The organism is Streptomyces sp. NBC_00637 (genome assembly GCF_045161545.1).
Classification (GTDB): Bacteria; Actinomycetota; Actinomycetes; order Streptomycetales; family Streptomycetaceae; genus Streptomyces.
The window spans coordinates 4644899-4701779 of record NZ_CP109046.1 but is presented as its reverse complement, the minus strand read 5'-3'; the positions used below and the strand labels follow the sequence as shown (position 1 = coordinate 4701779).

The 56881-nt window shown below is 72.2% G+C and carries 50 protein-coding genes, 1 pseudogene and 1 riboswitch (2 of these 52 cut by a window edge); of the genes and pseudogenes, 23 read left to right on the top strand and 28 right to left on the bottom strand.

Annotation, left to right across the window (positions count from 1 at the left end; all coding sequences use genetic code 11):
- Nucleotides 1–476, bottom strand: the start of a protein-coding gene (locus OG440_RS20710; protein ID WP_406008284.1) for an FAD-binding and (Fe-S)-binding domain-containing protein. Its footprint begins 2530 nt before the window's first position; the window shows 476 of its 3006 coding nt (coding positions 1–476); the start codon lies at nt 474–476; its stop codon lies beyond the left edge, outside the window.
- Between the two features lie 148 nt (nt 477–624).
- On the opposite strand from OG440_RS20710, the gene serC reads away from it, so the two are divergent.
- Nucleotides 625–1743 carry a phosphoserine transaminase gene (serC, locus tag OG440_RS20705; RefSeq protein WP_406008283.1) on the top strand — a complete coding sequence of 373 codons (1119 nt, stop codon included), beginning with the start codon at nt 625–627 and terminating at the stop codon, nt 1741–1743.
- Nucleotides 1744–1824: 81 nt separating this feature from the next.
- Here serC and OG440_RS20700 read toward each other — a convergent pair whose 3' ends face one another.
- Together OG440_RS20700 and OG440_RS20695 are read right to left on the bottom strand one after the other, a co-directional pair.
- Complete coding sequence (locus tag OG440_RS20700; protein ID WP_406008282.1) at nt 1825–3369, bottom strand: cellulase family glycosylhydrolase; 1545 nt, start codon at nt 3367–3369, stop codon at nt 1825–1827.
- Nucleotides 3370–3566: 197 nt separating this feature from the next.
- Nucleotides 3567–4583: a WD40 repeat domain-containing protein gene (locus tag OG440_RS20695; RefSeq protein WP_406008281.1), complete on the bottom strand. Its 1017-nt coding sequence runs from the start codon at nt 4581–4583 to the stop codon at nt 3567–3569.
- A 101-nt stretch (nt 4584–4684) separates the two neighbouring features.
- Between OG440_RS20695 and OG440_RS20690 the strand changes: the two genes are divergently transcribed.
- Together OG440_RS20690 and OG440_RS20685 are read left to right on the top strand one after the other, a co-directional pair.
- Nucleotides 4685–5359 carry a GDSL-type esterase/lipase family protein gene (locus tag OG440_RS20690; RefSeq protein WP_406008280.1) on the top strand — a complete coding sequence of 225 codons (675 nt, stop codon included), beginning with the start codon at nt 4685–4687 and terminating at the stop codon, nt 5357–5359.
- A 355-nt stretch (nt 5360–5714) separates the two neighbouring features.
- A complete protein-coding gene (locus tag OG440_RS20685; RefSeq protein ID WP_406008279.1) occupies nt 5715–6704 on the top strand; it encodes an aldo/keto reductase in 990 nt (329 codons plus the stop codon).
- A gap of 217 nt (nt 6705–6921) precedes the next feature.
- On the opposite strand, the gene thpR is transcribed toward OG440_RS20685, so the two are convergent.
- A complete protein-coding gene (gene thpR / locus OG440_RS20680) occupies nt 6922–7494 on the bottom strand; it encodes an RNA 2',3'-cyclic phosphodiesterase (RefSeq protein ID WP_406008278.1) in 573 nt (190 codons plus the stop codon).
- Between the two features lie 50 nt (nt 7495–7544).
- On the opposite strand from thpR, the gene OG440_RS20675 reads away from it, so the two are divergent.
- Nucleotides 7545–8090, top strand: a complete 546-nt coding sequence (locus tag OG440_RS20675) for a GNAT family N-acetyltransferase (RefSeq protein ID WP_406008277.1) — start codon at nt 7545–7547, stop codon at nt 8088–8090.
- A 12-nt stretch (nt 8091–8102) separates the two neighbouring features.
- Here OG440_RS20675 and OG440_RS20670 read toward each other — a convergent pair whose 3' ends face one another.
- Nucleotides 8103–9467 carry an MFS transporter gene (locus OG440_RS20670; protein WP_406008276.1) on the bottom strand — a complete coding sequence of 455 codons (1365 nt, stop codon included), beginning with the start codon at nt 9465–9467 and terminating at the stop codon, nt 8103–8105.
- 31 nt (nt 9468–9498) lie between these two features.
- Entirely contained in the window at nt 9499–9936 is a 438-nt protein-coding gene (locus OG440_RS20665) for a MarR family winged helix-turn-helix transcriptional regulator (RefSeq protein ID WP_020130246.1), read from the bottom strand.
- A gap of 151 nt (nt 9937–10087) precedes the next feature.
- On the opposite strand from OG440_RS20665, the gene OG440_RS20660 reads away from it, so the two are divergent.
- Nucleotides 10088–10270, top strand: a complete 183-nt coding sequence (locus OG440_RS20660) for a ribbon-helix-helix protein, CopG family (protein ID WP_057600791.1) — start codon at nt 10088–10090, stop codon at nt 10268–10270.
- A gap of 54 nt (nt 10271–10324) precedes the next feature.
- Here OG440_RS20660 and OG440_RS20655 read toward each other — a convergent pair whose 3' ends face one another.
- Nucleotides 10325–11776, bottom strand: coding sequence for an NCS2 family permease (locus OG440_RS20655; protein ID WP_406008275.1), 1452 nt, complete (start codon nt 11774–11776; stop codon nt 10325–10327).
- 117 nt (nt 11777–11893) lie between these two features.
- Between OG440_RS20655 and OG440_RS20650 the strand changes: the two genes are divergently transcribed.
- Nucleotides 11894–12178, top strand: a complete 285-nt coding sequence (locus OG440_RS20650) for a DUF2530 domain-containing protein (RefSeq protein ID WP_406008274.1) — start codon at nt 11894–11896, stop codon at nt 12176–12178.
- A 132-nt stretch (nt 12179–12310) separates the two neighbouring features.
- Complete coding sequence (locus OG440_RS20645; RefSeq protein ID WP_406008273.1) at nt 12311–14677, top strand: HAD-IC family P-type ATPase; 2367 nt, start codon at nt 12311–12313, stop codon at nt 14675–14677.
- 137 nt (nt 14678–14814) lie between these two features.
- On the opposite strand, the gene OG440_RS20640 is transcribed toward OG440_RS20645, so the two are convergent.
- The 3 genes from OG440_RS20640 to OG440_RS20630 form a co-directional block, all read right to left on the bottom strand.
- Nucleotides 14815–15741 carry a hypothetical protein gene (locus OG440_RS20640; protein WP_406008272.1) on the bottom strand — a complete coding sequence of 309 codons (927 nt, stop codon included), beginning with the start codon at nt 15739–15741 and terminating at the stop codon, nt 14815–14817.
- Between the two features lie 226 nt (nt 15742–15967).
- On the bottom strand, nt 15968–19138 hold the full coding sequence (locus OG440_RS20635; RefSeq protein ID WP_406008271.1) for a sacsin N-terminal ATP-binding-like domain-containing protein: 3171 nt from the start codon (nt 19136–19138) through the stop codon (nt 15968–15970).
- A gap of 561 nt (nt 19139–19699) precedes the next feature.
- Complete coding sequence (locus tag OG440_RS20630; RefSeq protein WP_406008270.1) at nt 19700–20662, bottom strand: DUF3027 domain-containing protein; 963 nt, start codon at nt 20660–20662, stop codon at nt 19700–19702.
- 397 nt (nt 20663–21059) lie between these two features.
- Between OG440_RS20630 and OG440_RS20625 the strand changes: the two genes are divergently transcribed.
- The 4 genes from OG440_RS20625 (at nt 21060) to OG440_RS20610 (ending at nt 24667) form a co-directional block, all read left to right on the top strand.
- Complete coding sequence (locus tag OG440_RS20625) at nt 21060–22493, top strand: MFS transporter (RefSeq protein WP_406008269.1); 1434 nt, start codon at nt 21060–21062, stop codon at nt 22491–22493.
- Nucleotides 22494–22567: 74 nt separating this feature from the next.
- Entirely contained in the window at nt 22568–23080 is a 513-nt protein-coding gene (locus tag OG440_RS20620; RefSeq protein ID WP_362522819.1) for a DUF2771 domain-containing protein, read from the top strand.
- An 11-nt stretch (nt 23081–23091) separates the two neighbouring features.
- A complete protein-coding gene (locus OG440_RS20615) occupies nt 23092–23799 on the top strand; it encodes a futalosine hydrolase (protein ID WP_406011405.1) in 708 nt (235 codons plus the stop codon).
- On the top strand, nt 23789–24667 hold the full coding sequence (locus tag OG440_RS20610) for a 1,4-dihydroxy-6-naphthoate synthase (protein ID WP_406008268.1): 879 nt from the start codon (nt 23789–23791) through the stop codon (nt 24665–24667). The genes OG440_RS20615 and OG440_RS20610 overlap by 11 nt, the downstream gene beginning before the upstream one ends.
- A gap of 52 nt (nt 24668–24719) precedes the next feature.
- On the opposite strand, the gene OG440_RS20605 is transcribed toward OG440_RS20610, so the two are convergent.
- Nucleotides 24720–25103: a cold-shock protein gene (locus OG440_RS20605; RefSeq protein WP_406008267.1), complete on the bottom strand. Its 384-nt coding sequence runs from the start codon at nt 25101–25103 to the stop codon at nt 24720–24722.
- 491 nt (nt 25104–25594) lie between these two features.
- Here OG440_RS20605 and OG440_RS20600 point away from each other — a divergent pair, with 491 nt between their 5' ends.
- Entirely contained in the window at nt 25595–25846 is a 252-nt protein-coding gene (locus tag OG440_RS20600) for a hypothetical protein (protein WP_406008266.1), read from the top strand.
- On the opposite strand, the gene OG440_RS20595 is transcribed toward OG440_RS20600, so the two are convergent.
- Nucleotides 25822–26469, bottom strand: coding sequence for an HAD family hydrolase (locus OG440_RS20595; protein ID WP_406008265.1), 648 nt, complete (start codon nt 26467–26469; stop codon nt 25822–25824). The genes OG440_RS20600 and OG440_RS20595 overlap by 25 nt on opposite strands.
- Before the next feature lie 23 nt (nt 26470–26492).
- The gene (locus OG440_RS20590) at nt 26493–27494 is read right to left on the bottom strand and encodes a hypothetical protein (RefSeq protein ID WP_406008264.1); all 1002 of its coding nucleotides are present in this window, start codon (nt 27492–27494) and stop codon (nt 26493–26495) included.
- 314 nt (nt 27495–27808) lie between these two features.
- Here OG440_RS20590 and OG440_RS20585 point away from each other — a divergent pair, with 314 nt between their 5' ends.
- Nucleotides 27809–30469 (top strand): helicase-associated domain-containing protein, encoded by a 2661-nt coding sequence (locus tag OG440_RS20585; protein WP_406008263.1) that lies wholly within the window; start codon nt 27809–27811, stop codon nt 30467–30469.
- A 240-nt stretch (nt 30470–30709) separates the two neighbouring features.
- On the opposite strand, the gene OG440_RS20580 is transcribed toward OG440_RS20585, so the two are convergent.
- Complete coding sequence (locus tag OG440_RS20580; RefSeq protein WP_406008262.1) at nt 30710–31264, bottom strand: hypothetical protein; 555 nt, start codon at nt 31262–31264, stop codon at nt 30710–30712.
- 173 nt (nt 31265–31437) lie between these two features.
- On the opposite strand from OG440_RS20580, the gene OG440_RS20575 reads away from it, so the two are divergent.
- Nucleotides 31438–33084, top strand: coding sequence for a DNA repair helicase XPB (locus OG440_RS20575; protein ID WP_406008261.1), 1647 nt, complete (start codon nt 31438–31440; stop codon nt 33082–33084).
- Nucleotides 33085–33094: 10 nt separating this feature from the next.
- On the opposite strand, the gene OG440_RS20570 is transcribed toward OG440_RS20575, so the two are convergent.
- Nucleotides 33095–33295, bottom strand: coding sequence for a hypothetical protein (locus tag OG440_RS20570; RefSeq protein ID WP_406008260.1), 201 nt, complete (start codon nt 33293–33295; stop codon nt 33095–33097).
- Nucleotides 33296–33697: 402 nt separating this feature from the next.
- On the opposite strand from OG440_RS20570, the gene OG440_RS20565 reads away from it, so the two are divergent.
- Nucleotides 33698–35680 (top strand): HelD family protein, encoded by a 1983-nt coding sequence (locus tag OG440_RS20565; protein ID WP_406011404.1) that lies wholly within the window; start codon nt 33698–33700, stop codon nt 35678–35680.
- Nucleotides 35681–35763: 83 nt separating this feature from the next.
- Here the strand turns inward: OG440_RS20565 and OG440_RS20560 are convergent, their stop codons facing one another.
- Nucleotides 35764–36474, bottom strand: a complete 711-nt coding sequence (locus OG440_RS20560; protein ID WP_406008259.1) for a copper homeostasis protein CutC — start codon at nt 36472–36474, stop codon at nt 35764–35766.
- Nucleotides 36475–36577: 103 nt separating this feature from the next.
- Between OG440_RS20560 and OG440_RS20555 the strand changes: the two genes are divergently transcribed.
- On the top strand, nt 36578–37222 hold the full coding sequence (locus tag OG440_RS20555) for a hypothetical protein (RefSeq protein ID WP_406008258.1): 645 nt from the start codon (nt 36578–36580) through the stop codon (nt 37220–37222).
- A gap of 11 nt (nt 37223–37233) precedes the next feature.
- Nucleotides 37234–37728, top strand: a pseudogene (locus tag OG440_RS20550) (GNAT family N-acetyltransferase); the annotation flags it as partial.
- A 94-nt stretch (nt 37729–37822) separates the two neighbouring features.
- On the opposite strand, the gene OG440_RS20545 reads toward OG440_RS20550, so the two are convergent.
- Together OG440_RS20545 and OG440_RS20540 are read right to left on the bottom strand one after the other, a co-directional pair.
- Complete coding sequence (locus OG440_RS20545; RefSeq protein ID WP_406008257.1) at nt 37823–38110, bottom strand: DUF4031 domain-containing protein; 288 nt, start codon at nt 38108–38110, stop codon at nt 37823–37825.
- Nucleotides 38111–38117: 7 nt separating this feature from the next.
- A complete protein-coding gene (locus tag OG440_RS20540; RefSeq protein WP_406008256.1) occupies nt 38118–38501 on the bottom strand; it encodes a hypothetical protein in 384 nt (127 codons plus the stop codon).
- 55 nt (nt 38502–38556) lie between these two features.
- Between OG440_RS20540 and OG440_RS20535 the strand changes: the two genes are divergently transcribed.
- From OG440_RS20535 to OG440_RS20520, 4 genes are all read left to right on the top strand, one after another.
- Nucleotides 38557–39450, top strand: a complete 894-nt coding sequence (locus OG440_RS20535; protein ID WP_406008255.1) for a MurR/RpiR family transcriptional regulator — start codon at nt 38557–38559, stop codon at nt 39448–39450.
- 102 nt (nt 39451–39552) lie between these two features.
- On the top strand, nt 39553–40488 hold the full coding sequence (murQ, locus tag OG440_RS20530; RefSeq protein WP_406008254.1) for an N-acetylmuramic acid 6-phosphate etherase: 936 nt from the start codon (nt 39553–39555) through the stop codon (nt 40486–40488).
- Nucleotides 40489–40504: 16 nt separating this feature from the next.
- Nucleotides 40505–42025, top strand: coding sequence for a PTS transporter subunit EIIC (locus OG440_RS20525; protein WP_406008253.1), 1521 nt, complete (start codon nt 40505–40507; stop codon nt 42023–42025).
- Between the two features lie 358 nt (nt 42026–42383).
- The gene (locus tag OG440_RS20520) at nt 42384–42959 is read left to right on the top strand and encodes a hypothetical protein (RefSeq protein ID WP_406008252.1); all 576 of its coding nucleotides are present in this window, start codon (nt 42384–42386) and stop codon (nt 42957–42959) included.
- 67 nt (nt 42960–43026) lie between these two features.
- Here OG440_RS20520 and OG440_RS20515 read toward each other — a convergent pair whose 3' ends face one another.
- The 8 genes from OG440_RS20515 to thrC form a co-directional block, all read right to left on the bottom strand.
- Nucleotides 43027–44637, bottom strand: a complete 1611-nt coding sequence (locus OG440_RS20515) for a carboxylesterase/lipase family protein (protein ID WP_406008251.1) — start codon at nt 44635–44637, stop codon at nt 43027–43029.
- Nucleotides 44638–44804: 167 nt separating this feature from the next.
- Nucleotides 44805–46277, bottom strand: coding sequence for an MFS transporter (locus tag OG440_RS20510; RefSeq protein ID WP_406008250.1), 1473 nt, complete (start codon nt 46275–46277; stop codon nt 44805–44807).
- A 149-nt stretch (nt 46278–46426) separates the two neighbouring features.
- Nucleotides 46427–47281 (bottom strand): metallophosphoesterase, encoded by an 855-nt coding sequence (locus tag OG440_RS20505; protein ID WP_406008249.1) that lies wholly within the window; start codon nt 47279–47281, stop codon nt 46427–46429.
- Nucleotides 47282–47309: 28 nt separating this feature from the next.
- Nucleotides 47310–48437, bottom strand: a complete 1128-nt coding sequence (locus OG440_RS20500) for an NADH:flavin oxidoreductase (protein ID WP_406008248.1) — start codon at nt 48435–48437, stop codon at nt 47310–47312.
- A gap of 371 nt (nt 48438–48808) precedes the next feature.
- Complete coding sequence (gene groL / locus OG440_RS20495) at nt 48809–50431, bottom strand: chaperonin GroEL (protein WP_406008247.1); 1623 nt, start codon at nt 50429–50431, stop codon at nt 48809–48811.
- Between the two features lie 346 nt (nt 50432–50777).
- Nucleotides 50778–50984 carry a cold-shock protein gene (locus OG440_RS20490; RefSeq protein ID WP_007493268.1) on the bottom strand — a complete coding sequence of 69 codons (207 nt, stop codon included), beginning with the start codon at nt 50982–50984 and terminating at the stop codon, nt 50778–50780.
- A 525-nt stretch (nt 50985–51509) separates the two neighbouring features.
- Nucleotides 51510–51785 (bottom strand): MoaD/ThiS family protein, encoded by a 276-nt coding sequence (locus tag OG440_RS20485; protein ID WP_406008246.1) that lies wholly within the window; start codon nt 51783–51785, stop codon nt 51510–51512.
- A complete protein-coding gene (thrC, locus tag OG440_RS20480) occupies nt 51782–53083 on the bottom strand; it encodes a threonine synthase (RefSeq protein ID WP_406008245.1) in 1302 nt (433 codons plus the stop codon). Before thrC ends, OG440_RS20485 begins: the two co-directional genes overlap by 4 nt.
- 18 nt (nt 53084–53101) lie before the next feature.
- Nucleotides 53102–53267, bottom strand: a riboswitch (SAM riboswitch).
- Nucleotides 53268–53436: 169 nt separating this feature from the next.
- On the opposite strand from thrC, the gene OG440_RS20475 reads away from it, so the two are divergent.
- Nucleotides 53437–54381: a glucosyl-3-phosphoglycerate synthase gene (locus OG440_RS20475; protein WP_406008244.1), complete on the top strand. Its 945-nt coding sequence runs from the start codon at nt 53437–53439 to the stop codon at nt 54379–54381.
- Nucleotides 54382–54498: 117 nt separating this feature from the next.
- Entirely contained in the window at nt 54499–55911 is a 1413-nt protein-coding gene (locus OG440_RS20470) for a trehalose-6-phosphate synthase (protein ID WP_406008243.1), read from the top strand.
- Here OG440_RS20470 and otsB read toward each other — a convergent pair.
- Both otsB and OG440_RS20460 read right to left on the bottom strand, forming a co-directional pair.
- A complete protein-coding gene (otsB, locus tag OG440_RS20465; protein WP_406008242.1) occupies nt 55899–56771 on the bottom strand; it encodes a trehalose-phosphatase in 873 nt (290 codons plus the stop codon). The genes OG440_RS20470 and otsB overlap by 13 nt on opposite strands.
- Before the next feature lie 27 nt (nt 56772–56798).
- Nucleotides 56799–56881, bottom strand: the final stretch of a protein-coding gene (locus tag OG440_RS20460; RefSeq protein WP_406008241.1) for a DUF3263 domain-containing protein. The gene runs 166 nt beyond the window's last position; only the last 83 of its 249 coding nucleotides appear in the window; its start codon lies off the right edge, out of view; its stop codon occupies nt 56799–56801.

Below are 56881 nucleotides of genomic sequence, written 5' to 3'. Positions count from 1 at the left end.
ACACCGTCCGCCGTCGTCCCCCATGCCACCGAGTGGGAACCGCAGGCGTTGTTGCCGATCATCCCGCCGAGCGTGCAGCGGCTGTGGGTGGAGGGGTCGGGACCGAAGCGCAGTCCGTGCGGGGCGGCGGCCTCCTGGAGCCGGTCGAGCACCAGACCCGGCTGCACGACGGCCGTCCGCGCCTCCGGATCCAGGGCGACCAACCGGTTCATGTGGCGGGTGAAGTCCAGCACCACGCCGGTGCCCGTGGCCTGCCCCGCGATGGACGTACCCCCACCGCGCGCGACGACCGGCACCCCGTGCGACCGGCACACCGCGAGCACCGCCACCACGTCGTCGGCGTCCCGGGGCGCCACCACCCCGAGCGGGACACGCCGGTAGTTGGACGCGTCCATGGTGGTGAGCGCCCGGGAGGTCACGTCGAACGCGACCTCGCCCCGGACGGCCTTGCGCAGATCGGCTTCGAGGTCCGTCATGGGGTCCACCCAATCAGGAGAGGGGGGAACAGGGCAGTCCGGGCCGGTGCGGGCCAGGGACCCCGGCCCCCGGCGCCCCACCGGGAACCCGTCTCACCCGACGGACCACGTTTCACCCAGGTTTCCCCCACCGGCTAACCTCGCCTTCGTGGCTGAGATCCGGATTCCTGCTGACATCAAGCCCGCCGACGGTCGATTCGGCGCGGGCCCCTCCAAGGTGCGGGTGGAGGCGCTGGACGCCCTGGCCGCCACCGGCACGTCCCTCCTCGGCACCTCCCATCGTCAGGCCCCGGTCAAGAACCTGGTCGGCCAGGTACGCGAGGGCATCTCCGAGCTGTTCTCCCTCCCCGAGGGGTACGAGGTCGTCCTCGGCAACGGTGGCTCCACCGCGTTCTGGGACATCGCGACCCATGGTCTGATCGAGAACAAGTCGCAGCACCTCACGTTCGGCGAGTTCTCGTCCAAGTTCGCGAAGGCCGCCAAGCTGGCCCCGTGGCTGGCGGAGCCGACGGTCGTCTCCTCCGACCCGGGCACGCACCCCGAGCCCGCGGCCGAGGCGGGCGTCGACGTCTACGCCTTCACCCACAACGAGACCTCCACCGGTGTCGCCGCCCCGATCAGGCGGGTGGCGGGCGCCGACGAGGGCTCCCTCGTCCTGGTGGACGCCACGTCCGGCGCCGGCGGCCTCCCGGTCGACATCGCCGAGACGGACGTCTACTACTTCGCCCCGCAGAAGTCCTTCGCCTCCGACGGCGGCCTGTGGATCGGCGTGTTCTCCCCGGCCGCGATCGAGCGCGCCGAGCGGATCCACGCGTCCGGCCGGCACATCCCCGAGTTCTTCAGCCTGCCGACGGCGATCGACAACTCCCGCAAGAACCAGACGTACAACACCCCGGCCCTCTCCACCCTCTTCCTGCTGAACCAGCAGCTGGAGTGGATCAACGGCCAGGGCGGCCTGGACTGGTCGGTGCGCCGCACCGCCACCTCCGCGCGCACGCTGTACGGCTGGGCCGAGGACGTCAAGTACGCGAACCCGTTCGTCGCCGACCCGGCCAAGCGCTCCCAGGTCATCGGCACGATCGACTTCTCCGACGACGTGGACGCGGCCGCCGTCGCCAAGGTGTTGCGCGCCAACGGCATCGTCGACACCGAGCCGTACCGCAAGCTCGGCCGCAACCAGCTGCGGGTCGCGATGTTCCCGGCGGTCGACCCGGCCGACGTCGAGGCGCTCACGAAGAGCATCGACTACGTGATCGAGAAGCTCTGACCGCTGCGGTACCGCATGAGCACCCCTCAGGTATGAGGACGAAGGGCGCCCGGTGCACACCGGGCGCCCTTCGTCGCTTTCTCACGCCGCGGCGCAGCTCACGCTCGGCACACCCCCGCCCCCGGGTGCGCCACCGAACCCGAAGCTCGCCGAACCGCCCGCCGGGAGCGCCCCGTTGTGCGCGGCGTTGACCGCGGTGACCGCGGCCCCGCTCTGGGTGTACGAGGCGTTCCACATGCTGGTGATCTGCTGCGCGCCGCCGAAGGTCCAGGTCACCTTCCAGGAACCGATCGCCGTGGTACCGGTGTTGGTGACCTTCACCTCGGCGTTGAAGCCGCCGCCCCAGTCGCTGCTGACGGTGTAGGCGGCGGCGCAGGAGGCCGTGCCGCCACCGCCGCTCCCGCCGTCTCCCCCGCCGCTCCCGCCGGTCGCTGGGAAGCCCGGCGCCTTGACGCTCGCCAGGTAGCCGTCCTTCACGGTGTCGACGCTCTGCCAGTCGTCCTTCAGGATGCCGCCGGTGTCACCGGAGTTGGGGTTCCAGGACCAGAAGGTCCAGTGGAAGGAGTCGGCGCCGTACGTCGACGTCGGCCGGAGGTAACTCACCAGTGCCGCCAGCCACTTCTGGTCCACCGTCGACTGGAGCGTGGTGCCGAACTCGCCCACCCACACGGGAGCGATGTTCTGCTTGAAGATGTAGCCCCAGTACTTGTCCCAGATCCCCGGCATGTTCGCGGGGAACGCCGGGTCGCTGAACCAGCTCTGCTGGGCGACGCTCGTCGCGTAGTCGTGGGCCGAGTACACGACCCGGTTCGCCACGTCGAGCTGCACCGGGTACTGGCCGACGCCCATCAGGTTGCCGCCCCACCAGCCCGAGACGCCGTTGAAGGACTGCACGCCCTCGACGAAGATCAGCAGGGCGGGGTTGACGGACAGGACGGCGTTGCCGCCGCGCTGGGCGGCCAGCCGCCAGTCGGTCGCGGTGTCCCCGCAGCCCCAGCAGGCGGGATCGTGGGGCTCGTTGTGCAGGTCGATGCCGACGACCGTGTCCTGGCCCTTGTAACGGGCCGCGAGGGCCTTGAGGTTGGTGATCCACGTCGACTCGGGGACCGCGGCCGTGTACCAGAGCGCCGACTGCCCGCCCGCGTCCGGCCGGTGCCGGTCGAGGATGACCTTCAGACCGTCCTGACCGGCGTACGAGACGATCCTGTCCAGGATCTGGAGGGAGTTCAGGCCCTGGAGGTCGGCGTTCTTGCCGCTGCTGAAGTCGATGCTGTTGGGGACGGTCGTGCTCTTGAAGATGTCGTCGCTGTAGGGGATGCGGATGGTGTTGTAGCCCAGCGACCTCATCTGGTCGATCATGCTCTTGTAGTCCCGGGACCAGAGTCCGTGGACGACGTAGTTGCCGGTCTCGAAGCCGAACCAGTTGATCCCGGCGACCCGGACCGGCTGTCCGGCCGCGTCCAGGATCTGGCGGCCGCTGGTGTGCCAGTAACCGGCTCCGGCCGCGGCGGCGGCCGCCACGTCGTGGGCCGCTTCCGCCGCGAGGGCCGTCTGCGCACCGGCTCCCAGCGGTATCAGAAGCGCGGCGGCAACACCGCACAGCATTCTTCGCAAGCTGCGGAACATCTCGCTGCTTCCTCTCGGGAGGCGCGGGCCCGGAACGTATGGGAGCGCTCCCATACACCGCGCACCCCCCAGGAAACCGACAGGCCATGACCACGTCAATACAAGCGGCGGTGGCGGCTCCGCGCGAAGGCGGTCGGTTCTCCGCGCGAAGGCGGTCATCTCCGCGCGAAGGAGCTCGGCTCTCCGCGCGAAGACGCTCAGTCGCGGCGCAGCAGCCGACGCAGACCGAAGACGGCGACGCAGACCGCGGCGACCGCCAGCGCGCCGATCTTGACGCTGCCACCGGCCGAGGAACCGCCGTCCTCCCCCGAGGCGCTCGAACTCCCGCCCCCGGACGAGGACCCGGAACCCGAGGCGGTACCCCCGGGCGCGTCCTCCGCCACCACGGAGCTCCCGGAACCCTCGCTCCCGTACAGGAGCTCGGTGCCGTCGGCGGAGTAGCTGACGGACTCCCCCTGCCGTTGCAGCGGCACGTCGAGCCGCCCCTCGCGCTTGATCTTCCCGCCGTTCCAGGCGTAGGAGATGCCGCCGAAGTAGCCGCGGACGGCGATCCGGGTGCCGTCCGGGGAGAACGCGGCGTCGGTGGCCCAGAGGTCGACGGCGGCGACGGGCTTGAAGACGTTCGCCCCGGAGGCGGAGAGGTTCGCCGGCCCCTCGTAGAGGTGCCCGCCGTCCTCCTTCTTGTCGATGATGTAGACCCGCCCGGTCCTGGGGTGCACCAGGAGCGACTCGGCGTCGCGCGCGCCGTCGGAGTACTTCACGACGTACTGCGTGGCCTTGACGGTCCGGTCGACGAGCTTCGCCGGCTCGGGCAGCCGGTAGATCCACACGTACGGCCAGGTCCCGCCGAGGTTGTCGCCGATGTCGCCGACCCAGATCTCGTTGTCCGGGCCGATGGAGATCGCCTCGACGTCCCGGGGCGTGCCGACGCCGGTCAGGGTGAGCCGGGCGACGGTCTTCCCGGTCGCGCCGTCCACGGCGTAGAGGTAGGGGCCGTCGTCGCTGTCGTTGTGGGTCCAGTAGACGCCCGGGTGCTGCCGCGAGGCGGCGAGACCGCTGGACTCGGTGATACGCGGATCCTCGATGGTGAATCCCTTGTCGCCGTCGGCCGCGTGGGCGGCGGGCGCGGTGGACGCGGCGAGCACGGTGAAGGCCCCCGACAGGAGGACTCCGGCGAGAAGGGCTCCGGCTCGGACGGCGAAAGATCGGCGCATGCCCACAAGCCTGCCATCCCGCCCTCCCGTTCACGGATTCGTGGCCGGTCTCACACGTCCCCGGCGGGAGTGATCCTTTCCCGATCCCTCATCATGAGCGGATGCTCAGGTTCATGCCCGTAGGCGACTCGATGACGATCGGCAGCGCGGGCGAGCACACCTGGCGCTATCGGATGTGGCGGCACCTGTGCGCCACCTACGGCGGCCCGTTCACGCTGTGCGGCCCCCGCGAGGCGCTCTACGACAAGGCGACGGACTCCGCCACGTCGCACGCCTACGCCGACCCCGACTTCCCCCGCGGTCACCTGGCCGGCTGGGGCGAGGGCTGGCTGCACATGGCGCCGCTGATCGGCGAGGCGGTCCGCGCGTCGGGGGCGGACATCCTGCTGGTCTCGCTCGGCCTGATCGACCTGGGCTTCTACACGAACGCCGAGCAGACCGCGGAGAACGCGCGCGCCTTCGCCGCCGAGGCCCGCGCGGCGAACCCGCGGATCGCCATGGTGTGGCTGCCGGTCATCCCCAACATCCGCGCCGCGAACGACGAGCCCTTCGCCGCCCAGGTCGCCCGCTTCAACGAACTCCTGGCGAAGACGGCCGCCGACCTGGACGAGCCGGGCTCCCCCATCCTGCTGGCCTCGGTCCCGCGTACCTGGGACATCGGGACCGACACCTACGACGGCACCCACCCGAACGCGACCGGCGAACACCGGCTGGCCTCGGCCTTCGCGGAGGCGATGTACCAGGGGTGGGAACTGGGCGGGGAGTACGCGGGCTGAGGTTCACACCGCGCCCGCGTTCTGACATATGCGCCCCGCGCCGTGAACTGGTCACCGTGCGCATCGTGGTACCGCGCGGCGGCACGACTACGGGCCGAGGAAGCTCGCCTACGACACGGCCGAGGTTCCGGCGTACCTCATCGCCGACCCCTACAAGGGCCGGTGCCACCTCTACAGCCAGCCCGAGGAGGGGGACTACGTCACACGGACGAAGGTCGACTTCGGCGACGACATCGACCTCCCCGGGACCGTGGTGGGCCTCACCCTCGAGACCGACGAGTTCCCCCGCGACCGACCCGGTGCCCGGCCGGTCCCCCTTGCGTGGAGCGCACTCCAAGTCGTTGGCTTGTACTCCATGAAGTACACGCAGCTCGGACGTACCGGACTCAAGGTCAGCCGCCTCGTCCTCGGCACCATGAACTTCGGCCCGCAGACCGACGAGACCGACAGCCACGCGATCATGGACGCGGCGCTCGGCGCGGGCATCAACTTCTTCGACACGGCGAACGTGTACGGCTGGGGTGAGAACAAGGGCCGTACCGAGGAGATCATCGGCAGCTGGTTCGCGAAGGGCGGCGGGCGCCGTGACCAGGTGGTCCTCGCCACCAAGGTGTACGGCAACATGGCCGACGGCGACGCCTGGCCGAACCACGACAAGCTGTCCGCGCTGAACATCCGGCGGGCCGTGGACGCCAGCCTCAAGCGGCTCGGCACCGACCACATCGACCTGTACCAGTTCCACCACGTCGACCGCAGCACTCCCTTCGAGGAGATCTGGCAGGCCATCGACGTCCTGGTGCAGCAGGGCAAGATCCTCTACGCGGGATCGTCCAACTTCCCCGGCTACAAGATCGCCCAGGCCAACGAGATCGCCGCCCGGCGCGGCGGCACCATCGGGCTCGTCAGCGAGCAGTGCCTGTACAACCTGGCCGAGCGGCGCGCCGAGATGGAGGTCATCCCGGCCGCGCAGGAGTACGGGCTCGGGGTCATCCCGTGGTCGCCGCTCCAGGGAGGTCTCCTCGGCGGTGTGATCAAGAAGGAGGTCACGGGCGGGCGCCGGGCCTCGGGCCGGGCCGCCGACACCCTCGCCGACCCCGCCGCACGCGCCCGGATCCAGGCCTACGAGGATCTCCTGGAGAAGCACGGCGTGGAGCCCGGCGAAGCCGCTCTGGCCTGGCTGCTCACCCGGCCCGGTGTGACCGGCCCGATCGTCGGCCCGCGCACCGCCGGGCAGCTCGACTCCGCCCTGCGCGCGGTCGAACTCGAACTGGGCGAGGACCTGCTGTCCGGCCTGGACGAGATCTTCCCGGGCCCGGGACCCTCCCCGGAGGCCTTCGCCTGGTAGCCGCGGGGCGGCGGGGCACCCGACAGACGCGCCGCCGCCACGCCCGGGCAGGGCGGGGCGGCGGCGGTCGGTCGGTCGGTCGGCGGCTTCGGCCGCCTGCCGAAGGCGGTGACGTCTGCTATCTGCCGACCGCCGCCGCCACGGCCACCACGACGAACATCAGCACAAGCGCACCGGCCATGATCCGGTTCCGGGTCTTCGGGTCCACGCGTCGAGCCTAACCGGCCCCGCCGAGCGCCCAGCGCCCGACCGGCTCGTAACGGGGCTGCTCGCCGGGAACCCCGGACCTCGGCAGACTGCTGCGGACCAGCACCAGCTCCTCCACCGTCCAGGTCCGGCCCTCGAAGGCGTCCAGCGCCTCGACGTACGCCTGCACGTCCACCGCCTCGCGACTGCGGGCCAGTGTGAGATGGGCCTTGTAGCGGCGGTGCTCCCCCATCCCGACGCCCGCCTTGCGGCCCGCCGCCTCCGCCCGGTCGGCCAGCAGCCGCAGCGCGGGCACGTCCCCCGCCGCTCCGGCCCACAGCGCCCGGCCGTGCCCGAACTGCCCTCCGCCCCGCACGGCCAGCGCGAAGGGCGCGCCGCGGTGCGCGGCCCGCCCCAGCCGTGCCGACAGCTCCGGTACGAGGTCGTCGTCGACCTCGCCGTAGAAGGCGAGGGTGAAGTGCCAGCCGGGGCGGCCCGTCCAGCGCAGCGCGTCCGCCCCGGGCAGGGTGCGCAACCGGGCGGCCTCGGTGGCGAGTTCGTCGGCGATGTCGTCCGGGGGCAGCACGGCGGCGAAGAGTCTCATGCCCCCGATTTTCCCGGCCGGCGGGAGCGACCGCCCGGCATGATGGCGTCATGCGGATCACCATCAGAGAAGGCGGACCCGACGACGTCCCCGTGATACTCGCCATGCTCGACAGCAGCGTGGAGTGGCTGGCCGGGCAGGGGCGCTCCCGTCAGTGGGGGACGAGGCCCCTGTCGGAGAACCCGAAGACGGTGGAGTCGGTCGTCCGGTACATGGACGAGGGCTGGGCGTTCGTCGCCGAGGCCGACGGTGTGCCGGCCGCCGCCCTCACCCTCACCGACTCGCCCGGCGCGTACCTGGCCCACCTCCCGCCGCCCGGGGAGCCGGAGCGGTACATCCACTGGCTCGCCTCCGACCGCCGTTTCAAGGGCCACGGCGTGGGCAGCGCGCTGCTCGCGCACGCCGCCGAGGAGACCCTGCGGGCGGGCGTCGGCCTGCTGCGGGTGGACTGCTACGCGGGCGACGACCGCAAGCTCGTCGCCTATTACGAGGCCAACGGCTTCACCGCGACCGAGGCGTACACCGTCGGCGAACACGCGTGGCCGGGCCAGGTGCTGGCCCGGAGGGTGCGGCCCCCCGCCGCGTCCCCCGGGTGACCTCGTCCGGCGTCACGCCACCGCGGCCAGTTCCCGGTTCTCGCGGGGCACGAACCGCACGCTCGGGTGGCCGCGGTGCCAGCCCACCGACAGACGCAGGTTGCCCATCCGGGCCAGGACCAGCCCGATGGTGACCGCCACCGCGGCCGAGACGGCGCCGCCCGCCGCCAGGCCCGCCCGGACGCCGTACGCGTCGGTGATCCAGCCGGCGATCGGCGCGCCGATCGGGGCGCCGCCCATGAACACCATCATGTAGAGGGCCATCACCCGGCCGCGCATGGCCGGGTCGGTGGACATCTGGACACTGCTGTTGGCGGTGACGTTGACCGTCATGCCGAACATGCCGATCGGGGCCATGAGCAGGGCGAACAGCCACAGCGAGGGGGCCATGGAGGCCACGATCTCCATGGTGCCGAAGGCCACCGCTCCGGCGACCAGCACCCGCATCCGGGCCGTGCCGCGCCGGGCCGCGAGCAGGGCGCCCGCCAGGGAGCCCACCGCCATCAGCGTGTTGAACAGGCTGTAGGAGCCGGCGCCCGCGTGGAAGACGTCGTCGGCGAAGGCGGAGAGGTAGACGGGGAAGTTGAAACCGAAGGTGCTGACGAAGCCGACCAGGACGATCGTCCAGATCAGGTCGGGGCGCCCGGCGACATAGTGGAGTCCCTCGCGCAGCTGGCCCTTGCCCCGCGGGGCGCGATGGACGGCGTGCAGGTCGCGCGAGCGCATCAGCAGCAGGCCGGCGAGGGGGGCGACGAAGGACAGCCCGTTGAAGAGGAACGCCCAGCCGGTCCCGACGCCGGTGATCATCACGCCGGCCACGGCGGGGCCGACCAGCCGGGCCGACTGGAAGTTGGCGGAGTTGAGGCTGACCGCGTTCTGGAGCTGGTCGGGGCCGACCATCTCGGAGACGAAGGTCTGGCGGGCCGGGTTGTCCAGGACGGTCGCGAGACCCACGGCGAAGGCGGCGACATAGACGTGCCAGACCTGGACGTGGCCCGAGAGGGTGAGGACGGCGAGCGCGATGCCGGTGAGGGCCATCGCGGACTGGGTGAACAGCAGCGTCCGGCGCTTGGGCAGCCGGTCTACGAGCACGCCGCCGTAGAGGCCGAAGAGCAGCATCGGCAGGAACTGCAGGGCCGTCGTGACGCCGACGGCGGTCGCGGAGCCGGTGAGGCCGAGGACCAGCCAGTCCTGGGCGATGCGCTGCATCCAGGTGCCGATGTTGGACACGACCTGGCCCATGAAGAACAGGCGGTAGTTCCTGACCTTCAGCGAGCTGAACATGGATGACTTGCGGGCGCCCGCGGCGGGCGCCTCGGCAAGGGTCTCGTGGGTGGTCGGTGCGGGGGCGGAGTCTGCTCCGGATCCCGAACTCAAAAGGGTCGCCTCCTCGTGGTCTGACGGCTGTCTACAGGTGTGCGAGCTTCTCCAGCACGGGGGCGGCGGCGCGCAGTTTCGCCCACTCGTCCTCGTCGAGGCCGTCGACCAGGGTGGCCAGGAAGGCGTTCCGCTTGGCGCGGCTCTCCGCGAGCATGGCCTCGGCCTGCTCGGTCTTGGTGACGACCTTCTGGCGCCGGTCCTCGGGATGCGGCTCGAGCCGGACCAGACCCTTGGCTTCGAGCAGCGCCACGATGCGGGTCATCGAGGGCGGCTGCACGTGCTCCTTGCGGGCGAGCTCGCCCGGGGTGGCACTGCCGCAGAGGGACAGGGTGCCGAGCACCGACATCTCGGTGGGGCTCAGCGATTCGTCGACCCGCTGGTGCTTGAGCCGACGGGACAGCCGCATCACGGCCGAGCGAAGGGAGTTCACGGCGGCAGCGTTGTCGCCATGGGTGAGGTCAGGCATCTCTTTAGGGTAACTCATTACTCTGGCTAAACAAGCTGGGGGGTGACGGGATTCCCCGTGAGCCCGGCCAAGGAAACCTCTTCATCACTCGATCGAGTGATTAGGCAGCGGAAGTGACCGGAGTGCGGTACGCGCCCGCGACCCTCGTCTCATGGGGACCAGTGTGCTCAGCCTGCGGATAGACGGGGAGCTGCTCGAACGGCTCCGGCAGCATGCCGCGAAAAGGGGAATGAGCGTCCAGGACTATGTCGTCCAGACGCTCATTCGCGACGACTTCGACGAGCGGTTCCAGACCGCCGTCGAGGAGACGGAGAAGTTCTACGGGCTCACCTGAGCCGGCGCCGCGGGTCGGCGGGCGGCCGGCATCAGGTGAGGCCGAGGACCGGCATCAGGTGAGACCGAGGGCCGGCATCAGGTAGTAGAAGGTGAAGACGGCGGAGACCACGTACATCGGCGCCGGGACCTCCCGGCCGCGCCCGGCCGCCAGGCGCAGCAGCACGAAGGTGATGAAGCCCATGCCGATGCCGTTGGTGATCGAGTAGGTGAACGGCATCATCACCATGGTGATGAAGGCCGGGATGGCGATGGTGTGGTCGGCCCAGTCGATCTCCTTGACCGAGCCGGCCAGGATCAGGAAGCCCACCGCGAGCAGGGCCGGAGTGGCGGCCTGGGACGGGACCATCGTGGCGACCGGCGTGAGGAACAGCGCGACGGTGAAGAGACCGCCGGTGACGATGTTCGCGAAGCCGGTGCGGGCACCCTCGCCGACGCCGGCCGTGGACTCCACGAAGGCGGTGGTGGCGGAGGAGGAGCTGGCACCGCCCGCGGCGACCGCGAGGCCGTCGACGAAGAGGACCTTGTTGATGCCGGGCATCTCGCCCTTGGCGTTGGTCAGCCTGGCCTCGTCGCTGACGCCCATGATCGTGCCCATCGCGTCGAAGAAGCACGACAGCAGGACCGTGAAGACGAAGAGGATGCCGGTCAGGACGCCGACCTTGCCGAAGCCGCCGAACAGGCTGAACTCGCCGATGAGCCCGAAGTCCGGGGTGGCGACGGGGTTGCCGGGCCACTCGGGGGTGGTGAGGCCCCAGGACGGGATGGTCGCCACGGCGTTGATGATCAGCGCGAGGACCGTCATCGCGACGATCGAGATCAGGATCGCGCCGGGCACCTTGCGGGTGATCAGGGCCAGCGTCAGCAGGGCGCCCAGGATGAAGACGAGGACCGGCCAGCCGTTCAGGTGACCGTCGGCGCCCAGCTGGAGCGGGACGGTGGTGTGGGCGGCGTCCGGGATACGGCTGACGAAGCCGGAGTCGACGAGCCCGATCAGCATGATGAACAGGCCGATACCGATGCTGATCGCCTTGCGCAGGCCGAAGGGCACCGCGTTCATGACGCGCTCCCGCAGCCCGGTGGCGACCAGGAGCATGACCACGAAGCCGGCGAGCACGACCATGCCCATGGCGTCCGCCCAGGACATCCGGGGCGCGAGCTGGAGCGCGACCACCGAGTTCACGCCGAGGCCGGCGGCCAGCGCGATGGGCACGTTGCCGATCACGCCCATGAGGAGCGTGGTGAAGGCGGCCGTCACACAGGTGGCGGTGACCAGCTGACCGTTGTCCAGCTGGTGGCCGTACATGTCCTTCGCGCTGCCGAGAATGATCGGGTTCAGCACGATGATGTACGCCATCGCGAAGAAGGTGGCGAAACCACCCCGGATCTCGCGGGGCAGGGTGCTGCCCCGTTCGGTGATCCTGAAGTAACGGTCGAGGGCGCCGAAGAGGGGCGTGGCTCCCGGCTGTTCAGGGGCGGGGACCTTGGCGGGGGCCGACGTGGGCATCTTTTGGCGTTTCCTACGAAGAGAAGTGGTCAGTACCAAACCGTTTCAGTATGAACATATAACGTTCGGATCGGCCATCTCCGCGCGTAGACCCGACCGCCTCGTAAGCTGAGCACCATGAAGAAGTGGATCCCTGAACACGAGGCGCCGGAACCCCTGGAGGGCCCCGTGGTCGCCACCGTCACCGGCGGCACGATCCTCTGGTTCGTCCTCTTCCTCGTCCAGCTCCCCTTCTACGGCTGGTACGACGACCACGGCCACCTGTGGTGGATCTGGACCTGCCTGGCCGGCGCCGGACTCGGCCTCATCGGCATCTGGTACGTCCGCGGGCGGGACGCCGCGATCAAACGGGACGCGGCGAACGAGCCGCCCACCGAGCCCGTGCACCCCGCCACCGACTAGGGGCTGTCCCCCACGCGGATCCCGGCCGCGCTACGACCGCGGTACCGGACGGCACCGCGCCCGTCCTCCCGAGGTCGGATCTTCGGCGTCCCCAGGGGGTGAACCCCCTGATCCGCACGTACCGTCGATCCCATGGCCCACACCGACGCACCCGCAACCGCGCCGACGGCGACCGGCCTCACCGCCGCCGAGGTCGCGGACCGGGTCGCGCGCGGCCAGGTGAACGACGTACCCGTCCGCAGCAGCCGCTCCATCGGCGAGATCGTCCGGGCGAACGTCTTCACCCGGTTCAACGCGATCATCGGTGTCCTCTGGGTGGTCATGCTGTTCGTCGCGCCCATCCAGGACGGCCTGTTCGGCTTCGTGATCCTCGCCAACACCGGTATCGGCATCATCCAGGAGTGGCGGGCGAAGCAGACCCTGGACTCCCTCGCGGTCGTCGGCGAGGCCCGGCCCACCGTCCGCCGCGACCGTACGGCCGTCGAGGTCTCCACCTCCGAACTCGTCCTGGACGACCTCATCGAGATCGGCCCCGGGGACAAGGCCGCCGTGGACGGGGTGTGCGTCGAGGCCGACGGGCTGGAGATCGACGAGTCCCTGCTCACCGGCGAGGCCGACCCCGTCGTCAAGCGGCCGGGCGACCAGATCATGTCGGGCAGCTTCGTGGTGGCCGGCGGCGGCGCCTTCCAGGCCACGAAGGTCGGCCGGGAGGCCTACGCCGCCCAGCTCGCCGAGGAGGCCTCCCGCTTCACGCTCGTCCACTCCGAGCTACGCTCCGGCATCTCCACGATCCTCAAGTACGTGACCTGGATGATGGTCCCGGCCGCGATCGGCCTGGTCGTCACCCAGCTCTTCGTCAAGGACCACGACCTCAAGGAGTCCATCGCCCGCACCGTCGGCGGCATCGTCCCGATGGTCCCCGAGGGGCTCGTCCTGCTCACCTCCGTCGCCTTCGCGATCGGCGTCATCCGGCTCGGCCGAAAACAGTGCCTGGTGCAGGAGCTGCCGGCCATCGAGGGCCTCGCCCGCGTCGACACCGTCTGCCTCGACAAGACCGGCACGCTCACCGAGGGTGGCATGGACGTCACCGGACTCAGCACCCTCGACGGCTACGACGAGTCGTACGTACGCCGGGTGCTCGGCGCCCTCGGCGAGTCCGACCCGCGGCCGAACGCCTCCCTCCAGGCGATCATCGACGCCTACCCGGACGCCGAGGACTGGCGCTGCACCGAGTCCCTGCCCTTCTCCTCGGCCCGCAAGTACAGCGGCGCCAGCCTCAGCGAGGGCAACGGGGAGAACGGCACCTGGCTGCTGGGGGCGCCGGACGTGCTGCTGGACGACGACGATCCCGCCCTCGCCGAGACCGAGCGGCTCAACGAACAGGGCCTGCGGGTGCTGCTGCTGGCTCGCGCCGCCCGCGACCTCGACGACCCCGAACCCGCACGCGGCGCCAAGCCCGCCGCACTCGTCGTCCTCGAACAGCGGCTGCGGCCCGACGCCGCCGAGACCCTGCGCTACTTCGCCGAGCAGGACGTCCGCGCCATGGTCATCTCCGGCGACAACGCCGTGTCGGTGGGGGCGGTGGCCGCGAAGCTCGGGCTGGACGGCCGTACGGTCGACGCGCGCCGGCTGCCCGCCGAACCGGAGGGCATGGGCCGGGCGCTGGACGAGGGCACGGTGTTCGGCCGGGTGACCCCGCAGCAGAAGCGGGACATGGTCGGCGCGCTCCAGTCGCGCGGGCACACGGTCGCGATGACCGGGGACGGCGTCAACGACGTCCTCGCGCTGAAGGACGCCGACATCGGCGTGGCGATGGGCTCCGGATCCGAGGCCACCCGGGCGGTCGCGCAGATCGTGCTGCTGAACAACAGCTTCGCGACCCTGCCGTCCGTGGTGGCCGAGGGCCGGCGGGTCATCGGCAACATCACCCGCGTGGCGACGCTGTTCCTGGTGAAGACGGTCTACTCGGTGCTGCTGGCCCTGCTGGTGGTGTGCTGGCAGGTCGAATACCCCTTCCTGCCCAGGCATCTGACGCTGCTGTCCACCCTGACCATCGGCATCCCGGCCTTCTTCCTCGCCCTCGCCCCCAACACCGAACGGGCCCGGCCGCACTTCGTGAGACGGGTGATGCGGTACTCGGTCCCGGGCGGGGCGGTGGCAGGGGTGGCGACCTTCGCCACCTATCTGGTCGCCCGCCACCACTACACCGGCACCGGCTCCCTGGAGGCCGAGACCAGCGCGGCGACCCTCACCCTGTTCCTGATCTCGATGTGGGTGCTGGCGATCATCGCCCGGCCCTACACCTGGTGGCGGGTGCTCCTGGTGGCCTCGATGGGCGCGGCCTTCGTCCTGGTGCTGGTGGTCCCGTGGCTTCAGGACTTCTTCGCGCTGAAGCTGGTCGGGATGACCATGCCGTGGATCGCGGTGGGGGTGGCGGCGGTGGCTGCGGCCGCCCTGGAGTTCTCCTGGAGATGGGTCGACCGCCGCTTCCCGGCGTAAGACGTCCACTTCACGGACGTCTACTTCACGGACGTCGGCGGGAGGTGAGAGCTGCGAAAGAACGGCGAACCAGCCGCGCGGGTACGGCGAACGGCCGGCCCCGGAGACCCGGAGCCGGCCGTTCGCGTCACGGCGTCCTACTTGACGTCGACGAAGTCGCCCGCGGCCTTGACCGCCGGGGCGGTCGTGGTGCCGACGAAGCTGTAGCGGTAGTAGCCGTCCACGCTCGCCTTGACGGTGGTCTTCAGACCGCCGGTCGAGGTCGTCTTGACCGACTTCACCGTGGTGTAGGTGGTGGAGTTCTTCTTGCGGAACTGGAGCTGGGCGTAGACACCGGCGTAGCCGCTGTACTTGGCGGTGTCCCAGTTGGCACGGGTCAGGCTGCCCGTGACGGTGATGGTCGCGCCCTTCTTCACCGGCTCCGGCGCCGCGTTGACCGTCAGCCGGGACAGCCGCTGGAGCTTGGTGGTGGCCAGGGCGTCGCCCTCGGCGTAACCGACCTTCGTCCAGTCGATGTCGGCGTCGGAGTACGGGTCGACGTCGTTCCAGTCGATGACGTAGCCGAGCGCCTTCCAGGTGGTGGCGTCGGCGTTGGCCAGCTCCTCACCCGGGTAGAGGTCGATCGTGCCCTTGCAACTGGCGACCGTGGCCGAGGTGTTGGTGCAGGACGGCCAGTCGTCGCCGACGAGCATGTTGACCGGGTTGTCGTACGCGCCGCGGTAGATGACCAGGTCCAGCTCGGTGTCGTCCGCGGTGACGTCGACGCCCTCGCCGTGCGTGACCGTGAAGGTGACCGGGGCGGTGACCTTGGCGCTCGTGCCGGCGACGATCGGCTTGCCGCCGTTGATGCGCACGTTGCCGAACTTGGCGTCCAGCGCGTACGGGGTGCCGGTGTCGCCGGTGGTGCCGGTGAAGGCGCTCTTGCCGGAGGTGGCCGCGTGGAGGGCCTTCAGGGTGTCGACCGGGTTGTGCGTGTCGCTGCCGGTGGCCTGAGCGGCCGGCACGGCGAAGGCGGACAGGGCCAGGGCGCCGGTGACGGCGGCCACGGTGGCTCGTATGCGCATAATGCGTTTCCCCCTGGGGAGAGGGGCCCGGACGGTGGCCGCTCGCACGGCTCGTCGTAGCATCCGGGGCCCGAAGTGATGGTGGAGTCTGTTGACTCAAGTGATCAGATACCTGCCGGGGGCGGATGGTTGTACGACCGGTGTGAGATTCGTGGAAAAAATCTTCACACCCGCCACGACCCGCCCCCCGACCGGTCGCCGGCCGCCCCCCGCGGCCGGTCCCGCGTCAGTCGAACCAGCGGTCGCGGGCCAGTTCCGCGGTCCGTGACGGGTCCTCCAGCAGAGCGGCGACCTCGAAGCGGCGCGGCCACTGCCTCGCCGCCCAGGCGAGCCCCGCGGCGACGCCCTCCAGCGTCGCGGCGTGCAGGACGCCGTCGTCGGTCAGCCGCCAGTCGATCTCCACGCCGTCCACGACGAGCTCCTCGTGCTCGACGTACGTGCCGGGCGTGAGCGGGCCGAGCAGCACCCGCACCGAGTCCGGTACGTCGTGCTCGGCGCCCTCGGAGTCCACCCGCCCGGTCACGGACTCGCTCAGCCGCCGCACCTGGAACAGTTCGGCCAGTTCGGCGGCCCGCGACGGCCGCACCGGAAGCAGCGCCACGCCCTCGGTGAAGGGCAGCAGATCGGGCGAGTCGACCACCACCGCGTCGGCCGCGTCCACGACCTCGGTCCGCCCGTCGACGACCGCGCGCAACTCGTCCGGGAGAGTCACCTGTTCGGGATCCAGGTCGGCCAGAGCACCGTAGAGGCCGTGCAGTTGGGCGGCCGTGACGGGGCGCTCCGGGTCGGCCAGGCGGTCGAGGAGTTCGGCGGCGCCACCGGGCTCGTCGAGAAGCGCGGCCACGGAGGTCCGCACGCCGAGGGCGCGCAGCACCTGCTCGTCGTCGAAGCCGGCCGCGTCGGCCTCCTCGTACAGGCCGTGCAGCAGCGGGTCCCCGCCGGCCGCCAGCAGACCGGCCGGACGGCGGCCGTCGAGCACCGGGTTCCCGCGCAACCACCAGGCGGTGTACGGCCGGACCACCTCGTGGGTGCCGTCGGGCAGCAGGATCCGGACCGGTTGCGTGAGGGCGTCCCGCAGAGGCGGCTGGGCGAGCAGCGCGAGGGCCTGGGGCCAGCGGTCCTCGTCGACGAGGTCGAGGTCGCGGACGGCGACCAGTTCGGTGGCGACGGGGGGCACCGGGCTGTCCGGGAAACGGTCGAGGATGTCCTCGCACCACACGTCGACGGCGTCCAGCAGACCCGCGTCGTCGGGCTCGGCGAAGTCACCCTCGCGGGGCTCCAGTTCGTCCGGGTCGAGGACGACGTCCGTGGCGCGGACCAGCGCGAAGTTCGCGAGGACGCCCACGGCCGCGAGGGGCCGTTCGCCCCACCGGTCCGCCAGCTCGGCGTCGACGAAGGCGAGTTCGTCCTCCCGGATGACGGCGGCGAACGGGCTGCCCGGCAGCACCAGTTCACCGGCGGGAACGAGTTCCCCCTCCTCGTCGGGCAGCGCGAGGGCGCCGAGCCAGGGCTCGTCGCCGGGTTCCAGTCCGGCGTCCCGGACCAACGCCAGCACGGTGTCGGCGAGTTCCTCGGCGTCCGGCGTGTCCTGGTCGTCCCAGGCACCACCGTCGTCGTCCAGGGACGCGGCCACGGCGGCCCGCACCTGCGGGGTCGTCAGGACGGCACGGGGCGTGGCCGGCAGCGCGCCCAGCTTCTCCAGAAGGGGGTGCGCGGCGGCCTGGTGGGCGACCTTGAGACCGAGGCGGGCGAGGATCTCCGGGTCGGGACCGACCGCCTCCGGCGTGGGCAGCAGCACCTGGCGGGGACCGATGGTGGTCCGCCCGTCGGCAAGGGGCACCGGGAGCCCGGACAGCCGGTCCGGGTCGACACCGGCCAGGCTGTCGTAGAGCCGGTACCACCACTCCGGGTCCTTCTCCAGGCCCGCCAGCCGGTCCACGGCGTCGGCGAGCGGGATCCGGGCGACGCCCAGCGTCCGCAGCTCGACGCGCCGCTCCAGCCCGGCGGGCAGCAGGGTGGGCAGCACCTCCGCCAGCACCCGTACGGTCTCGGCGCCCGCGCCCTCGACGACCTCGGCGTCCCGGGGGCGGAGCGCCTCCGGGAACTCGACCACGTCCACGTCCACGCCCGGGTCCTGGGCGTCCTCGGGGACGGGCCGGACGGCGGGCGGCAGGAAGGCGGTCCGCGGCAGCCGCTCCAGGATCGCCTGACGCAGCGCCCCGTCGAGCTCCCCCTTGCCCAGCGGGCCGGGCACGAGATCGATGATCCCGGCGCCCACCGGCCGCCAGCCGGCGAGGAGTTCGGCGTACGCGTCCGCCGCGCACCGCACCAGATGGTCGGTGAGCGGACCGGGCGCGGCGTGCCGGCGGGTGGTGTCGAGCGGGAAGGACGCGATGAGCAGGGCGGGGACGCCGAGGGGCTCGTCACTGGGGGTGGGGGCATGCACGACGGGGGTGGTCCGGGGCCGGACGGGCGCACCGTCGTCGTCGACCGGTACGGCCCAGGTGACCGACCAGTGGGGGCGCAGCCGCTCCTCCACCGGGCGGTCGACGAGGAGGTCGGGCGCGAGCGGGCCGTGCGCGGCGGCGACCCGCCAGCGGGTGGTCCCGTCCCGCGTGTCCGCAACCACGGTGAGGGCGTCGTCGCCGGCGTCGGTGTCCCGGCGCAGGACGCGGGGCGCGTCGTCGCCGATCTCGATCACGACCTCTTCCAGGCCCGGGAGGGCGAGGAGGAGGGCATCGTCGACGGCGGTCAGGAGCCGTTCGGCGAGGTCGGCGGCGGCGGTGTCCCGCAGCGGCAGGATGACGGCCGTGTCGTACGGGTCGGGAGCGGTGCCCTGGGCGGCGAAGGGGAGCCGGAGCAGGGGCACGTGCCCGTCCCGGCGCCGGACCTCGTCGCCGAGCCCCGGGCTGTGCCGGGCGGTCTCGGAGGCGAGCGCGCGGGCCTCGGCCAGGTCCCAGCGGACGCCGCCGTGCCGCCCCACGACGGCCGGCTCGTCGGTGACGGCGAGCACGGCGGCGAAGCCGACACCGAACCGCCCGACGGCCACGGCCGACTGCCGGGCCTCGCGCTTGGCGGAGGCGCGCAGGGTGGCGAGGGACTCCACCCCGGTGGCGTCCAGGGGTGCGCCGGTGTTGGCGGCGACGAGAACACCGTCCCGCAGGGTGAGCCGCAGCCGCCCCGGCACGCCGGCCCGGGCCGCGGCGTCGGCGGCGTTCTGAGCAAGCTCGACGACGAGCCGGTCCCGGTACCCGCCGAGGACGAGGTCCTCCTCGGCGTTGGCGTCCTCCCGGAAACGGGCGGGGCTCGTCGCCCAGGCGTCCAGGACTCCGCGACGCAGGCGGGCCGTGCCGAAGGGGTCCGCGCCCTCGGGTGCCGGCCGCACGAACTTGCTCACGTTCACTCTCCTCATCGGCGTGGGCTCGAAGGTACCGCGCGGCGGAGTGACGACAGAACGCCCCGCGAGACCGTGCCCTTACCCCGGACACCTCCCACATCACAATCACACAACGACTGCGGACCGGACGGCGAGCAAGGCGGGACGAACCCCACCTGGACCACCCGGGAACCACGGAAACGTCCGGAGGCGCCCTCGGCGCCGGTGGCGGCGCCGCAGGCTCCGGGAGTCCCGGGCGACGGCTCGGCTCCGGCGAACAGTCGAGGGCGCCGGCCGCCGGCCGCGCTGGTCAACCCGCTAGTCAACCCGTTGGCCAACCCGTTGGCCAACAAGCGTGGGCACACGCCCGTTGGCACGAGTGCGGCCGGAGGACGCGAAGGGCCCGGGAACACCAGGGGCCGCAGAACCAGGGGCCCAGAACACGGAGGCCCGAGAACACCCGAAGCCAAAGGACTCCGGAAGCCGGAGGACCAGCGGAGGACTCAGAGGGTCCAAGCCCCAGGCGGCCCAAGCCCCAGGCGACCCCTGGCACCAGGCGGCCCGACGCCCCGAGGGCGTGCCCTACGAGTGGCCCAGTTCCGCCGTGTCCTCGTCCGTCGTGTCCGGCACCGACCCCGAATCCGGGGCCGGGCGCAGGGGGAACGGGTCGACCCGGGTCTCGTCGATCACCGGCGGCGCGGGCCGCGGGGGCGTCGGCATGACCGCCGCCTCCGAGTGACCGCCGCAGCCGTAGGCCAGCGAGACCACCCGGCCGTCCGCCGGGGAGAACTCGTTGGCGCACACGCCGAAGGCCTGACCGAGGGAGCCGCCGATGGGCGTGAGGAAACCGCAGCTCACACAGGACGCGGGGGCCGCCTGGGCCATGGGGGTCTTGGGGCCGAAGCCGTCCTCCCAGCGGTCCGCCGCGGTGTGCAGACCGTAGCGGGAGAGGACCCGGGCGCGCCGCAGGCCCAGCTCCTCGGCGACCGCGGCGATGGTGCCCCGGCGCGGGGCCGCCGGAAGCGCCGCGGGCGGGGCCGGCGTCACCTCCGCGTCCTCCGCCTCCACCAGCTCGGCCATCTCCTCGGAGAGGGGCGAGTTCGGCGTCGGCTCGTCCGAGTCGAAGTAACCCGGCTGCAGACGCGGATCGTCCTCACCGGTGTAGCCGGGCTCCAGACGCAGGTCCTCCGCGTCCGTGGGCAGCAGGTCGCCGGGGCCCATGTCACCCGGACGCAGCCGGTCGCTCCACGGAACCCACTCGGGGGCCAGGACCGCGTCCGGACCGGGCAGCAGCACCACCTCGTCGAGCGTGACGACCTTGGCGCGCGACGCCCGTGCCACCGTCGCCGCCCAACGCCAGCCGCGGTAGCCCAGCTCCTTGCACTCGAAATAGTGGGTGACCACCCGGTCGCCCTCGGAGACCATCCCCGCATGCTCGCCGACCACGCCGGGGGCGGCAGCCTCCTCGGCTGCGGCGCGTGCGAGGTCGACGGCCTCGGCGCACAGGCGGTCGGGGGTGCGGCTTCGCGTGGTCGCTGCGCTCACAGGTATCGCTTCTCTCCTACGCCGTCTCTCGGTGCGCCGGCCTGAAGGCGGCGGGTGCGAACGGAGCGGCTGGAGGTACCTCCCAGGCTCAGAGGCACTGGGGGAGGGCCGCGTCGACGTTCGCGCCCGATCGCGCTCGGGCGCGCCTGCTGTCATCCATTCTGCGGGATGGCCGGGAGGCGCGCGGCCGAGAACAATCGCCACGGCGCGCTACGCACGCTACCTGCTCGCGGACGCTCGGCCTACACCGACGGGACGTTTACCGCTCACAGAAGCCGTCGAACCACCGCCGAACGACCCCCGAACCACCTCCTGGGCGGCCCGGCGCGGGGACGATCACACGCCCATACGCGCGGTAACCGCACTACGTACCGCTTTTCCGGGGCACTATGACGGGGTGGCAGCCGCAAGGACACCCCAGGGCGCCACCGGGATCGGTGCGACGAAGGGGAACAAGGGGAGGAGCCGGGTGAGCGGTTCGGGCCGGATGAGCGGGTCCGTCCGCGCGGTGGGCCGTGCCCTGCACTTCCCGTTCACCGGCACCGCCCGCGGAATCCGGAAGGCCACCCACGCGCACGGCGCCGGCGAGTCCGGCCTCGGCAAGCTGATCGAGCTGCACGGCGTGAACGGCGCCGGCGACGTCATGATCACCATCGCGCTGGCCTCCACCGTGTTCTTCTCGGTCCCCACGGACGAGGCCCGCGGACGCGTCGCGCTCTACCTCGCCATCACCATGGCCCCCTTCACCGTCCTCGCCCCCGTCATCGGCCCCCTGCTCGACCGGATCCCGCACGGCCGGCGCGCCGCCATGGCCGGCGCCATGCTGGCCCGGGCGCTCCTCGCGCTCATCCTGTCCGGCGCCGTCGTCACCGGCAGTATCGAGCTGTACCCGGCCGCGCTCGGCGTGCTCGTCGCCTCCAAGGCGTACGGGGTGGTCCGAAGCGCCGTGGTGCCCCGGCTGCTGCCACCCCGGTTCTCCCTGGTCAAGGCCAACTCACGGGTCACCCTCGGCGGCCTCCTCGCCACCGGGATCGCCGCGCCCGTCGGGGCGGGACTCCAGGCCCTCGGCCCGCGCTACCCGCTCTACGGCGCCTTCCTGATCTTCGTGGCCGGCACGTTCCTGTCCTTCTCCCTGCCCCGCAAGGTCGACTCCGCCAAGGGCGAGGCCGTCGCCCTGCTCGCCGCCGACGAGCAGCACCTGCACGGTCCACACCGGCAGCCGGTGAAACGGCCGGGCCTCAGGACCGTCGGCATCGCCGTCACGCACGCCCTCGGCGCCAACGCCGCCCTGCGGTGGCTGTCCGGATTCCTCACCTTCTTCCTGGCGTTCCTGCTGCGCGAACACCCGCTGACCGGACAGAGCGCGGCCGTGTCGCTCGGCATGGTGGCGGTCTCGGCCGGCGTGGGCAACGCGCTCGGGACCGCCGTGGGGGCCTGGCTGCGCTCCAAGGCCCCGGAGCTGATCATCGTGACCGTCGTCGCCGTCGTGCTCGGCGCCGCGATCACCGCCGCGGTGTTCTTCGGGGCGTTCCTGGTGGCCTGCATGGCGGCGGTCGCCGGGTTCTCACAGGCCCTCGCCAAGCTGTCGCTGGACGCGCTGATCCAGCGGGACGTGCCCGAGCTGGTGCGCACCTCGGCGTTCGCCCGCTCGGAGACGCTGCTCCAGGTGTGCTGGGTGTTCGGCGGCGCGGTCGGCATCGTGATGCCCCTCAACGGCGCGCTCGGCCTGTCGGTGGCCGCCGCCGTGGTCGCGCTGGGCTGGCTGACCACGGTCCGCGGCCTGCTGTCCTCGGTGCGGCACGGGGGCGGCGCGCAACCCCGCGTGGCGTAACCGCGTGGCGCAACACACAGCCACGCGGCCCCCCACGTAAAGAGACGGCTGGACGTGCCCGATAGCCTTCCGCCATGACCACGATGCCCCGCGGCGGAGCCGCTGATGTACCTGGCGTCGCGCGACGCCGCCGCGTCGTCGCCGCCGCCGGCGCCGTTTCCGCCGGACTGCTCGTCCTGTCGGCCTGCGACAAGCCGACGCCGCTGTCCACGATCACCGTCGGCCGCACCTCGGTCAGCGCCGAGGCCACCTGTGGCGGGGAGGGCGACACCCTCCAGGCCGCCGCGCTGACCAAGTGCCTCGCCGACAAGGACATCAAGTCGATCACCGTCGACCCGGACGAGACCGTCCGCTTCGGCGTCGACCCCGACGTGGCCGACAAGCGCTGGACGATCCTGATGAACGGTCAGCCGCTCACCGAGGACAGCGACAAGACCTACCGCACGATCCCGGGCAGCGTGTTCTTCAACGCCCAGTACGGCGCCCAGGGCGACTCCACCCTCGTCTCCATCAAGGCCGGCGACGGGAAGAAGGACAGCCAGGCGGTCACCGGCCTGTGGTCGTTCAAGCTCAAGAAGGACGACTGACCACGTCCCGCATCCGCGTCCTCGTGGCCACCGCGGTCCCCGCCGAACGGGACGCGGTGGCCCGGGCGCTGCCCGGCCCCGGCACACAGGCGCGCCTGCCGGGTGTCACCCTGCACCGCACGGGCGAGACCCTCGACCTCCTCGCCGCCGGGGTCGGCCCGGCCCTGGCCGCCGCCTCCGTCTCCGCCGCCCTCACGGCCGCCGCGCTGAGCGGCGACCCCTACGGCCTCGTCGTCTCGACGGGCATCGCCGGCGGCTTCGCGCCCGCCGCCCCCGTCGGCTCCCTGGTCCTCGCCGACGAGATCACCGCCGCCGACCTGGGCGCCGAGACCGCCGACGGCTTCCTGCCCGTCACCGACCTGGGCTTCGGCGCCGTCACCCACCGTCCGCCCGAATCCCTCGTAAGGGAGGCCGCGGCCGCAACCGGGGCGCTGACCGGCGCCGTCCTGACCGTCTCCACGGTCACCGGCAGCGCCGCCCGGGCCGCCGTCCTGCGCGAGACGCACCCCCGTGCCCTGGCCGAGGCCATGGAGGGCTTCGGGGTCGCCGAGGCCGCCGCCGCGCACGGCGTACCCGTGCTGGAGATCCGCGCGGTCTCCAACCCCGTCGGCCCGCGCGACCGCGACACCTGGCGCATCGGCGCGGCGCTCGCCGCCCTGACCACGGCCTTCGGGAAGCTCACCCCCGTCCTGGAGAGTTGGAACCCACATGACCGGTGACCATCTGAAGATCGCGTACTCGCCCTGCCCGAACGACACGTTCGTCTTCGACGCCCTCGCCCACGGCCGGGTGCCGGGCGCGCCCGGGTTCGACGTGACGTTCGCGGACATCGACATCACCAACGGCATGGCCGAGCGCGGCGAGTTCGACGTGCTGAAGGTGTCGTACGCCGTGCTGCCGTACGTCCTCGACGAGTACGCGCTGCTGCCGTGCGGTGGCGCGCTGGGCCGGGGCTGCGGGCCGCTGGTGCTGACCCGCGAGGCCGGGGCCGGGGGCGCCTCCCCCGCCGTCGGCGCCGGGGGCCTGGCCGGGCGCACGGTCGCCGTGCCGAGCGAGACGTCGACGGCGTACCTGCTGTTCCGGCTCTGGGCGGCGGAGACGGTCCCGGGGGGCGTCGGCGAGATCGTCGTCATGCCGTTCCACGAGATCATGCCGGCCGTGCGGGACGGAAAGGTCGACGCGGGGCTGGTGATCCACGAGGCCCGCTTCACCTACCGCGACTACGGGCTGCGCAAGCTCGCGGACATGGGCGAGCACTGGGAGTCCGTGACCGGTCTGCCGATCCCGCTCGGCGCCATCATCGCCAAGCGCTCACTGGGCGGCCAGACCCTCACCCGGCTCGCCGACTCGATCCGCGCGTCCGTACGCGCCGCCTGGGACGCCCCCGAGGTCTCCCGCCCGTACGTCATGGAACACGCCCAGGAAATGGACCCGTCCGTCGCGGACCGGCACATCGGTCTGTACGTCAACGAGTTCACGGCGGACCTGGGCGAGGACGGCTATGCCGCGGTCCGGGGATTGCTGACGCGCGCGGCGGCCGAGGGGCTGTTGCCGCCCCTCGGTCCGGACGCGCTCGATTTCCCGTGACACCCACACCCACACCCTCGCCGGATACGGAATTCCCGTCGGCCGGTACCGGTCAGACGTCCAACTGGTCGGCGACCGCACGCAGCAGACCGGCGATCTGCTTGCCGGAGGTCTTCTCCGGGTAACGGCCCCTCTCGAGCATCGGCGTGATGTTCTCGAGGAGCGTGGTCAGATCCTGGACGATGGAGGCCAGTTCGTCGGGCTTCTTGCGCTGTGCGGCGGCGACCGAGGGGGTCGGGTCGAGAATGACGACGGAGAGCGCCTGGTCGCCGCGCTGTCCGGCGACGACGCCGAACTCCACTCGCTGGCCCGGCTTCAGTGCCTCGACTCCGGCAGGCAGGACGGAGGAATGGACGAAGACGTCACCGCCGTCGTCACGGGAGAGAAAGCCGAAGCCCTTCTCGGTGTTGAACCACTTGACCTTGCCAGTCGGCAAAGCACACACTCCCTCGATCACTCCCGGACTGACCCGGACGCCGTTGAACTAGCCGTCGTGCAACCTTACCGGGGGTCTCTCCACCTCGACATGCCTTAAAACGAGGCTGAGCCTCCGCCTGCGTCGACAGAGGCTCAAAGTGACGGGGAGCGCCGGTAAGCCACGAACGGTTCTCCAGACGGCTCTGGACGCCGTCGAGGACGCGTGCCTGGATCGTGTCCCACTCGGCCTCGGCGAAGACGGCTGTCATGCGAGCCGTCGTCTTTCCCTGAGGGGTGGACAGGTCGAAACCCCCTTCCACGCACACGACGTACTGCCGTCGGAGTCGGCGGACAGGCGCAGACAGGCGAGGTGACCCAGGCCGGGTGTCATGAGAGAAGGCTGGCCGGAACCACATGCCTGACCGACCGGTACACCTTTGCCGGTAGGCACGTCGCGCAGCTGCCCGAAGCTGCTTCTCGACTCTTCGGGCAGGGAACTACCCTGGTCCGGTGCGTGACAAAACCCAAACGAATTCCGCCGCTCCCGGTGACCGACTGATCCGTGCCGGCGCCATCGTCTTCTTCGTCGGCGCCGTGGCCACACTGGTCACTGTCGCCCCGCTTTTCTTCGACGCCTCGCCTTTTCCGACGTACATGTTCGGAATGAGCATGCTCATGGGCGTCGGTTTCCTCGTCGCGGGCGCCGGTGTCCTGCGGTCGATCGCCGCGGGCCGGCGTCAGGCGCGGGGTGCGGCGGGGTAGTCGGCCAGGTGGCCGGAGAGCCAGGCCGGGAATTCGGTGAGGTCGGTGAGCACGACATCCGCACCGGCCGTCCGCAGTTCCTCCGCACCGACCGGCCCGGTCGGCACGGTGACCGACAGCGCCCCGGCGGCACGCGCGCCGCGCACGTCGCCCACGTGGTCGCCGACGTAGACGCTCGCGCCGTGCTCGCGCAGCGCCTGCGCCTTCTGCTCGGCCCACAGGTCGCCGATGACCGCGTCGGGGCCGAGGCGCAGGTGCTCCACCTGGAGCTTGGCGTTGGGCTCGTGCTTGGCGGTGACGATGATCGCGCGCCCGCCGGCCGCCCGTACCGCCTCGATCGACTCGCGGGCGCCGGGCAGCGCGGTCGCGCCGGTGACGCCGTGCTCGGGGTACAGCGAGCGGTACAGGTCGGCCACGGCCGCGATCCGCTCCGCCGGGTACCAGTGGGCGAGTTCCGTCTCGGGCGGTGGCCCGAGACGGGTGACCACCAGGTCGGCGTCGATGTACGTCCCCGTCCGCTCGGCGAGCGCCAGGTAGGTGGCGCGGATGCCGGGCCGGGAGTCGATGAGGGTCATGTCGAGGTCGAAGCCGACGGTGAGCGCGGGTGACGTCATGCGGCCCATTCTGCCTGGCCGGTACACGCTTCCTACCTCGGTTTCTGTGACCGCCAGACCAGGAACAGCGCCGACGCGACGGCCGCACCCCGGATCACCCACGGCCAGGTCTGGGCGACGGCGTCGTTCATGTGCCCGTCCGCGATGGGGTCGCCCCAGCGCCCCTCGGACCGTCCCCACAGCCAGACGAGTCCGGCCGTGAGCGCCAGCCCCGGCAGCCCCATCACGGCGAACTTCGTCTCGCGTTCGGTCAGCCGGCGCGAGGCGTAGGCGATGAGCCACCCCAGGATCAGCCCGAACCAGTTCCCGAGGACCGCGCCGACGACGAGACAGGCGGCGGCGATCAGCAGCAGGGGGTTGCTCCAGCGGGCCCGCTCCCCGGCGGGCGGGCGGCGAAGCAGCCGAAGCCGGCGCCGGCGCGGCCGACCGCCGTCCTCGTCCGCACCCGGCTCCCCCGCGGCCTCCTCCCGCTTCTCCCGCTCCTCCCGCTCCTCTTCCAATTTCCTGGGCCGTGGGGGCTTGAGCAGGTCCGGGATCTCCACTCCGCCGACGAACCCGGGCACGTCCTCGCCGATGCCCAGCGGGGTCGGCTCGTTCAGCCACCAGTCGGGCGTCTCGCGGCTGTCCCCCAGCTCGTGCGCGGGCGCGCGGTGCGGCGGGGACGCGACGTCGGAGGGGGCGGCGGGGGGCGGCGCGCCGGTCCGGGGCCGCGGCACGCGCCTGATTCTCTTCGGCGGCTCCGGCTCCTCCTCGCGGTCACGCTGTACGGGTACGGAGGGCGCCGGCGTCTGCGGCGCGTCGCCGCCCCGGTCGACAGCGGCCGCGACGATGTCGTCCGGGCTGCCGAGGCGGTCGATGATGCGGCGGACGGCGGCGGGCGAGTCGACGGCCGCCTTCGCCCGGCGCCGGTCGATCTCGTTGCGCAGCTCGGAGACGAGCCGCATCCGCGTGGCCGACGACAACTGCCGCTGCTGCGCGACATCCCCGACCCGGCTCAGATACTCGTAGACGACTTGGTCGCTCTCGATCCCCACGGGAAGACGCTATCGCGCACCCCCGCCCGAACCAGCCCACGGGACACCGCCGATCCGCAGCGCCTCACATCGCGCGACGTGTGCGAGGCCGGCGATCGAGTGCCGCTCACGCCACGCAGCCCCCGGGAACGCCGAAGGTCGAGCGCCGGTCCGCGTCACCCGCCCGGTGCGCGGCCGGCGGTCGGAACGTCGGCGGTCGGGTGCCGGTCGCACCGTTCATCCCGTCCGGCGATCGAGGACAAGGCCCTTTCAGGGCCGAAGCGGGGGTCCGGGGGCGCAGCCCCCGGGGGACGCCAACCGCTACCGTGGGCAAGATGAGCACCGAGGACCAGCGGGCCCCCCGCTCCCTAGCGGCAGCGCTCCGCGCCCGGGACGACGCGTCCCTTGCCGCACTCCTGCGCGCCCGCCCCGACCTCATCACCCCGGTCCCCACCGACCTCACCCAGCTCGCCACCCGCGCAGCGACCCGCGCCTCCGTCGTCCGCGCGCTGGAGCGGCTCGACCGTTTCGCCCTCCAGACCGCGGAGGCGCTGGCCGTGGCCGGTGATCCGGCGACGTACGCCGAGCTGCTCGGGCTGATGGCGGGCGACGCCGGTGACCAGGCAGTCGCCGACGCCCTGCCCGGCGCCCTGGCGGCCCTGCGCGAACAGGCCCTGGTCTGGGGTGACGAAGGCAGCCTCCGTCTCGTGCGCACCGCCCGGGAGCTGCTCGCGCCGTCCGCGCAGCACCCGTCGCCGACGGGGCTGGGGCCGAGCGTGCGGGAGGCGACGGCGGGCATGTCGCCGGGCCGGATCCAGGAGCTGGTGGCGACGGCGGGGCTGCCGTCCACGCATGACTCGGTGTCCGCCGTCGGGGCGCTCACCGCCCTGTTCAGCCACCGCAAGAAGATGAGCGCCCTGCTGGCGAAGGCGCCGGCCGACTCCGTCGACGTCCTGAAGCGGCTGATGTGGGGGCCGCCGTACGGACAGGTCACGGCCGATCCGGCGGCGCGGCTGCGCTGGCTGCTCGATCGTGGGCTGCTGCTGCCGACGGCGCCCGGGACCGTCGTGCTGCCTCGGGAGGTCGCCCTGCATCTGCGCGGGGGCCGGGCCCACCGCACGGCCGAGCCGGTGCCGCCGGCCGTCGAGGCGGGCGCCACGCATCGTCCCCAGGTGGTGGACGCGACGGCGGCCGGGCAGGCCTACACGGCGCTGGCGACCGTGGAGGAGCTGCTGAAGGACTGGCACGAGGGCGGTCCCGCGGTGCTGCGGGCCGGCGGGCTGAGCGTGCGGGACCTCAAGCGGACGGCCGTCGCTCTCGACGTGTCGGAGCCGATGGCCGCGTTCTGGGTGGAGCTGGCGTACGCGGCCGGGCTGCTCGCCTCCGACGGGGAGGCCGACGAGCGGTACGCGGCCACGCCGGAGTACGACGAGTGGCTGGAACGGCCGCCCGCCGACCGGTGGGCCCAGCTGGCGCAGGCGTGGCTGGCGGCGACCCGGACGTCCGGGGTGGTCGGCGGCCGGGATCTGAAGGAGCGGGCGCTGTCGGCGCTGGGGCCGGGCCTGGACCGGTCCGCCGCGCCGGAGGTGCGTCATCGGGTGCTGGCCTTGCTGGCCGGGCTGCCGGAGGGCGCCGCACCGGATCCGGAGGCGGTGCTGGCCCGGTTGCGCTGGGAGCGCCCGTTGCGCGGAGCGCAGGGGCAGCAGAGCGCACCGGGTCACCAGGGTGCGCAGGGCTCGCAAGGTTCGCCGGGTGCTCAGGGTTCGCCGGGTGACGACGATCTGCGGTCCCGGCTGGCCCGTTGGACGCTGACCGAGGCCGAGCTGCTGGGCGTGACCGGCCGGGGTGCGCTGTCGGCGCACGGGCGGGCCCTGCTGGGGGCACGTTCCGCGGCCGGATCGGCCCCGTCCCCCACCACCGCCGCCGGTCTCACCACCGCCACGGCCGGCGCTGCCGCCGCCCCGAGCGGCCCCGGCGACAAGCTGCCCGTCCCGCACCGCGCGAGCGCCGCCGGTGCCCCGGCCGCGCCCCTCTCGCCCGCCGAGCAGGCCGTGGCCACCGCGGCCGCCGCCCGGCTGCTCGCGCCGCTGCTCCCCGAGCCCCTGGACCACGTCCTGCTCCAGGCGGATCTGACCGCGGTCGCCCCCGGCCCGCTGCGGCGCCCGCTGGCCGATGTGCTGAGCGTTCTCGCGGACGTCGAGTCGAAGGGCGGTGCGACGGTCTACCGCTTCACCCCGGGTTCGGTGCGCCGCGCCCTGGACGCCGGCCGCAGTGCCTCCGACCTTCAGGCCTTCCTCACCGAGCACTCCCGTACGCCGGTGCCGCAGCCGTTGGCGTACCTGATCGACGACGTGGCCCGGCGGCACGGCCATCTGCGGGTGGGCGCGGCCTCGGCCTACGTCCGCTGCGACGACGACGCCCTGCTGAACGAGATCCTCGCCGACAAGCGTGCCGCCGCGTTGCGTCTGCGCCGCCTGGCCCCGACGGTGCTCGCCACCCAGGCCGACCCTGCGGCCCTCCTCGAGGGCCTGCGGGCGATGGGTTTCGCGCCCGCCGCCGAGTCGGCCGAGGGGGACGTCCTGATCACTCGGGCGCATGCCCACCGCACGCCGCCCCGTACGGCTCCGGAGCCGGTGCCGGACGGGCCGCCGGTTCCCGACACCACGCTGCTCACCGCGGCGATCCGCGCGATCCGGGCCGGTGACCTGGCCGCCACCGCCCCCCGCAAGGCGACCGACGACGCCGCCCCGCTCGCCCCCGGCGAACTTCCCCGGACCAGCTCGGCCGAGACCCTCGCGACCATGCAGGCCGCCGTCCTGACCGGTGAGGCCCTGTGGGTCGGCTACGTCAACGCCGAGGGCACCGCCAGCCAGCGCGTCATCGCGCCGGTGCGGGTGGAGGGCGGCTTCGTGACGGCGTACGACCACACGGCGGACGAGGTCCGCACGTATCCGCTGCACCGGATCACGGGGGTCGCGGAACTGGCGGACGACTGACGTCCGTCCGCGCTCGCCGTGGCCGCCGCGACCCCCGGAGCCTTCCGCGAGGTCGCGGGGAGCCGAGCGAGCGGGCGCGGTGCCGAGCGAGGGCAGGCGGTGCCGAGCCAGGTCGCGCGAAAGTCAGTCGGTATCGGGCGAGGTCGGTCGGGGCCGGGCGGAGTCAGTCGGGGGCCGGGCCTGGCCGGGCCTGGCCGGGCCTGGCCGGGCGGGGGCGGGGGCGGGCAGTCGGCCGTCCGGTCAGCATTCCCCGACCGTGGCGTCCACGGGCAGGCCGAAGTGGGCGCGGGCGGTGGCCTCCAGGGTGCGGGAGGACATCGGGTCCTGGAGGGAGGACCTGGTGAAGACCCCGAAGTGGGACTCCGTCCACCGCGCGTACCCGGCGCCGTCCGGCGGTTCCTCCCGGGCGACGACCCGGTAGCCCCCGGCGGCCGTCTCGTCCCGCTCCAGCCGGACCACCTGCGGGTACTGTCCGGCGCCGCACTCGACCAGGTTGTCGTCCTGTACCCCGTACTCGACGCACAGCGTGTTGACGCCGGCCCGCACCTCGCCCGCGTGTTCCTCCAGTTCGAGTGCCTCGGCGCGGCAGAACCAGCGTGTGTCGAGCGCGGGCACCGTCTCGCCCTCGCGGCCGCCCCGTGACTCCGCCGCGATCCTGGCCTCGATCACCGGCCGCACCTCGCTCCACAGCCTTCCGTCGATGGCCGCGGGCCACATCACCCAGGTGCCCGTGGCCGCCAGGACCGCCGCGGCTCCCACGCCGACCGCGCCTCTGCGGAACGACAGGACCGACATACCGTGACTCCCCACCGCGTCGCGTACATCGCGCTGCTCCCCCGGTCAGACCCACGAACGCAGGTCAGGGTTGCGCGGGGCCGCCGGGAAGAAGCGGACCCCCGCTCCGGCGCGTCGTACGGCACACTGGAGGTTTGGCCCGTGCGGAAGGGCCGCGCGAAGGGATGGCGTACGTGAACGGACCGCTGATCGTCCAGTCGGACAAGACTCTGCTCCTGGAGGTCGACCACGAGCAGGCGGACGACTGCCGCCGTGCCATCGCGCCGTTCGCGGAGCTGGAGCGGGCGCCGGAGCACATCCACACCTACCGGCTGACGCCGCTGGGGCTGTGGAACGCGCGGGCCGCCGGGCACGACGCCGAGCAGGTCGTGGACGCGCTCGTGCAGTACAGCCGCTACCCGGTGCCGCACGCGCTGCTCGTCGACATCGCCGAGACGATGGACCGCTACGGCCGTCTGACCCTGAGCAAGCACCCGGCGCACGGGCTCGTGCTCACCACCACCGACCGGCCGGTGCTGGAGGAGATCCTGCGCTCCAAGCGGGTCGCTCCGCTGGTGGGTGTGCGGATCGACCCGGACAGCGTGGCCGTGCATCCCTCCGAGCGCGGGCAGATCAAGCAGACGCTGCTGAAGCTGGGCTGGCCGGCCGAGGACCTCGCGGGGTACGTCGACGGCGAGGCGCACCCGATCGAGCTGGCCGAGGACGGCTGGGCGCTGCGGCCCTACCAGAAGCAGGCGGTGGAGAACTTCTGGCACGGCGGCAGCGGGGTCGTGGTCCTGCCGTGCGGTGCGGGCAAGACCCTCGTCGGCGCCGGGGCGATGGCCCAGGCGAAGTCGACGACGCTGATCCTGGTGACGAACACCGTCTCCGCGCGGCAATGGAAGCACGAGCTGGTGAAGCGGACGTCGCTGACCGAGGAGGAGATCGGCGAGTACAGCGGGACGAGGAAGGAGATCCGGCCCGTCACCATCGCCACGTACCAGGTGCTGACGACCCGGCGGAAGGGCGTCTACCCGCACCTGGAGCTGTTCGACTCCCGGGACTGGGGGCTCATCCTCTACGACGAGGTGCACCTGCTGCCGGCGCCGGTCTTCAAGTTCACGGCGGATCTCCAGGCGCGCCGCCGGCTCGGGCTGACCGCGACCCTCGTCCGCGAGGACGGCCGTGAGTCCGACGTGTTCTCCCTGATCGGACCGAAGCGCTTCGACGCGCCGTGGAAGGAGATCGAGGCGCAGGGCTACATCGCGCCCGCGGACTGTGTGGAGGTCCGGGTCAATCTGACGGACTCCGAGCGGCTGGCGTACGCGACCGCCGAGACGGAGGAGAAGTACCGCTTCTGCGCGACGACGGCGACGAAGCGGAAGGTGACGGAGGCGCTCGTCCGCCGCTTCGCGGGGCAGCAGATCCTGGTCATCGGCCAGTACATCGACCAGCTGGACGAGCTGGGCGAGCATCTGAACGCCCCGGTGATCAAGGGCGAGACCTCGAACGCGCAGCGCGAGAAGCTCTTCAACGCCTTCCGGGAGGGCGAGATCAGCGTGCTGGTGGTGTCCAAGGTCGCGAACTTCTCGATCGACCTGCCGGAGGCGACGGTCGCCATCCAGGTGTCGGGCACCTTCGGCTCCCGGCAGGAGGAAGCCCAGCGTCTGGGCCGTGTGCTGCGCCCGAAGGCGGACGGCCACCAGGCCCACTTCTACTCGGTGGTGGCCCGGGACACCCTGGACCAGGACTTCGCGGCGCACCGCCAGCGCTTCCTGGCGGAACAGGGATACGCGTACCGGATCATGGACGCGGACGAGCTGCTCGCGGGTGAGGCCTGAGGGGCTCTGGTCACCTACGGCGGCGGATGCCCGCCTCCTCGCCGTACTCGCCGTACTCGCCGAGGATGATCACGTCGAAGGCGGCGCTCGCGAAGACCTTCACGGCGCGCAGGGCGTCGCCGAGTCGGTGGCGGTGCAGGTCGGGCGTATCGGACAGGGAGGTCGCGCCGGACGGGCGACCGGGGGCCGGGGTGAGGGTCGCAGCACTCATGTCTCCATGATGCGACCCGGGGCATAAAGGGGGCATCGGTCGCAGGTCCCCATTCGGGGTAGTCCCCGGGTACACCTTTCGGCGGGGTGGTCCCCTACGGGACGGGGGGCCGTCCTCGGGGTGCGGGGCGGGGGCCCGGATTAATGCGTTGGCCCGCCCCTCCCCGGTTCACCTACAATCTCCGCTCTTGCCCGCCTCCCTTCCCGGAGTGCCGCCGTCCGGACGGAAACCGGACGGACTCACCGCAGCGCCCCCCTCAGCCGGTCCGGAGGCACCCCCTTGTCCACGCCGTCCACGCCGTCCACATCGCCCGCAGCGCCCGCAGCGCCCACGTCTGTCGACGGCGATCCGCTCGCCCGCGAACGCGCCCACCTCGCCTCCTCCCGGGGCGCCCTGCGTGCCATGCGCGAGGACGCGGAGTCCCTCGACATCCGCGACGTCACCGCGAACTGGGTCAACGCCCAGATCCTGGAGCGTCAGATCGGCGAGCGGATCAAGGCGCTGGCCGACCTCAGCGACACCCCGCTGTTCTTCGGCCGGCTGGACTACCTGCACGCTCCCGGCGCCGAGCGGGCCGAGGGCGCGGAGGGGGAGCAGTTCTACATCGGGCGCCGGCACGTGCACGACGCCGGCGGGGACCCGATGGTCATCGACTGGCGGGCGCCGGTCTCGCAGCCGTTCTACCGGGCCTCGAAGAAGGACCCGATGGACGTCGGGCTGCGCCGCCGCTTCGGTTACACCGGCGGCGACCTCACCGCCTACGAGGACGAGCACCTCTCCGACCCGGCGGAGGCGGCGCACACCAGCAAGCTGCTCCAGCGCGAGATCGAGCGCCCGCGTGTCGGACCGATGCGTGACATCGTCGCCACCATCCAGCCCGAGCAGGACGAGATCGTGCGCAGCGGGCTGGGCGGGTCGGTCTGCGTCCAGGGAGGGCCGGGGACCGGTAAGACGGCCGTCGGTCTGCACCGGGTGGCGTATCTGCTGTACGCCCACCGTGAGCGGCTCGCCCGTACCGGCACGCTGGTCATCGGGCCGAACCGGTCCTTCCTCCACTACATCGAGCAAGTGCTGCCCGCGCTGGGCGAGTTGACGGTGCGACAGGGAACGGTCGACGACCTGGTGGCCCATGTCGAGGTTCGGGGCACGGACGACGCGGCGGCGGCGGTCGTCAAGGGCGACGCGAGGATGGCGGAGGTGCTGCGGCGGGCCGTGTACGCGCACGTCACCCTGCCGCACGAACCGCTCGTCGTCGTGCGCGGCTCGCGGCGATGGCGGCTTCCGGCGTACGAACTCGAGGAGATGGTGCGTGAGTTGCTGGAGCGGGACATCCGCTACGGCGCCGCCCGCGAGGCGCTGCCGCAGCGCATCGCGCACGCGATCCTGGTGCAGATGGAACGCTCGGGCGAGGCCCCGGACGACCGGGTGCAGGACGCCGTCGCCCGCAACAGCGCGGTGAAGGCGGCCGTGAAGGCGGTCTGGCCGGCCGTCGATCCCGTGAAGCTGGTGCTGCGTCTGCTCACGGACGCGGATTTCCTCGCCGAGCACGCGCAGGGCGTGCTGAGCGAGGACGAACAGAAGACCATCCTGTGGGCGTCGTCGGGATCCGGCGGCAGGCCGGTGCGGTCCGTGAAGGCGGCCAGGTGGTCGGCGGCGGACGCGGTGCTGATCGACGAGGCGACCGACATCGTCGAGCGCACCCACTCCCTCGGTCATGTGGTCCTGGACGAGGCGCAGGACCTGTCCCCCATGCAGTACCGGGCGGTCGGCCGCCGCTGCACGACGGGGTCGGCGACCGTGCTGGGCGACCTGGCGCAGGGCACCACCCCGTGGGCGACCCGGAGCTGGGAGGAGGCGCTCGGCCACCTGGGCAAGGCGGACGCGGTGATCGAGGAACTGACGGCGGGTTTCCGCGTGCCGACGGACGTCATCACCTACGCCTCACGCCTGCTCCCGCACATCGCGCCGGGACTGACGCCCGTCGCCTCGGTCCGCGAGAACCCCGGCTTCTTCGACCTCCGGCCGGTCGCCGGCACCGCCGAAGTCGTCGCGGCCTGCGAGGAGTTGCTGCGCAACGAGGGCTCCACGGGCCTGATCGCGGCCGACGCCCGGATCCCGGCGCTGGCCGAGGCGCTGACCGCGTCGGGCATCGGCCATCTCACCCCCGGTGAGGAGACCACGGCCGAGACCCGTCTCACCCTGGTCCCGGCCTCCCTGGCGAAGGGGCTGGAGTACGACTACGTCGTCCTGGACGAACCCCGGGCGGTGGTCGACGGCGAACCGGACGAGCGGACGGGCCTTCGGCGGCTGTACGTGGCGCTGACCCGAGCGGTGTCGGGCCTGATCGTGACGCACGCGGCCCCACTGCCGCCCCAGCTCGACTGACCGGCCCCGGGGCCGGACGCGACCCCTGCGGCCCCGCCCCGGCCCCAGCCGTCAGGTCAGCCGGTTCCGTACGCCCCGCACGCCTACTCGTCCCGCACGCCGTCCACCGCCCGTCGCCACTCGCCCACGGCCGCGGCCGAGACCGGCCCGGTCCAGCCGTCGGGCCGGGCCGCGCCGCCGATGTGGAAGGCGTCGATGCCGCCGGCCCTGAGCGCCGGCACATGGTCGAGGCGCAGCCCGCCGCCGACGAGGAGCTGCTGCTCGTAGCCCTGCTCGCCGTGCCGTGCCGCCTCCGCGAGCAGGGTGGGCAGGCCGGTGTCGACGCCGGTGGGGGAACCGGCCGTGAGGTAGGTGTCCAGGCCGGGCAGGCCGTCCAGCTGCTTGCGCAGGGCGTCGCGGTCGCCGGCGTGGTCGAGGGCGCGGTGGAAGGTCCAGCGGCAGCCGTCCAGCTCGGCGACGACCCGTTCCACGGCGGCCAGGTCGACCCCGCCCTCCGCGTCGAGGAACCCGAGCACGAACTCGTCCGCGCCGGCCGTTCGCAGCTCTCCGGCGATCCGGACGAGGGTGTCGACCTCCTCGGCGGGTCCGGCGGCGAAGCCTTCGGAGCGCCTGAGCATCACGCGCAGGGAGAGGTCGACGGCGGCCCGGATCCCGGCGAAGACCGCGACCGGCGGGGTGAGCCCGTCGGCGGCCATGTCGGTGACCAGCTCGAGGCGGTCCGCGCCTCCGGTCTGGGCGGCGACCGCGTCCTCGACGTCGAGGGCGATCACCTCCAGAACTGCACGCTTGCTCATGGCACCCCATTCATCGGCTACTCGGCTGCATCGGGCGACTACAGGTCTAGTCCAATTCAAGAATACGCCGGAGAACCCCGCCCGCACGCGCGACAATGGGGCCATGGCCGATCTCGACGCCCTGCGCACCCGTTTCAGCCACACCCTGGACAGGACCCGGGGCCCGGCCGACGGCCCCGACCCGGCGCCGTACTGCGACGATCTCCTCGCCCGCTGGCAGGAGCCGCAGCGCCGCTACCACACGCTCACCCACCTCACCGAGGTCCTCGACCGCATCGACGTACTCGCGGAGCACGCCGCCGACCCGGACGTCGTCCGGCTGGCCGCCTGGTTCCACGACGCCGTCTATCTGCCCGACCGGTCCGAGAACGAGGAACGGTCCGCCCGCCTCGCCGAGCGCGCCCTGCCCGAGGCGGGGGTGTCGCCGGAGCGGACCGCCGAGGTCGCGAGGCTCGTCCGGCTCACCGTCACCCACGATCCGGCCGACGACGACCTCGACGGCCAGGTCCTGTGCGACGCCGACCTCGCGATCCTCGCCGCGCCGCCGACCGCGTACGCCGCCTACACCGCGGCCGTCCGCGAGGAATACCACTTCGTCCCGAACGACGCCTTCCGGGCCGGGCGGGCGGACATCCTGCGCCGGCTCCTCGACCTGCCCCGGCTGTTCAGGACGCCGTACGGGAGCGAGCGGTGGGAGGCCACGGCCCGCTACAACCTGCGGGGCGAACTGGACCTGCTCGCCTCGTGACCGTCCCGCGCATCCCCACCGAACGCCTCACCCTCGAAGGCGTCACGCCCAGCGCCGCCGCCGGACTGCGGGCGGGCGGCGGCGGAGGCTTCGTATGGGTCGGGGGCGGACCGTTCGAGGGGACGCGGGACGCCGCCGGGATGATGGCGAAGGCGTTCGTGTCCGGTGTGCTCCGGCCGGAGTTCGGCCTCTACGTCCTCGTACGGCGGGCGGACGGCCGGGCCGTCGGCAGCATGGGCTTCCACGCGGCTCCCGACGAGGACGGCCGCACGGAGATCGGCTACGACCTGGTCGAGGCCGCCCGCGGCCACGGTTACGCGACCGAGGCACTGCGCGCGCTGGCCGGCTGGGCGCTGGCACGGGACGACGTACGGCGGCTGTTCGCGATCGTCGAGCACGCCAACGCCCCCTCCCGTGGCGTGCTCGAACGGGCCGGGTTCGTCAGGGTCGCCGCGGGCGACACGGAGGACGCGTACGAGCTGCGCGGGCGCCGGCACCCGACGTAGCACCGCCTGCGCGCCCCCTGCCCGCACTGCCGCCCGCCCTGCCCTGCCGTCGCCGCGCTCGTCGGCCCTGCCCGCGCCGCCGCGCCCGCCGGCCTTACGTGTTGCCGCCCCGCCCCACCTCTCGGCCGCCCTTGCGTCTGCGCAGGCCGGCCGCCGTCAGCAGGCGCACCACCTCGCGGCTGCTCACCTCGACGGCGCCCGCGGCCACCACGTCGGCGTAGCGATGCGACGGGATGTCGTAGTGATCGCGCTCGAAGGCGCGCCGCGGGACGCCCAACCCCTCGGCGAAGAGGTGCAGTTCGCCGTACGAGACATCGCTGACGAGGTGGGACCACATCCGGCCGTGCCCCGGCCAGTCGGGCGGGTCGATGTAGACGGTCACGGGTGCCTCACGAGGACGGCTCGCCTCCCAGGGCCGGCCCCAGCGAGCCCACCGAGGCGACCTTCACGCCCGCCTTGTGGCACACCCAGTGCGGGTCGGGACCGAGTTCGGGCTCGACCTCGAGGGCGTGCGGGTCGCCGGAGCCGCAGACCGGGCAGATGGGCCAGCGCCCGTGCCGCTCCAGCAGCGCGTCCTGCACGTCCTGCGCCACCAGTCCCGCCACGTACGCCACGCCGTCCGGCCACTGCTCGACCCACCAGCGGCGCTGCACGACGGAGTCCTCGACCAGCGACACCACATCCGCCGCGGCGACCTCGCCCGAGGCCAGATCGGCCAGCACGAGGGCGCGTGCCGTGTGCAACGCCTGTTCCAGGGGGCTGATGGGGTCCATGCCCCCATTGTGCGCACTCTTGACCCCCAGCCCGAACAGAAAATAGTTTTCAGAGGTGACCAAGGCCGTGAAGGAAACCTTCAGTCCCGATCCCGCCGCCCTCGCCGCCAAGGTCCGTACGCTGGCCCCTTCGCTGACCCGCTCCATGCGGCGCGTCGCCGAAGCCGTCGCGAAGGACCCGGCAGGCTGCGCCGCCCTCACCGTCACCGGCCTCGCCGGACTTACCGGCACCAGCGAGGCGACCGTCGTGCGCACCGCCCGACTCCTCGGCTACCCCGGCTACCGCGACCTGCGGCTCGCCCTCGCCGGACTGGCGGCGCAGCAGCGGTCGGGGCGGGCGCCCGCCCTGACCACCGACATCGCGGTCGACGATCCGCTGGCGGACGTGGTCGCCAAACTCGCCCACGACGAGCGGCAGACCCTCGCCGACACCGCCGCCGCGCTCGACACCGGCCAGCTGGAGGCGGCCGTCACCGCCGCGGCGGCCGCGCGGCGGGTCGACGTGTACGGCGTCGGGGCGTCCGGGCTCGTCGCCCAGGACCTCACCCAGAAGCTGCTGCGGATCGGGCTCATCGCGCACGCCCACAGCGACACCCACCTCGCGGTGACGAACGCGGTCCAGCTGGCCGCCGGCGACCTCGCGATCGCCATCACGCACTCCGGTGCGACACGCGACGTCATCGAGCCGCTGCGGGTGGCGTTCGAGCACGGGGCCACCACCGTCGCCATCACCGGGCGTCCCAAGAGCGCGGTGACGCAGTACGCCGATCACGTGCTGGCCACGTCGACCGCGCGGGAGAGCGAACTGCGCCCGGCGGCGATGTCGTCCCGGACGAGTCAGCTGCTGGTGGTCGACTGCCTGTTCGTGGGCGTGGCCCAGCGGACCTACGCGACGGCCGCGCCGGCGTTGGCCGCGTCGTACGAGGCGTTGGCCCACCGGCACCGGTAGACCGTGGAGGTGCAGACAGTTGCGCAGACACACGCGCAGCGGTTGTTGTGCAGACAGTTGCGCAGACGGTTGTCCGATCCGCACCGGAAAGAGCTCTCGCCGATGACCTCCCAGCCCGACCCCAGTGAGCTGCGCGCCGCGCTCGAAACCCTCACCACCGAGGCGTTCCGCTCCGATCTCGCCGAGATCGACCGCCTCGCCACCCTCGACATCGCCCGGCTCATGAACGGGGAGGACGCCGAGGTCCCCACCGCCGTCGAGGCGCGGCTTCCGCAGATCGCCGCCGTCATCGACGCCGTCGCCGCCCGCATGGCCCGCGGGGGCCGGCTGATCTACGCCGGCGCCGGTACCGCCGGGCGGCTCGGGGTGCTCGACGCCTCCGAGTGCCCGCCGACCTTCAACACCGCGCCCGGCCAGGTCGTCGGGCTGATCGCGGGCGGGCCGTCCGCCATGGTCACCTCCGTCGAGGGCGCCGAGGACTCCGCGGAGCTCGCCGAAGCGGATCTGGCCACCCTCGCGCTCACCCCCGACGACACCGTGGTCGGCGTCTCCGCCTCCGGTCGCACCCCGTACGCCGTCGGCGCCGTGCGGTACGCGCGGGCCCGGGGCGCGCTGACCGTCGGGCTGGCGTGCAACGCGGACAGCGCGCTGGCGGCCGCCGCCGAGCACGGGATCGAGGTGGTCGTCGGGGCCGAGCTGCTCACCGGCTCCACCCGGCTGAAGGCGGGCACGGCCCAGAAGCTGGTGCTGAACATGATCTCGACGATCACGATGATCCGGCTGGGCAAGACCTACGGGAACCTGATGGTCGACGTCCGCGCCTCGAACGAGAAGCTGCGCGCCCGTTCACGGCGGATCGTGGCGCTGGCGACCGGGGCGGACGGACCGGAGATCGAGGCCGCCCTCGCGGCCACCGACGGAGAGGTGAAGAACGCGATCCTCGCCCTGCTGGCCGGGGTGGACGGGCCCGCGGCAGCCCGCCTTCTGGAGGAGTCCGGGGGACATCTGCGCGCCGCGCTCGGTGCGGCGCGCGGCTGAGCCGCACGCTCGGGGGGTGCGTATCGACTCCTCCTCCACAGCCGCCGCGATCCTGCCCCTGGTGGGCGGCCCGGCGAACGTCCTGTCCGTCGCCCACTGCATGACCCGGCTGCGGCTGGGCCTCGCCGATCCGTCCCTCGCCGACGAGGAGGCGCTGCGGGCGGTGCCCGGGGTGCTGGGGGTCGTCGTGGACGACGGCTCGTACCAGGTGGTCCTCGGGCCCGGCGTGGTGACGCGGGTGACGGCCGACTTCGAGCGCCTGCTCGCCCGCCCGTCCACCGCCGGCGAACCCGCCGAACCGGCCGAACCCGCCGGCGGACTCACCGGTGAACTCACCGGGCGGCCCCTCGCCGACAACGGGGGCGGGCCGACCACCGCCGACGAACTGGGCGCGCGCGGGGCCGGGTTGCGGGAGGGCCGGCGCAGGGCCAACGCGACTCCGTTCAAGGCCGCTCTGCGCCGGCTGGCCGCCGTGTTCGTCCCTCTGATCCCCGCCCTCGTCGGCTGCGGGATCCTCGCCGGGATCAACGGTCTGCTGCTGAACGCCGGATGGCTGCCCGGCCTCAGCCCCGCCCTGGCCGCCGTCGCCTCCGCCTTCCTGGCGCTGATCGCCGTCTTCGTCGGGCACAACACGGCGAAGGAGTTCGGCGGCACCCCGATCCTGGGCGCCGCGGTCGCGGCGATCGTCGTGTACCCGGGGGTCGCGAAGGTGACGGCGTTCGGGGTGACCCTCGCCCCCGGCCAGGGCGGGGTCCTCGGCGCGCTGGCGGCCGCGCTTCTGGCGACGCGCGTCGAGAAGTGGTGCCGGGGCCGGGTCCCGGAGGCGCTGGACGTACTCCTCACCCCGGCCCTGACCATCCTCGTCGCCGGCCTCGGCACGCTGTACGGCCTGATGTACGCGGCGGGAGCGGTGTCCTCGGCCATCGGTACGGCGGCGAACTGGCTGCTGGCGACGACGGGCGCCTTCGCGGGCCTGGTGCTCGGCGGCCTCTTCCTGCCCCTGGTGATGCTCGGCCTGCACCAGGCCCTCATCCCCATCCACACCACCCTCATCGACCAACAGGGCTACACGGTGCTGCTGCCCGTCCTGGCGATGGCGGGCGCGGGCCAGGTCGGCGCCGCGATGGCGGTGTACGTCCGGCTGCGCCACGACACGTCGATCCGGACGACGATCAGGTCGGCGCTCCCCGCCGGGCTGCTGGGCGTCGGGGAGCCCCTGATCTACGGCGTGTCGCTCCCGCTCGGCCGCCCCTTCCTCACCGCCTGCGCGGGCGGGGCGGCCGGCGGCGCCTTCGTCGGCTTCTTCGCGATGCTCGGCGACAAGGTGGGGGCGACGGCGATCGGCCCGTCCGGCTGGGCCCTGTTCCCGCTGCTGGCGGGCAACCGGGGGCTGGGCCTGACGGCGGCGGTCTACGCGGGCGGGCTGCTGACGGGGTACGCGGTCGGCTTCGCGGCGACCTACGCCTTCGGCGTCACCGACCGCGTGGTGGCCGCCGCCACGTCCCGCGGGAGCGGGAAGCCGCAGAAGGTGAAGTGATGCTGATGGTCTGCCCGGTGCAGGCGGCGAGGTCGAGGACCGGTGAGGCGTCAGCCGCCGCCCCGGCGCCCGCGAAAGCCGCGGCAACCCCGCCCTGCCTTGCCCTGCCCCCGCCCGACCCGACCCGGCCCGGCCCGGCCCGCCCGGCCCGGCCCCAGGGCCCCGGAGGCTTCCGCAGCAGCCTGGGGGGCGTACCCGAGGGCGGGGGCGGAGCCTGCCGCGGTGAGCGGTGCCCTGCCATAGCCCCTTGCCATCGCCCGCCCGCCCGGATCATCACCGAAGTCGTCCCCCCTCCCCGTCGGGGGCGCCGCAGATCGGCCGAGCGCAACCGCCCGCCGCGCCGCCCTACCCTGGAGCCATGAACCACGCGCAGCTCACCGCGCTCGGCCGTGCCCTCCGACTCCTCGGCGAACACGGCGACGCGCTCACCGCCGACACCCCGGACACCCGGCTGCACGAGGTCAAGGCCGATCTGCGGCGCGCCCTGGACCTGCTGGACGAGAGCGTCGTCGGCGCCACGCCCACCACGCGCTGCGCCGAGCACCCGCACGGCCCGGTCGACGAGGCGGCCCCCGACCTGTGCCTGCTCTGCGAGACCCGCCGCCGCGCGGCCCGCCGCGCCGAGTTCAACGGCCCCGCCCCGCAGGCGCCCTACACCGCCCCCACCCCCTCCACCTCCCGCTACGGAACCCGGGCCGACCGCCCGCAGCCCCAGCAGCGCTGGCTGGCGGAGCTGTGGACCGGTCAGGAGTGGCAGCTCTGCGGGACGCCGCGCAGGGACCGCCGGGAGGCGGAGCTCTACATCGCCGCACTGCGCCGCGGATCCCGGCCCGCGATGGCCTACCGTCTGGTGCACGAGTTCACCGACTACGAGGTGCTGCGGATCTGGGGCACCCCGGTGAAGGTCGACATCGAACCCCTCGGCAACCTCTAGGCGCCGCGAAGTCTCTCGGCCTCGGCCTCCCCGGACTTCCCCGGGCCTCCCCGGCCTCCTCGGACTTTCAGGCTTCCCCGGACCGGCAGGACCCGTCCCCGTCCCCGGCCCCGGCCCCCTTGTCCACCAGCGGCAGCGGCAGCGGCGGGAAGCCGTGGCCCTCCCACAGCCGGCGGGACGCCTCCTCCGGGTACGGCCGCACCTCCGGTTGCGCGTCCAGCACCTGCACCAGCCGCCGCTGCGCGTCGTAGGCCGGCCAGCCCGGGTCTCCCGTCCGCGCGAAGGACGTCCACGACCGCTGGAAGAGCGCCGTCAGGGCCCGGGCCTCGTCCGTCACCTCCGCCCCCGCGAACAGCAGGTTCCCGAGGTCCGCCGCGTAGGTGCCGAACAGCAGCGGGATGTCCAGGCCGTGGCACGCGCCCAGGGTGCCGCCGGCTCCCGGGGCCGGCCAGGTCAGCTCGTAGACATGGGCCCGGCCACCGCCGGCCACCTGCGCCTCGGCCAGGTGCAGGGAGGGTATGTGGAACAGCCAGTCCGACTGCACCCTCTCGTACAGCTCGCCGGCATCCGCGTCCGGGAAGGCCGACCGGTAGGCCTCTTCGCCCTCCGCTCCGCCCCCCGGGGCGAACAGCCGCAGCACGGCCGTCGCCTGTTCCTCGGTCACCTTGCCCCGCAGACCGCCGAGGACGGGGAACAGCCGGTACTCCTGCGCGTTGTGTCCGACGATCAGCTCGACGTCCCGAGCGGCGCCCGCCGCCAGCGCCTCCCACGGCGTCGTCGGCAGGATCTCGCCGTCGACCACCGGAGAGAACGGGGTGACCGTGGGCGCGACCTGACCCCACCGGTCCACCCGCCGCGCCATCTTCGCGCTCAGCGCCGCACCGGCCTCGGGCAGCGTGCGCGGGTCCACCGCGGCCAGGTCGGCGGCGGTCGGGCGCAGGCCCGCCTCCGCGGCGATCGCGCTCGCCAGGTCGCGGGCCAGCTCCTCGGAGAAGTAGGTGCCGGGCACGCTCTGCGCGATGGCCCGCCCGAACAGGCCCCGGGCACTCGGCATGACCAGCAGCGCGGCCACCGATCCCGCGCCCGCCGACTCGCCGAACACGGTCACCCGGCCGGGGTCGCCGCCGAACGCCGTGATGTTGTCCCGCACCCACTCCAGCGCGGCGACCTGGTCCAGCAGTCCCCGGTTGGCGGGCGCCCCCTCGATCCGCGCGAACCCCTCTATGCCGACGCGGTAGTTGAGGGTGACGACGACCAGGTCGCCGGCGCGGGCCAGGTGCTGCGCGTCGTAGCCGGGGCTGCCGGAGTGACCGAGCTTGTAGGCGCCGCCGTGGATCCACACCATCACCGGCCGCGCGGCCGACGGGTCCGGCTCCGTGTCCGGGGTCCAGACGTTGACGGTCAGCCAGTCGTCCCCGGTCGGGGCGTCCAGGATCCCCGCCCGGCCCTGGAAGCCCGCCTCCTGCGGCGGCGGCGGGCCGAAGGCGTACGCGTCCCGTATCCCGTCCCACGGGTGGGGTGGGCGGGGAGCCTGGAAGCGGGCGTCACCGACCGGCGGCGCGGCGAAGGGGATACCGCGGAAGACCGTCAGGTCCTGCTCGCGGCGGCCTCGTACGGCACCGGCGGTGGTGCGGGCGACGAGCCGGTCGGTGGTGTCGGTGGCGGCGGGTGTCGTCATAAATCGCTCCTGAAATGGCGGCTGTTCGTGGAACGGGCGGTGATCGGCGAAAGTGCCGGAGGCGGCTGTCTCCCCTCGTGTGGGTGACAGCCGCCTCCGGTACGTCGGTCGGCGCGGCGGACCGGTCGGTGCCGCCCGTCAGCAGGCCCTCACGCCGTGACCGGACTTCATGCCGTGACCCGTGTGGCCTCCTCGGCGTCCTCCGCCACCGGGGGCCCGGCCGGGGCCTTGCGCTTCGGGATGAAGGTGGCGAGCAGGAAGGCGGCCAGGGCCGCGCCGGCGCCGATGGCCATGACGACCTTGAAGCCGTTCTCCGAGGGGAGGGCGTAGCCGCCGAAGTCGGTGGTCATCTGGGCGAGGATCACACCGGCGATGGCGCTGGCGAAGCTGGTGCCCAGGGATCGCATCAGGGTGTTGAGGCTGTTGGCCGCGCCCGTCTGGGAGGGGTCCACCGCGCCCATGATGAGGGCCGGGAGCGCGCCGTAGGTGAAGCCGACGCCGGCGCCGATGATGCAGGACACCAGGATCAGGTGCCACACCTCGGACATGAGCGCGATGTTCAGGCCGTAGCCGGAGGCGACGATCAGCGCGCCGATCATCAGGGTGACCTTGGGCCCCTTGGCCTTCGTGACCTTGGCGGACAGGGCGGACATCACCATCATGACCAGGCCCTGCGGGGCCAGCACCAGGCCCACGGTCATCATCGACCTGCCGAGCCCGTAGCCGGTCTGCTCGGGCAGTTGGAGCAGTTGGGGCAGGACCAGCGACATCGCGAACATCGAGAAGCCGAGGGCGATCGAGGCGAGGTTGGTGAAGAGCACCTGGGGCTTGGCGGTGGTGCGCAGGTCGACCAGCGGCTGCCCGGTCTTCAGCTCCCAACGGCCCCAGGCGGTCAGGATCAGGACGGCGGCGGCGCCCAGGCCCAGGGTCGTGCCGGAGGTCCAGCCCCAGTCGGCGCCCTTGGACACGGCCAGCAGCAGGGAGACCAGACCGGCCGACAGACCGAGCGAGCCGACGAGGTCGAAGCGGCCGCCGACGCGGTTGCGGGATTCGGGCACGAACGCGAGCACGAGCAGGAAGGAGACGACGCCGAGGGAGGCGGAGGTCCAGAAGAGAATGTGCCAGTCCCAGTTGTCCGCGATGAACGCGGCGGTGGGCAGCCCGAGCGCGCCGCCGACGCCGAGGGAGGCGCTCATCACCGCCGTCGAACCGGCGAGCTTCTCGGCGGCGACCGTGTCCCGCAGGATGCTGATGCCCAGTGGCACGACGGCGGCCGACAGACCCTGGAGCGCACGGCCGACGATCATCGGGACGAGCGAGTCGGCGAGAGCGCAGACCACCGAGCCGGACACCAGCAGCACGATGCTGGTGAGCAGCATCCGCCGCTTGCCGACCATGTCACCGAGCCGCCCCACGACCGGGGTGGCGACGGCGGCGGCGAGCAGCGTGGCGGTGACCGCCCAGGCGGTGTCGGAGGCGGGCGCGTCCAGCAGCTTGGGCAGCTCGGGGACGATCGGGATGACCAGGGTCTGCATCAGCGAGACGACGATCCCGGCCAGGGCCAGCACCGCCACCACGGCGTTCGACCTCGGTGGGGCGGGTGTTACCGCCGCAGCGGGTCGGGCAAGGGCGTCGGACATGACAGGGCCTCCGTCGAATGCACGGGTGAACTGCTTGACTCAAGCAAGCTTATGCAGATTGATTGAGTTAAGCAAGCTAAATCTCCGTGCTTGCCCCCACATCCCCCGGCCCGCACTTCCCCCCACGCCCAGGCCCCCACCGCCGGATCTCAGCCGTGCCGCGCGATGATCTCCCGGGTCCGCTCCTCGTCCAGCTCGTAGACCGTCTCGTGGGCACGCGGATCCCGCGCGTGCAGGGTGTGGAACATCGGGCCGGTCGCGCCGCCCAGCTCCACCAGGGAGGCGGACGCCCCTCGCACCGCCCGCTCGGTGCCGGGCGCGGTGGTCAGGTCGATGCGGTTGACGACCCCGGGCGTCACCCATACCGGCACGGCGGCCAGCAGCCCGAACAGCTGGAGATGGAAGTGCCCGGTGAGCAGCACGCGGACGTCACTCCCCCGGATCACCTCCGCCAGCCCCTCGGGGTCGCGCAGCCCGAAGACGCGCTGGGTCGCCGAGATGTCGAGGCTGATCGGGGGGTGGTGGAAGGCGATGACGGTACCCAGCTCGGCCGGGGTGCTCAACACTTCCCGCAGCCACTCCAGTTGGTCGGCGCCGAGCCGGCCGTACACCTCTCCCGGCACCAGGGAGTCCAGGGTGACGAGCCGCCGGCCGCCCACCATGCTGACGGCGGCCCGCTCCGCGCCGGGGAAGGCGAGGACGGCGTCCGGGTGCCCGCTGCCCAGCACCTCGGTGAACGCGGACCGCTCGTCGTGGTTGCCCGTGGTGTAGAAGACGGGCGCGCCGAGGGAGCGCGCGAAGCCGCCGATCAGCTCCCGTACGGTCGTGTACGCCTCCACCGAGCCGTCGTCGGCCAGGTCACCGGTGACGACGACCGCGTCCACGTCCCGCTGGTGGCGGAGTTCGCCGAGCAGGAGCCGCAGGGAGTCGGTGGCGTCGACCCGACGGCCGGGGGGCCCGTCGACGCGGCCGATATGGGTGTCCGAGAGATGCAGGATTCTCATCTCCCGGACCATACCCGCGAGTTGACGCTCAGCTCAGGGTGCGCAGCGCGGCGGCGTCGTAGGGCTTCAGCTCGTCGAGACGGCCGTCGAGCACCTTGGCGGCCCACTCCGGGTCCTGGAGCAGCGCCCGCCCGATGGCCACCATGTCGAACTCGTCGCGCTCCAGCCGGTCGAGGAGGTCGTCGATGCCCTTGACCGGGGAGCCCTCGCCGGCGAAGGCCCTGATGAAGTCGCCGTCCAGGCCGACCGAGCCGACCGTGATGGTGGGCTTGCCGGTGAGCTTCTTCGTCCAGCCCGCCAGGTTGAGGTCCGAACCCTCGAACTCCGGGAGCCAGTAGCGGCGGGTGGAGGCGTGGAAGGCGTCGACACCGGCGGTGGCGAGCGGGGCGAGGATCGCCTCCAGCTCCTCGGGCGTCTCGGCGAGGCGGGCGTCGTAGGCCTCCGACTTCCACTGCGAGTAGCGGAAGACGACCGGGAACTCGGGCGAGACGGTCTCGCGTACGGCGGCCACGATCTCGGCGGCGAACTTCGTACGGGCGACCGGGTCGCCACCGTAGGCGTCCGTGCGGCGGTTGGTGTTCGCCCACAGGAACTGGTCGAGCAGGTAACCGTGGGCGCCGTGCAGTTCGACACCGTCGAAGCCGATGCGCTCGGCGGCGGCCGCGGCCTCCGCGAACGCGCCGATGACGTCGTCCAGGTCGCGCTGGGTCATCGCCCGGCCGCCACCCTCGGTGCCGTCGAGCCGGATACCGGAGGGCCCGACGGCGGGCGCGTCCGCGAACGGCGGCTCACCCTGGTTGCGCACCATCCCGAGGTGCCACAGCTGCGGCATGATCTTCCCGCCGCCCGCGTGCACGGCCTCCGCGACCTTCGCCCAGCCCGCGAGCTGCTCCGCACCGTGGAACCGGGGCACCCGGTCGCTCTGCCCGGCGGATTCGTGCCCCACGTAGGTCCCCTCGGTGACGATGAGGCCGACCCCGGCGGCGGCCCGACGGCCGTAGTACGACACGACGTCCTCGCCGGGAATGCCGTCCGGGGAGAACTTGCGCGTCATGGGCGCCATGGCGATGCGGTTCGGGACGGTGAGCCCGCCCAGGGACACCGGACGGGAAAGGATCTCGGCGGCGCGCGAAGCGGCGGGCGGGGTGGTGCTCACGTGGGGGGCTCCTCGGGACGGTGGACCAGTGGGTATGTGCACATGCATTGAGTGCCTCTCCCACTGAAACCTCACGCCGCTCCAGCCCATTCCGGGCCCCGGGCGACAGCCCCTGTGATCCCGGCCACGCGTCGCCCACGGGAGTGGAGAACCGCCCCCGGCCCGAGGCTCGCGTTCCGGGCGGAGGCGTGGTCCGCGTTCGCGGAGAACCCCGAGGTCGAGTGATCCACACCCGCCCCGAAGCTCAAGCGCCCCGTTCGGAAGGTCGCTCACCGCCTCCGGCGCACCCCGGAAACGCCCGAGGGCGGCACCCCCCGTTTCCGGGAAGTGCCGCCCTCGGTCGAAGGACAGGCGATCAACCGTCAGGTCGATCAGAAGTCCATGTCACCGCCCGGCATGCCGCCGCCGGCCGGCGCGGACGCCTTCTCCGGCTTGTCGGCGATGACGGCCTCGGTGGTGAGGAACAGCGCGGCGATGGAGGCGGCGTTCTGCAGGGCAGAGCGCGTGACCTTCGCCGGGTCGATGATGCCTTCGGCGATCATGTCGACGTAGTCACCGGTCGCGGCGTTCAGGCCGTGGCCGATGGGCAGGTTGCGGACCTTCTCGACGACGACGCCACCCTCGAGACCACCGTTGACGGCGATCTGCTTCAGCGGGGCCTCGAGCGCGATGCGCACGGCGTTGGCACCGGTCGCCTCGTCACCCTCGAGGTCCAGCTTCTCGAAGACGGAGGACGCCTGGATGAGGGCCACGCCACCACCGGCGACGATGCCCTCCTCGACGGCGGCCTTCGCGTTGCGGACGGCGTCCTCGATGCGGTGCTTGCGCTCCTTGAGCTCCACCTCGGTGGCGGCGCCGGCCTTGATGACCGCGACACCGCCGGCGAGCTTCGCCAGGCGTTCCTGCAGCTTCTCGCGGTCGTAGTCCGAGTCGCTGTTCTCGATCTCGGCGCGGATCTGGTTGACCCGCCCGGCGACCTGGTCGGAGGAGCCGGCACCGTCGACGATGGTGGTCTCGTCCTTGGTGATGACGACCTTGCGGGCCTTGCCCAGCAGGTCGATGGTCGTGTTCTCGAGCTTGAGACCGACCTCCTCGGAGATGACCTCGCCACCGGTGAGGATGGCGATGTCGTTCAGCATCGCCTTGCGGCGGTCGCCGAAGCCCGGGGCCTTGACCGCGACGGACTTGAAGGTGCCGCGGATCTTGTTGACGACCAGCGTCGACAGCGCCTCGCCCTCGACGTCCTCGGCGATGATCAGCAGCGGCTTGCCGCCCTGCATGACCTTCTCGAGGAGCGGGAGCAGGTCCTTGACGTTGGCGATCTTGGAGTTCGCGATCAGGATGTACGGGTCGTCGAGGACGGCCTCCATACGCTCCATGTCGGTGGCGAAGTACGCCGAGATGTAGCCCTTGTCGAAGCGCATACCCTCGGTGAGCTCCAGTTCCAGACCGAAGGTCTGGGACTCCTCGACGGTGATGACGCCTTCCTTGCCGACCTTGTCCATCGCCTCGGCGATGAGCTCGCCGATCTGGGTGTCGGCGGCGGAGATGGAGGCCGTGGAAGCGATCTGCTCCTTGGTCTCGACATCCTTGGCCTGCTCGAGCAGGGCACCGGAGACGGCCTCGACGGCCTTCTCGATACCGCGCTTGAGGGCCATCGGGTTGGCGCCGGCGGCTACGTTGCGCAGGCCTTCCTTGACGAGGGCCTGGGCGAGGACGGTCGCGGTGGTCGTACCGTCACCGGCGACGTCGTCCGTCTTCTTGGCGACTTCCTTGACCAGCTCTGCGCCGATCTTCTCGTACGGGTCCTCGAGCTCGATCTCCTTGGCGATGGAGACACCATCGTTGGTGATCGTGGGGGCGCCCCACTTCTTCTCGAGGACGACGTTGCGGCCCTTGGGGCCGAGCGTCACCTTCACGGCGTCCGCGAGCTGGTTCATGCCGCGCTCGAGGCCGCGCCGTGCCTCCTCGTCGAACGCGATGATCTTGGCCATGTGAAGTGGTCCTCCCGGACAGGGGGTGGATTTCTCCGGACCGCGCTGGCGCCCGCGACGGACGGCTCGCCGGCCTCGTGGTTCCTTGCCCCACCTGGCCTGCGGGCCTCACCGACCCGGTCCTCGTTGTCACTCTCACGTGCAGAGTGCTAACGCCAATGATTAGCACTCGACCCATGAGAGTGCAAGCGCCTCCGCCGGACCCGTGCCCTTCCGGACACCGATCGCGGACGTCCCGGCCACGGCTCGCGCACGCCCCCGGACATGACGAAGGGCTCGCACCCGGTGGAGGTGCGAGCCCTTCGTCAGATGTACAGAAGAACGACGCTTTCAGTCGGCGCGTGCTTCAGCCGGTCGCGAGCCGGACCATGTCCGCCTGCGGCCCCTTCTGACCCTGCGAGATCTCGAAATCGACCCGCTGACCCTCTTCCAGGGTGCGGTAGCCGTCCATCTGAATCGCGCTGTAGTGGACGAAAACATCCGCACCACCGTCGACCGCGATGAAGCCGTACCCCTTCTCCGCGTTGAACCATTTGACGGTGCCCTGAGCCATGCCTAACTCCCCTATTACTGGCCCTTGCACGGACCCGCACTTCGCGGATCCGGGTCAGACCTCACCCCCCGGTTGGCTTGGGGGCGTGCGCCGGAACGCGTCGACCGCGGCTGAATGTATCTGCCCAACTGCCGTCTGCAACAGGTCAGTCGGACGAGAATTCCGGACGCACGGGATCCGGAATGTAGCGAGAATTCGCCTGAATTGAGGGCAAGTCGGGCCCTATAAAAGCCGCAAAAGCCACGAAAGAGGCGCACACATTGGCTGCTTCTTGTCGGGCGCGGGGCAGAAATCAAAGCCTCCGGATCCGGTGATCCGGACCGGGTTCCCCAACTGTACCGCGCTCAACCACACTGAATTGCCCCCTCCGCTTCTATCGCGGAGAGGGCAATTCGATGAACGCTCGGTAATAACTGTTACCGACGGTTACTACCGATGGGTACTGAACAACGGTCAGTCACCGCCCGGACCATCGTTCGGACCATCACCCGGGCCATCGCCCGAACGTCCTCCGGAGCCGCCGTCTCAGCCGCCGGCGACGGCCGGGATGATCGAGACGCCGGCGCCGTCCGGGGTCGCCGTCTCCAGACCCTGCTCGAAGCGGACGTCGTCGTCGTTCACGTACACGTTGACGAACCGCCGCAGCTTGCCCTGGTCGTCCAGGACGCGGGCGGCGATACCCGTGTGGTTCTTCTCCAGGTCGGCGATGACCTCGCCGAGGGTGGCCCCCTCGGCCTTCACCTCGGCGCTGCCGCCGGTGTAGGTGCGCAGGATGGTGGGGATGCGGACGGTAACGCTCATGACGCGAGGCCAGCCTCTCGGAAGGAGTCGAGGTTCGGACGGATGGTCGCGGTCAGCCCGGTGCCGGCCACCGCGTCCAGGGTCTTCAGCCCGTCGCCCGTGTTGAGGACGACGGTCGTCTTGGTCGGGTCCAGCAGACCGTTCTCGATCAGCTTGCGCGTCACACCCACCGTCACCCCACCGGCGGTCTCCGCGAAGATGCCCTCGGTCCGGGCCAGCAGCTTGATCGCGTCGACGATCTGCTCGTCGTCCACGTCCTCCACCGCGCCGCCCGTCCGCCGCGCGATGTCGAGGACGTACGGACCGTCCGCCGGGTTGCCGATGGCCAGCGACTTGGCGATGGTGTCCGGCTTCTGCGGGCGGACGACGTCGTGCCCGGCCTTGTAGGCCACGGACACCGGGGAGCAGCCCTCGGCCTGCGCGCCGAAGATCTTGTACGGCCTGTCCTCGACCAGCCCGAGCTTGATCAGCTCCTGAAGGCCCTTGTCGATCTTCGTCAGCTGCGAACCGGAGGCGATCGGCACGACCAGCTGGTCCGGCAGCCGCCAGCCGAGCTGCTCGCAGATCTCGTACGCCAGCGTCTTGGAACCCTCGGCGTAGTACGGCCGCAGGTTGACGTTGACGAAGCCCCAGCCCTCGCCGGCCGAGTCGCCGATGAGCTCGGAGCAGAAGCGGTTGACGTCGTCGTAGTTGCCCTCGATGCCGACGAGTTCGCCGCCGTAGATCGCGGCCATGACGACCTTGCCCTGCTCCAGGTCGTGCGGGATGAACACGCAGGACCGGAAGCCGGCCCGGGCGGCGGCGGCGCCGACGGCACCGGCCAGGTTGCCCGTGGAGGAGCAGGACAGGGTGGTGAAGCCGAACGCGCGGGCGGCCTCGATGGCCTGGGCGACGACGCGGTCCTTGAAGGAGTGCGTCGGGTTGCCGGAGTCGTCCTTGACGAACAGCTTGCCGGCGTCGACGCCCAGCTCACGGGCGAGGTTGTCGGCCTGGACGAGCTTGGTCCAACCGGGGTTGATGTTGGGCTTGTCGGCCACGTCCGCGGGGACGGGCAGCAGCGGCGCGTAGCGCCAGATGTTCGCGGGTCCCGCCTCGATGCGCTTGCGGAGCTCCTCCGTGTCGTAGGAGGAGAAGTCGTAGGCGATCTCGAGCGGGCCGAAACACTCCTCGCAGGCGAAGACCGGGCCGAGGGGCACGCGGTGACCGCACTCGCGGCAGTTCAACGCCGCGGCCGGACCGAGGTCGACGGCAGAGGACGTCGTAGAGTCGGTGGTGCTTGCAACAGTCTGCGCAGCCATGTGAGGCGAGGCCCTTTCTCCTCATCTTCCTCACGACGCATCTCGCCGTGAGACGGATTTGGCACCTTCCCGAGCCGGGAGCCTCGCGGGGAGATCACCACATGAATCGGTGATCGTCACGAGACCGGCTGGAGGGTTGCCGGGGCTTCATCGGGCCGTATCCCTCTGCCCCTCTGGATGAGCGGTATGAAGTTGTGGACGGGGGCGACCTCGGACATGCGATGGTCACCCGCGTTGTTCAAGACTGTAACCGAAGGCCAGGACAGTTGAGATAGTCGTCCGAACCGCGAGATGGATCACACGGTCACCTTCCGTGCACCCGGTGTGATCACGACAGTGAGGAGCCGCAGACTGTGCTTCCAGAGACCGAGCGCTGGCTGGCCACCCGCTCCTGGGCCGTGACCGATCGTCCGCTCCACCGGATCCTGGCCGCCAAGCGCGCCACGAACCAGTCGGTGTCCGTCGTCCTGCCCGCGCTGAACGAGGAGGAGACGGTCGGTGACATCGTCGCGATCATCCGCCACGACCTGATGCACCAGGTCCCGCTCGTCGACGAGATCGTCGTCGTCGACTCGGGATCGACCGACCGTACGTCCGAGGTGGCCGCGGCGGCCGGCGCGCGGGTCGTCCACCGGGACGACATCCTGCCGCGCATACCGGCCGTGCCCGGCAAGGGCGAGGTCCTGTGGCGCTCCCTGCTGGTCACCACCGGGGACATCGTCTGTTTCATCGACGCCGATCTCAGGGAGTTCTCCTCCGACTTCGTCTCGGGGATCGTCGGCCCGCTGCTCACCGACCACGGCGTGGACCTGGTCAAGGGCATGTACGACCGTCCGCTGGGCGGCGCGGCCGGCCAGGGCGGGAGGGTCACCGAGCTGATGGCCCGCCCGCTGCTCAACATGCACTGGCCGCAGCTGGCCGGCTTCGTGCAGCCGCTCGGCGGCGAGTACGCGGCCCGCCGCAGCCTGCTGGAGCAGCTGCCGTTCCCCGTCGGCTACGGCGTGGAGCTGGGCATGCTGGTCGACGCCCTGCACCTGGTGGGCCTGGACGCCCTCGCCCAGGTCGACATCGGCGTGCGCAAGCACCGGCATCAGGACGGGCAGGCCCTGGGCCGGATGGCGGCGGCCATCTACCGCACCGCCCAGCTGCGGCTGGCCCGCGGGCACCTGATCCGCCCATCGCTCACCCAGTTCGAGCGGAGCTCGGACGGCTTCGAGCCGCGTACCTACTCCGTGGACACCGAGGAACGGCCGCCGATGGCGGAGATCGCGGAGTACGCGACCCGCAAGGTCGCGTGACCGCGGGACGGGCCGTATACGGCATGCCACCGACCGTGGCGACACGGCCGGACACGGCCCGTCCACGCAGCGCGACCGTACGTTTGAGTGTTTCCCGACCGGGCTAGGTTGAGGCGTATGGCTTCCACCCACGACACTGCCGCCCGGGCCGCCGAGGTGCTGGTCGCGTCCAACCGCGGCCCCGTCTCCTACGAGGTGAGCGAGGACGGCTCGCTGCACGCCAAACGCGGCGGCGGCGGGCTGGTCTCCGGCCTGTCGGCCATCGGACCCGACGCCGGCGCCCTCTGGGTGTGCTCGGCGCTCTCCGACGGCGACCGGGAGGCGGTCCGGCGCGGGGTCGGCGAGGAGGGCGTGCGCATGCTGGACGTCCCGGCCGACGTTCACGCCGACGCGTACAACGGCGTCGCCAACTCCGTGCTCTGGTTCGTCCACCACCTGCTCTACCAGACGCCGCTGGAACCGGCCTTCGACGCGGAGTTCCGCCGCCAGTGGGCGTCGTACGAGACCTACAACCGGGCGTTCGCGCAGGCGCTGGCCGAGGAGGCGGCGGACGGCGCGGCGGTCCTCGTCCAGGACTACCACCTGTGCCTGGTCCCCGGGATGCTCCGCGAGCTCCGCCCCGACCTGCGCATCGGACACTTCTCGCACACGCCGTGGGCGCCGGTGGACTACTTCGCGCTGCTGCCGGGAGACATCCGCGAGCAGTTGCTGCACGGGATGCTCGGCGCGGACCGCCTGGGGTTCCTCACCCGGCGCTGGGCGGACGCGTTCACCTCGTGCTGTACGGAGTTCGCCGGCGGACCGGGCAAGACCCGGATCGGCGTGCACGGTCTCGGCGCGGACGCCGACTTCCTGCGCGAGCGCTCGCACCGGCCGGACGTCGACGAGCGGATGGCAGCGCTGCGTGCGGAGATCGGCGAGGGCCGCAAGGCGATCGTCCGCGTCGACCGCACCGAGCTGTCCAAGAACATCGTGCGCGGGCTGCTGGCCTACCGGCAGCTGCTCGACGACCACCCGGAATGGCGCGAACGGGTCGTGCACGTGGCCTTCGCCTACCCCTCCCGCCAGGACCTCGCCGTCTACCGCGACTACATGGCCGAGGTCCAGCGCCTGTCCGAGGAGATCAACGCCGCGTACGGCACGCCCGGCTGGACGCCGGTCCTGCTGAACCTCAAGGACGACTTCGCCCGCTCCCTCGCCGCCTACCGGCTGGCCGACGTGGCTCTGGTGAACCCGATCCGCGACGGCATGAACCTGGTCGCCAAGGAGGTGCCGGTCGTCTCCGACGAGGGCTGCGCGCTGGTCCTCTCCCGGGAGGCGGGGGCCTACTGGGAGCTGCGCGAGGACGCGATCACCGTGAACCCGTACGACGTGCTGGAGACCGCCCGCGCCCTGCACGAGGGACTCGTCATGAAGCCGGAGGAGCGGGCCGAGCGCACGAAGCGGCTGTCCGCCGCGGCGACCGCGCTTCCCCCGGCCCGCTGGTTCCTGGACCAGCTGAACGCACTGCGGGAGATTCAGCCGAGCTGAGCGGCGAGCTGCCGCAGCAGCCGTACGACGCCGGCGGGCCCGTCGACGACGAGGTCCGCGCGCTCCGCAAGTTCGCCGACCTCGGTGCTGCCGCTGCACACCAGCAGCCCGGGGACGCCGTCCGCGCGGAGCTTCTCCACGGCGGCGAAGGCGGGCAGGTCGCCGAGGTCGTCACCGGCGTAGAGGACGGACCGCGCGCCGGTCTCGCGGACGTGCTCCAGCAGGGCGACGCCCTTGTCCATGCCCGGCGGGCGCAGCTCCAGGACCATCCGGCCGGGTTCGACGATCAGGCCGTGCCGGGCGGCCAGGTCGGTGAGCGGGGCCCGCAGGGCTTCGAAGGCGGCCCGCGGATCGTCGGCGCGGCGGGTGTGGACGGCGACGGCCCGGCCGCCCTTCTCCTCGACCGAGACGCCCGGCCGGTCACCGGCGGCGGCCAGGACCCGCGGCAGTTCGGCACGGACGGCGGCCACTCCCGGGTGCGGTGGCGGGGCGCTCAGGGCGCCGGTGCGGGCGTCCCAGCGTTCCGCGCCGTAGTGGCCGAGGACGGAGAGGTGCTCCAGCCCTTCGGCCCCGGCGAATCCGCCGTGCCGTACGGCGACCTCGGCGGGCCGCCCCGTGATGACGGCCACGGCGGCGATCTTCGGGGCCAGGGCCGTGAGCGCGGGAACGGCGTCGGGGTGCGCGCGGGCGTCCTCCGGGTTCTCGACGATCGGGGCGAGGGTGCCGTCGAAGTCGAGCGCGACGAGAGTGGTGGAGGGCCGGCCGACGATCGCGTCGAGCGCGGCACGGCCCGCCGGGGTGACCGGAACGGGGAGCGGGAGGGGTCGGGGGTCCGTGGAGTGCGTCTCGTGGGTGCCCATACGCCGACGATAACCAACGCCCGTCCGCTACTGGCGCTCCCCCCGCCTCGCCTCGCGCACCCTGCGCAGCCTGTTCACCGTGACCGGGTCGTGGGCCAGGGCGCGGGGGT

What these genes read in the sequence shown, in the direction of transcription:
- OG440_RS20700 (WP_406008282.1), bottom strand. Translation starts at nt 3,369, where the DNA reads ATGTTCCGCAGCTTGCGAAGAATGCTGTGCGGTGTTGCCGCCGCGCTT.
- OG440_RS20695 (WP_406008281.1), bottom strand. Translation starts at nt 4,583, where the DNA reads ATGCGCCGATCTTTCGCCGTCCGAGCCGGAGCCCTTCTCGCCGGAGTC.
- OG440_RS20690 (WP_406008280.1), top strand. Translation starts at nt 4,685, where the DNA reads ATGCTCAGGTTCATGCCCGTAGGCGACTCGATGACGATCGGCAGCGCG.
- OG440_RS20685 (WP_406008279.1), top strand. Translation starts at nt 5,715, where the DNA reads ATGAAGTACACGCAGCTCGGACGTACCGGACTCAAGGTCAGCCGCCTC.
- thpR (WP_406008278.1), bottom strand. Translation starts at nt 7,494, where the DNA reads ATGAGACTCTTCGCCGCCGTGCTGCCCCCGGACGACATCGCCGACGAA.
- OG440_RS20675 (WP_406008277.1), top strand. Translation starts at nt 7,545, where the DNA reads ATGCGGATCACCATCAGAGAAGGCGGACCCGACGACGTCCCCGTGATA.
- OG440_RS20665 (WP_020130246.1), bottom strand. Translation starts at nt 9,936, where the DNA reads ATGCCTGACCTCACCCATGGCGACAACGCTGCCGCCGTGAACTCCCTT.
- OG440_RS20660 (WP_057600791.1), top strand. Translation starts at nt 10,088, where the DNA reads ATGGGGACCAGTGTGCTCAGCCTGCGGATAGACGGGGAGCTGCTCGAA.
- OG440_RS20655 (WP_406008275.1), bottom strand. Translation starts at nt 11,776, where the DNA reads ATGCCCACGTCGGCCCCCGCCAAGGTCCCCGCCCCTGAACAGCCGGGA.
- OG440_RS20650 (WP_406008274.1), top strand. Translation starts at nt 11,894, where the DNA reads ATGAAGAAGTGGATCCCTGAACACGAGGCGCCGGAACCCCTGGAGGGC.
- OG440_RS20645 (WP_406008273.1), top strand. Translation starts at nt 12,311, where the DNA reads ATGGCCCACACCGACGCACCCGCAACCGCGCCGACGGCGACCGGCCTC.
- OG440_RS20640 (WP_406008272.1), bottom strand. Translation starts at nt 15,741, where the DNA reads ATGCGCATACGAGCCACCGTGGCCGCCGTCACCGGCGCCCTGGCCCTG.
- OG440_RS20620 (WP_362522819.1), top strand. Translation starts at nt 22,568, where the DNA reads ATGACCACGATGCCCCGCGGCGGAGCCGCTGATGTACCTGGCGTCGCG.
- OG440_RS20610 (WP_406008268.1), top strand. Translation starts at nt 23,789, where the DNA reads ATGACCGGTGACCATCTGAAGATCGCGTACTCGCCCTGCCCGAACGAC.
- OG440_RS20595 (WP_406008265.1), bottom strand. Translation starts at nt 26,469, where the DNA reads ATGGGCCGCATGACGTCACCCGCGCTCACCGTCGGCTTCGACCTCGAC.
- OG440_RS20585 (WP_406008263.1), top strand. Translation starts at nt 27,809, where the DNA reads ATGAGCACCGAGGACCAGCGGGCCCCCCGCTCCCTAGCGGCAGCGCTC.
- OG440_RS20580 (WP_406008262.1), bottom strand. Translation starts at nt 31,264, where the DNA reads ATGTCGGTCCTGTCGTTCCGCAGAGGCGCGGTCGGCGTGGGAGCCGCG.
- OG440_RS20570 (WP_406008260.1), bottom strand. Translation starts at nt 33,295, where the DNA reads ATGAGTGCTGCGACCCTCACCCCGGCCCCCGGTCGCCCGTCCGGCGCG.
- OG440_RS20565 (WP_406011404.1), top strand. Translation starts at nt 33,698, where the DNA reads ATGCGCGAGGACGCGGAGTCCCTCGACATCCGCGACGTCACCGCGAAC.
- OG440_RS20560 (WP_406008259.1), bottom strand. Translation starts at nt 36,474, where the DNA reads ATGAGCAAGCGTGCAGTTCTGGAGGTGATCGCCCTCGACGTCGAGGAC.
- OG440_RS20555 (WP_406008258.1), top strand. Translation starts at nt 36,578, where the DNA reads ATGGCCGATCTCGACGCCCTGCGCACCCGTTTCAGCCACACCCTGGAC.
- OG440_RS20540 (WP_406008256.1), bottom strand. Translation starts at nt 38,501, where the DNA reads ATGGACCCCATCAGCCCCCTGGAACAGGCGTTGCACACGGCACGCGCC.
- murQ (WP_406008254.1), top strand. Translation starts at nt 39,553, where the DNA reads ATGACCTCCCAGCCCGACCCCAGTGAGCTGCGCGCCGCGCTCGAAACC.
- OG440_RS20520 (WP_406008252.1), top strand. Translation starts at nt 42,384, where the DNA reads ATGAACCACGCGCAGCTCACCGCGCTCGGCCGTGCCCTCCGACTCCTC.
- OG440_RS20515 (WP_406008251.1), bottom strand. Translation starts at nt 44,637, where the DNA reads ATGACGACACCCGCCGCCACCGACACCACCGACCGGCTCGTCGCCCGC.
- OG440_RS20510 (WP_406008250.1), bottom strand. Translation starts at nt 46,277, where the DNA reads ATGTCCGACGCCCTTGCCCGACCCGCTGCGGCGGTAACACCCGCCCCA.
- OG440_RS20505 (WP_406008249.1), bottom strand. Translation starts at nt 47,281, where the DNA reads ATGAGAATCCTGCATCTCTCGGACACCCATATCGGCCGCGTCGACGGG.
- groL (WP_406008247.1), bottom strand. Translation starts at nt 50,431, where the DNA reads ATGGCCAAGATCATCGCGTTCGACGAGGAGGCACGGCGCGGCCTCGAG.
- OG440_RS20490 (WP_007493268.1), bottom strand. Translation starts at nt 50,984, where the DNA reads ATGGCTCAGGGCACCGTCAAATGGTTCAACGCGGAGAAGGGGTACGGC.
- OG440_RS20485 (WP_406008246.1), bottom strand. Translation starts at nt 51,785, where the DNA reads ATGAGCGTTACCGTCCGCATCCCCACCATCCTGCGCACCTACACCGGC.
- thrC (WP_406008245.1), bottom strand. Translation starts at nt 53,083, where the DNA reads ATGGCTGCGCAGACTGTTGCAAGCACCACCGACTCTACGACGTCCTCT.
- OG440_RS20470 (WP_406008243.1), top strand. Translation starts at nt 54,499, where the DNA reads ATGGCTTCCACCCACGACACTGCCGCCCGGGCCGCCGAGGTGCTGGTC.
- otsB (WP_406008242.1), bottom strand. Translation starts at nt 56,771, where the DNA reads ATGGGCACCCACGAGACGCACTCCACGGACCCCCGACCCCTCCCGCTC.